The organism is Nonomuraea aridisoli (assembly GCF_003236395.1).
GTDB lineage: Bacteria > Actinomycetota > Actinomycetes > Streptosporangiales > Streptosporangiaceae > Nonomuraea > Nonomuraea aridisoli.
Genome location: NZ_POUD01000041.1, coordinates 1 through 45,087, shown reverse-complemented (window position 1 = coordinate 45,087; position 45,087 = coordinate 1). Strand labels below are relative to the sequence as shown.

Annotated in this window: 39 protein-coding genes and 2 pseudogenes; 25 read left to right on the top strand and 16 right to left on the bottom strand. The window is 68.8% G+C overall.

The window, feature by feature from the left end:
- Nucleotides 1–648: 648 nt before the first annotated feature.
- On the top strand, nucleotides 649–1,437 hold the full coding sequence (locus C1J01_RS12900) for a DUF6461 domain-containing protein (RefSeq protein ID WP_111179180.1): 789 nt from the start codon (nucleotides 649–651) through the stop codon (nucleotides 1,435–1,437).
- Nucleotides 1,438–2,767: 1,330 nt separating this feature from the next.
- A complete protein-coding gene (locus C1J01_RS12895) occupies nucleotides 2,768–3,289 on the top strand; it encodes an SMI1/KNR4 family protein (protein WP_220039884.1) in 522 nt (173 codons plus the stop codon).
- A gap of 131 nt (nucleotides 3,290–3,420) precedes the next feature.
- Here C1J01_RS12895 and C1J01_RS49095 read toward each other — a convergent pair whose 3' ends face one another.
- Both C1J01_RS49095 and C1J01_RS53730 read right to left on the bottom strand, forming a co-directional pair.
- Nucleotides 3,421–4,518, bottom strand: coding sequence for a hypothetical protein (locus C1J01_RS49095; protein WP_146615578.1), 1,098 nt, complete (start codon nucleotides 4,516–4,518; stop codon nucleotides 3,421–3,423).
- The gene (locus C1J01_RS53730; protein ID WP_369122757.1) at nucleotides 4,515–4,997 is read right to left on the bottom strand and encodes a LamG-like jellyroll fold domain-containing protein; all 483 of its coding nucleotides are present in this window, start codon (nucleotides 4,995–4,997) and stop codon (nucleotides 4,515–4,517) included. The genes C1J01_RS49095 and C1J01_RS53730 overlap by 4 nt, the downstream gene beginning before the upstream one ends.
- A 147-nt stretch (nucleotides 4,998–5,144) precedes the next feature.
- Between C1J01_RS53730 and C1J01_RS12885 the strand changes: the two genes are divergently transcribed.
- Nucleotides 5,145–6,581, top strand: a complete 1,437-nt coding sequence (locus C1J01_RS12885) for a hypothetical protein (RefSeq protein WP_111179178.1) — start codon at nucleotides 5,145–5,147, stop codon at nucleotides 6,579–6,581.
- A 242-nt stretch (nucleotides 6,582–6,823) separates the two neighbouring features.
- Nucleotides 6,824–7,630 (top strand): annotated as a pseudogene (locus C1J01_RS12880) (IS5 family transposase).
- Here the strand turns inward: C1J01_RS12880 and C1J01_RS49795 are convergent.
- A complete protein-coding gene (locus tag C1J01_RS49795) occupies nucleotides 7,614–7,760 on the bottom strand; it encodes a hypothetical protein (RefSeq protein WP_181448726.1) in 147 nt (48 codons plus the stop codon). The pseudogene C1J01_RS12880 and the gene C1J01_RS49795 sit on opposite strands and share 17 nt — an antisense overlap.
- 541 nt (nucleotides 7,761–8,301) lie before the next feature.
- On the opposite strand from C1J01_RS49795, the gene C1J01_RS53035 reads away from it, so the two are divergent.
- Nucleotides 8,302–8,427 (top strand): hypothetical protein, encoded by a 126-nt coding sequence (locus C1J01_RS53035; protein WP_268958662.1) that lies wholly within the window; start codon nucleotides 8,302–8,304, stop codon nucleotides 8,425–8,427.
- Nucleotides 8,428–9,014: 587 nt separating this feature from the next.
- Here C1J01_RS53035 and C1J01_RS12870 read toward each other — a convergent pair.
- From C1J01_RS12870 to C1J01_RS12860, 3 genes are all read right to left on the bottom strand, one after another.
- Nucleotides 9,015–9,335: a site-specific integrase gene (locus C1J01_RS12870; protein WP_220039883.1), complete on the bottom strand. Its 321-nt coding sequence runs from the start codon at nucleotides 9,333–9,335 to the stop codon at nucleotides 9,015–9,017.
- A 528-nt stretch (nucleotides 9,336–9,863) separates the two neighbouring features.
- Nucleotides 9,864–10,511 (bottom strand): response regulator transcription factor, encoded by a 648-nt coding sequence (locus C1J01_RS12865; protein WP_111179176.1) that lies wholly within the window; start codon nucleotides 10,509–10,511, stop codon nucleotides 9,864–9,866.
- On the bottom strand, nucleotides 10,496–11,755 hold the full coding sequence (locus C1J01_RS12860; protein ID WP_111179175.1) for a sensor histidine kinase: 1,260 nt from the start codon (nucleotides 11,753–11,755) through the stop codon (nucleotides 10,496–10,498). Before C1J01_RS12860 ends, C1J01_RS12865 begins: the two co-directional genes overlap by 16 nt.
- A 152-nt stretch (nucleotides 11,756–11,907) precedes the next feature.
- Between C1J01_RS12860 and C1J01_RS12855 the strand changes: the two genes are divergently transcribed.
- Nucleotides 11,908–12,315 carry a hypothetical protein gene (locus C1J01_RS12855; RefSeq protein WP_111179174.1) on the top strand — a complete coding sequence of 136 codons (408 nt, stop codon included), beginning with the start codon at nucleotides 11,908–11,910 and terminating at the stop codon, nucleotides 12,313–12,315.
- Nucleotides 12,316–12,863: 548 nt separating this feature from the next.
- Here C1J01_RS12855 and C1J01_RS12850 read toward each other — a convergent pair.
- Nucleotides 12,864–15,956, bottom strand: a complete 3,093-nt coding sequence (locus tag C1J01_RS12850; protein ID WP_111179173.1) for an AfsR/SARP family transcriptional regulator — start codon at nucleotides 15,954–15,956, stop codon at nucleotides 12,864–12,866.
- A 62-nt stretch (nucleotides 15,957–16,018) separates the two neighbouring features.
- Here C1J01_RS12850 and C1J01_RS53030 point away from each other — a divergent pair, with 62 nt between their 5' ends.
- The 4 genes from C1J01_RS53030 to C1J01_RS53725 all read left to right on the top strand — a co-directional run bounded on the left by C1J01_RS53030 (nucleotide 16,019) and on the right by C1J01_RS53725 (nucleotide 18,732).
- Nucleotides 16,019–16,144 carry a hypothetical protein gene (locus tag C1J01_RS53030; RefSeq protein WP_268958661.1) on the top strand — a complete coding sequence of 42 codons (126 nt, stop codon included), beginning with the start codon at nucleotides 16,019–16,021 and terminating at the stop codon, nucleotides 16,142–16,144.
- A gap of 29 nt (nucleotides 16,145–16,173) precedes the next feature.
- Nucleotides 16,174–16,593 carry a hypothetical protein gene (locus C1J01_RS49090; protein ID WP_146615577.1) on the top strand — a complete coding sequence of 140 codons (420 nt, stop codon included), beginning with the start codon at nucleotides 16,174–16,176 and terminating at the stop codon, nucleotides 16,591–16,593.
- Nucleotides 16,594–17,552: 959 nt separating this feature from the next.
- Nucleotides 17,553–17,960, top strand: coding sequence for a hypothetical protein (locus C1J01_RS49085; RefSeq protein WP_146615576.1), 408 nt, complete (start codon nucleotides 17,553–17,555; stop codon nucleotides 17,958–17,960).
- 115 nt (nucleotides 17,961–18,075) lie between these two features.
- Nucleotides 18,076–18,732 (top strand): tyrosine-type recombinase/integrase, encoded by a 657-nt coding sequence (locus C1J01_RS53725; RefSeq protein ID WP_220039886.1) that lies wholly within the window; start codon nucleotides 18,076–18,078, stop codon nucleotides 18,730–18,732.
- Between the two features lie 213 nt (nucleotides 18,733–18,945).
- Here C1J01_RS53725 and C1J01_RS12835 read toward each other — a convergent pair whose 3' ends face one another.
- The 3 genes from C1J01_RS12835 to C1J01_RS12830 all read right to left on the bottom strand — a co-directional run bounded on the left by C1J01_RS12835 (nucleotide 18,946) and on the right by C1J01_RS12830 (nucleotide 20,833).
- Entirely contained in the window at nucleotides 18,946–19,977 is a 1,032-nt protein-coding gene (locus C1J01_RS12835; protein ID WP_235854405.1) for a recombinase family protein, read from the bottom strand.
- Between the two features lie 62 nt (nucleotides 19,978–20,039).
- Nucleotides 20,040–20,237 carry a hypothetical protein gene (locus C1J01_RS49080; protein WP_146615575.1) on the bottom strand — a complete coding sequence of 66 codons (198 nt, stop codon included), beginning with the start codon at nucleotides 20,235–20,237 and terminating at the stop codon, nucleotides 20,040–20,042.
- Entirely contained in the window at nucleotides 20,234–20,833 is a 600-nt protein-coding gene (locus C1J01_RS12830; protein ID WP_111179171.1) for a TetR/AcrR family transcriptional regulator, read from the bottom strand. Before C1J01_RS12830 ends, C1J01_RS49080 begins: the two co-directional genes overlap by 4 nt.
- A gap of 97 nt (nucleotides 20,834–20,930) precedes the next feature.
- Here C1J01_RS12830 and C1J01_RS12825 point away from each other — a divergent pair, with 97 nt between their 5' ends.
- The gene (locus tag C1J01_RS12825; protein WP_111179170.1) at nucleotides 20,931–22,421 is read left to right on the top strand and encodes a carboxylesterase/lipase family protein; all 1,491 of its coding nucleotides are present in this window, start codon (nucleotides 20,931–20,933) and stop codon (nucleotides 22,419–22,421) included.
- A 130-nt stretch (nucleotides 22,422–22,551) separates the two neighbouring features.
- Here the strand turns inward: C1J01_RS12825 and C1J01_RS12820 are convergent, their stop codons facing one another.
- Entirely contained in the window at nucleotides 22,552–22,755 is a 204-nt protein-coding gene (locus C1J01_RS12820) for a type 2 periplasmic-binding domain-containing protein (protein ID WP_181448725.1), read from the bottom strand.
- Between the two features lie 948 nt (nucleotides 22,756–23,703).
- Here C1J01_RS12820 and C1J01_RS12805 point away from each other — a divergent pair.
- Entirely contained in the window at nucleotides 23,704–27,009 is a 3,306-nt protein-coding gene (locus C1J01_RS12805) for an AfsR/SARP family transcriptional regulator (protein WP_111179168.1), read from the top strand.
- 100 nt (nucleotides 27,010–27,109) lie between these two features.
- Here the strand turns inward: C1J01_RS12805 and C1J01_RS12800 are convergent, their stop codons facing one another.
- Nucleotides 27,110–27,880, bottom strand: a complete 771-nt coding sequence (locus C1J01_RS12800; protein ID WP_111179167.1) for an AfsR/SARP family transcriptional regulator — start codon at nucleotides 27,878–27,880, stop codon at nucleotides 27,110–27,112.
- 502 nt (nucleotides 27,881–28,382) lie between these two features.
- On the opposite strand from C1J01_RS12800, the gene C1J01_RS12795 reads away from it, so the two are divergent.
- Nucleotides 28,383–31,469, top strand: coding sequence for a lantibiotic dehydratase (locus C1J01_RS12795; protein WP_111179166.1), 3,087 nt, complete (start codon nucleotides 28,383–28,385; stop codon nucleotides 31,467–31,469).
- Nucleotides 31,466–32,800 carry a lanthionine synthetase C family protein gene (locus tag C1J01_RS12790; RefSeq protein WP_111179165.1) on the top strand — a complete coding sequence of 445 codons (1,335 nt, stop codon included), beginning with the start codon at nucleotides 31,466–31,468 and terminating at the stop codon, nucleotides 32,798–32,800. Before C1J01_RS12795 ends, C1J01_RS12790 begins: the two co-directional genes overlap by 4 nt.
- On the opposite strand, the gene C1J01_RS12785 is transcribed toward C1J01_RS12790, so the two are convergent.
- The gene (locus C1J01_RS12785) at nucleotides 32,793–33,689 is read right to left on the bottom strand and encodes an LLM class flavin-dependent oxidoreductase (RefSeq protein ID WP_111179164.1); all 897 of its coding nucleotides are present in this window, start codon (nucleotides 33,687–33,689) and stop codon (nucleotides 32,793–32,795) included. The genes C1J01_RS12790 and C1J01_RS12785 overlap by 8 nt on opposite strands.
- Before the next feature lie 70 nt (nucleotides 33,690–33,759).
- Here C1J01_RS12785 and C1J01_RS12780 point away from each other — a divergent pair, with 70 nt between their 5' ends.
- Nucleotides 33,760–34,956, top strand: coding sequence for a lanthionine synthetase C family protein (locus tag C1J01_RS12780; RefSeq protein WP_181448724.1), 1,197 nt, complete (start codon nucleotides 33,760–33,762; stop codon nucleotides 34,954–34,956).
- A gap of 12 nt (nucleotides 34,957–34,968) precedes the next feature.
- Here the strand turns inward: C1J01_RS12780 and C1J01_RS12775 are convergent, their stop codons facing one another.
- Nucleotides 34,969–35,148 (bottom strand): hypothetical protein, encoded by a 180-nt coding sequence (locus C1J01_RS12775; protein ID WP_111179162.1) that lies wholly within the window; start codon nucleotides 35,146–35,148, stop codon nucleotides 34,969–34,971.
- A gap of 162 nt (nucleotides 35,149–35,310) precedes the next feature.
- Here C1J01_RS12775 and C1J01_RS49790 point away from each other — a divergent pair, with 162 nt between their 5' ends.
- The 4 genes from C1J01_RS49790 (at nucleotide 35,311) to C1J01_RS49075 (ending at nucleotide 38,100) form a co-directional block, all read left to right on the top strand.
- Nucleotides 35,311–35,454: a hypothetical protein gene (locus tag C1J01_RS49790; RefSeq protein WP_181448723.1), complete on the top strand. Its 144-nt coding sequence runs from the start codon at nucleotides 35,311–35,313 to the stop codon at nucleotides 35,452–35,454.
- 118 nt (nucleotides 35,455–35,572) lie between these two features.
- Nucleotides 35,573–35,716: a hypothetical protein gene (locus C1J01_RS49785; RefSeq protein ID WP_181448722.1), complete on the top strand. Its 144-nt coding sequence runs from the start codon at nucleotides 35,573–35,575 to the stop codon at nucleotides 35,714–35,716.
- A 158-nt stretch (nucleotides 35,717–35,874) separates the two neighbouring features.
- Nucleotides 35,875–37,566: an ABC transporter ATP-binding protein gene (locus tag C1J01_RS12770; RefSeq protein WP_235854407.1), complete on the top strand. Its 1,692-nt coding sequence runs from the start codon at nucleotides 35,875–35,877 to the stop codon at nucleotides 37,564–37,566.
- Between the two features lie 297 nt (nucleotides 37,567–37,863).
- Nucleotides 37,864–38,100, top strand: coding sequence for a hypothetical protein (locus C1J01_RS49075; protein ID WP_146615573.1), 237 nt, complete (start codon nucleotides 37,864–37,866; stop codon nucleotides 38,098–38,100).
- A gap of 57 nt (nucleotides 38,101–38,157) precedes the next feature.
- Here the strand turns inward: C1J01_RS49075 and C1J01_RS49780 are convergent, their stop codons facing one another.
- Entirely contained in the window at nucleotides 38,158–38,352 is a 195-nt protein-coding gene (locus C1J01_RS49780; RefSeq protein WP_181448727.1) for a hypothetical protein, read from the bottom strand.
- Here C1J01_RS49780 and C1J01_RS12765 point away from each other — a divergent pair.
- Nucleotides 38,348–38,944, top strand: a pseudogene (locus C1J01_RS12765) (IS5 family transposase); the annotation flags it as partial. The gene C1J01_RS49780 and the pseudogene C1J01_RS12765 sit on opposite strands and share 5 nt — an antisense overlap.
- 207 nt (nucleotides 38,945–39,151) lie before the next feature.
- Here C1J01_RS12765 and C1J01_RS12760 read toward each other — a convergent pair.
- Nucleotides 39,152–40,669, bottom strand: a complete 1,518-nt coding sequence (locus C1J01_RS12760) for an alpha/beta hydrolase (RefSeq protein ID WP_111179161.1) — start codon at nucleotides 40,667–40,669, stop codon at nucleotides 39,152–39,154.
- Between the two features lie 136 nt (nucleotides 40,670–40,805).
- On the opposite strand from C1J01_RS12760, the gene C1J01_RS12755 reads away from it, so the two are divergent.
- From C1J01_RS12755 to C1J01_RS12735, 5 genes are all read left to right on the top strand, one after another.
- A complete protein-coding gene (locus C1J01_RS12755; protein ID WP_111179160.1) occupies nucleotides 40,806–41,936 on the top strand; it encodes a sensor histidine kinase in 1,131 nt (376 codons plus the stop codon).
- 16 nt (nucleotides 41,937–41,952) lie between these two features.
- A complete protein-coding gene (locus C1J01_RS12750; RefSeq protein ID WP_111179159.1) occupies nucleotides 41,953–42,639 on the top strand; it encodes a response regulator transcription factor in 687 nt (228 codons plus the stop codon).
- Between the two features lie 495 nt (nucleotides 42,640–43,134).
- Nucleotides 43,135–44,226, top strand: a complete 1,092-nt coding sequence (locus C1J01_RS12745) for a hypothetical protein (protein ID WP_220039881.1) — start codon at nucleotides 43,135–43,137, stop codon at nucleotides 44,224–44,226.
- 147 nt (nucleotides 44,227–44,373) lie between these two features.
- The gene (locus tag C1J01_RS12740) at nucleotides 44,374–44,619 is read left to right on the top strand and encodes a hypothetical protein (protein WP_111179158.1); all 246 of its coding nucleotides are present in this window, start codon (nucleotides 44,374–44,376) and stop codon (nucleotides 44,617–44,619) included.
- A gap of 164 nt (nucleotides 44,620–44,783) precedes the next feature.
- Complete coding sequence (locus tag C1J01_RS12735; protein WP_111179157.1) at nucleotides 44,784–44,975, top strand: S8/S53 family peptidase; 192 nt, start codon at nucleotides 44,784–44,786, stop codon at nucleotides 44,973–44,975.
- Nucleotides 44,976–45,087: the final 112 nt, after the last annotated feature.

Below are 45,087 nucleotides of genomic sequence, written 5' to 3'. Positions count from 1 at the left end.
TCGACGGCAACCCCCACGACGGCAACGGCGCCGACGTGGCCGGACAAGGCACCGTCGACACCGGCGGCTGGACCCAGACCCTGCTGTCCACCCAACCCGCCACCGTCACCGTCGGCTGAAACACCCGCACTGGTAGCCGTGCTTCCCGCCCGGAAAGCCGGGCAGCACGGCTACCGTCGTTTCCGTAGCTGACCGACGTCTTCCACATCGAGACCGCCGAAGGGCGGGCGTGAGCGACCGCGCTCCTCACCCGCCTGTCCGAGGCTCTTGATCAGGCGGGCGCATCAGGCGGGCGCGTGGAGACCGGCGACGTGGCGGCGCTACCTGGAGACCCGGGCCGGCCGGATGCGGCCATGGCGCCGGTGACGTCGAGCCGGCTCTCTTAGCGGAGATCCGACGGACCGTCGCCCGCGGCTACGGCAGGATTGGGGAGGACTGGAACGAGTGGCGGCGCGATCCCCTCTACCTCTGGATCGAGAACGAGCGCAAGAACGCCACGATGCTCCTCCGGCAAGCGAAGACCGCGACCAAGAAGGACGCCTGGTTCCCCGGTCTGGGAGAGGACTACCCCCCCGGGCCGACCTGCCATGAGACGTTCACGAGCTGGAGCAGCAGACGAACGTCGAACGCGTCGGTAAGTTTCTGATCATGTCCGATGCCGACTTCACCCCCCTCCGCGTCACCTACCGGGCGCCCAAGCTCGGCCGCACTCAAATCCAGGACTGGGCGAGAGCGAACGGCTACCTGGTCAGTGAGCGTGGACCGGAAGCTCCAGAAATCACCGAGGCCTTCTTCGCTGCCCATCCCGAGATCCTTGAGCAGGCGAGAACGTTCGAGATGGTCCGCGCCACCGCGAGAACCCCCGGCGCGTCGCCGGAGGATTATGAGTGGCAGGACAGCGAACTCGGGGACATCTACACGATCGTCTTCGTCCGCGGACTCGACGAGCACGAGGTGCTGCGCCGGCTCGGCGCCGCGGACGAGGACATCCGCATGATCGAAGATGGGGACCGCACCTATCCGGAAGGATCTTGGATCATCACCGTGGTGCGTATCGGGGAGTGGACCATCGCGATTGAGGACTGCGGCTGGCGCGGCCTGCAACTGGAGGTCTTGGGCGCCCTGTCGCGCGACGGCGGGGAGGCCCTGGCGGTGCACCGGCATGACTACGCCCAGCACCAGGTCACCTATGCCGTCGACGGCCAGCTCATTACCGACATCAACCCAAGGTTTCCCATAGACAGGCAGGGCACGGATCCCGACCGGCTCAATCGTCACCTCCGTGAGCTGGGCATCGATCCGGCCGCCGACGACAGCATCGACAATCCCATCCCGGCGGCCCTGGCACTCGCCAGCCGGATCACCGGCGTCATGCTCACCCCACAACACCTTCGCCGTCCGATCCTCGGCGCTGCCATTCCCGGCGCCTACTTCTGACCCGACAGGGACGTCGAGGCGTGCGGGTCTCTGACGGAGTTGCGCGCGGCGGGCCGGGCGTTCAATACCAAGAAGCCCGCCAGGCAGTCTCGCGGGGGATGGATATCTGGTTCCTCAGCCCCATTCCATGATCACACGCCAACTGATTTGAGACATTCAGCCAGACGCGCCATGATCGTTGAGACATTCACATTCATGTTGTCTCAAATCAGTTGGCGCGCCGCAGGTCAGCGACCAGGTCTCACGCCAACTCATTTGAGACAGGACAGTCAGTAGGAATCTGCATCGGGGGTCAGTTCGCAGGTAGACCGCTAAGCTGGCCATGTGACGCGCAGCCGGGATGTCAGCGGAAACGCTGAGCTACGCAGATCTTTGACAGCCGCAACGGTGCAATTCTGCCTTTGAGCTGGGGCGGCGATGGTAGACACCCGAGCCTGCCAGGCGCGGACTTTATGACAGCGGCCGCGTTGCCCTCTGGTCCCGAACGAGTTCATGGATGTTTCGCCCCCTGACCAGTGCCCACCGGTAAGGCTTTCCTCGCCGGAAGCAGCTATGCCCGGGCCGGTTTCGTCAGTCGCCTCCAGGACGCGGCCACCATGAGGTTGTTCGTGTGGAGGGCAATTCGAACTTCCCTGATCGTCCAGGCGATCACACCTCGAGGAGTGGGCACGGTCGGGCCGCACGGTCACAGATCTGCGCCGCTCGTTGCCAACGCACTGCGTTTTGTCTGCCGTTGTTCTGCGTCACTAACACCGCCCAGCCTTCAGCTCCTCCGCCAGTCGCGGCTGCTAGCGTGGACGGCATAAGCCCCGGGATCGTCTCTGACTTCACGCGTCCCGGGGCACCGCTGTTCTGGGGCCCCTCGCTGCTGGCTCGCGGTGGTCCCGCTACCGTGCCCTCGCGGCCGAGCGTGTGGAGCCTGCCGAGCGACCAGCAGGAGCCCGTCCAGCGTGTCACCGCGCTTATGTACGCCTGGCGGCGCAACCCGTGGCCCGGTGCGGAGGACTCCCGAGGAGTTCGTGGCCGTGCCCGGGTTGCCGACCCTGGAGGGACAGTAGGTCCTGATCGCACAGATGCAGCGTCATGGACAACATGACCGGGTCGGTGACGGTGGCGCCGCCGATGGCCTTGCCGTTCTTGACTCAGCGGCGTGGTGCCTGCCGGCGCAAAACGGGACACCCTGGACCCAGCAAAGCCGGCGGAGGATGCGGCCGAGCGTCTGGTCTTTCTCACGCTGGAGGGTGGTGGCCCAACAACATCACCGTGATCGTCATCGACGTGAGGTAACCGCTGGTTCACACCTCGAACTGTCACGGCCATAGCACTGCAGGTGCAGCAGTCACTCAAGCGGGATATCTTCTTCACCATGAGTGCCCAATACGCATGGTCTGGACATTTCCCTGCAAGGCATCCGGCGACCGACAGTTCTCGATACTCAGCGATCAGTCCACTCGGCGAGCTGTATCCTCCGGCTACCGAGGCAGAGGTGACCCAGCTTGAAGAGCGGGTGGGCCTGGAGTTGCCGCCGAGTTACAGGCAGTTCCTTCTGTTCGCTAACGGGTGGGGTAGCGACGATGAATGCTGCTTGCTGCGCACTGAAGAGGTCGGCTGGCTTCGTGAGGTCGATCCTTTGGAGGCCGAGATCTGGTCAGGACCTAAGGCGGACTCGTGGAGTGTGCCCGACGAGCTCTACCTTGTGTATGGGCCCGAGCAGGAATCCGGCCACTTTAGAAGGGAGTATGTGCCGGACACCCTTCTGATCGGATACTGGGATGACGGGGTCGCCCTCCTCAATCCCCACGTCAGAACCTCCGAAGTGAGTGGGAAGCCTGGTATCTCGCACCATGGCTAGCCGGCGCTATTCGGTTTAAGTCCTTCTGGGACCTCGCAGCATATGAGTTGAAGACCGACTGATACCCGACGCCTGTCAAGTCCACTGGCGTGGACAGAGTAACAGTAAAGTCCTGTGAATATCATCGCAGTTCAGGTCCTGCCAGCGGACCTTAGGGGCGATGTATTTTTCCCAATCGTAGTACTTGCAATAGTTGGACGCCTTGTCATCCGGCCTACTTTCCCTGTTCCGGGCTCGGTGAATGAACGTCTCGAGAACACAAGCCGGTTGGCTTTGTTGTCGTCGGCGCTGGTAGTTCTGTGCAACGGTTTGCCTGCATCGCTACCGGCAGGAGCCGCCCAGTTGCCTGGGATGCTTTTGGGCAGCTTAGTGCCGAGGACATCTTTGATCGGCGGGTTCGGAACCTCGAGCTGCCCTTCGCGTTTAGGGGGATTAGTCCTCTTGTTTGTTGCGGGGTTGAGGGAGTCCTTGATGTGCTGGGCCACCTCTGGATGTCTCGCGCCGCTCTCCGTGGACATGAAGAACACGGGTTTCGACCTGGTATTGATACAGCCGCCGGCTCGGTCCTCAACCTGCGAGTTAGTGGCGCCGAATGCGAGCTTGTCGCAGCGGAAGTGGGGCATCCACCGCTTCCAGCCCACGGGCACACCGTCACCCTCGCGTGCGACGCCGACCCACTCGCTCCTGACGTCAATGACGTTCTGGCTGAAGAGGGGCAGGCGCAACCACTGCAGGCCAGAGTCGGTATAAAACACGACTTCCGGGTGGAGCGCGCAGGTGCGTACGCTCGAACTAGCGATATTCGCTTGAAGCTTGAAGATATCGTACGAGCTGGATTGCCAGGTGGAGATATCCTTCTTTTTCTCTCCGTCGCTAGTTGTGCAGCCCTTCGGGATGTATAGCCTCGTTGTAATGGGCATACCGCTCAATTGGCTGCCAGGCTTTACCGCCCACCCATTTTCATCGATAAGTGCGAAATCATCGAGCTGGATGAACATCTTCATGTCCGTCGGCTTGATGCCGGATTCTCCACCCACCACACCGGTCCCGGTCGCATCTCCGAGATAGCTGTGGATGACTACTGTGGCCCGGAAGCGGAGGGCGAGGTCTTCATCGAACGCCTCACCCATCTGCTTGCAGCCCCATTTGAGGACAGGATTCTTGAACGCGCTTTTACAACCAGCTTTGAACCATGTGCCGGTTGACTCATCCTCTACGTAGTCGTTCACTTGCATGTAGGAGGACCAGCAGGAGTTGTACGGCAGCTCGCGGATACGCGCATCATACTCGCCATACCCGGTTTCGCTTCCGCTGACCTGGCATGTTTGCAGGTTGATGCGGTCGTAACTGAAGGCACCAGTTGCAGCCGCACCCTGGGTAGGCTCCCTGCCATCGCCGCCCCGATCCATAGCGGGGCCTGAACGTTCCAGGAGGGGAAGGACAACTGCGCTGTCCCGGCCTGTACCCCGTTCAGGTACAAGGTGGCCGTCCGGGTGGCCGCGTCGTACACGCCGGCCAGGTGGAACCATGCGTCGACCGGCGGCTCGACTCCGGACAGGACACCCTCGACCGTCGCATTGGTGGCGTCGGCGCCGGTGAAGGTGAACACCAGACCATGCTCGGCGGTGTTGCCGAGCTTGAACGGCGTCTGGTGGGCGCCCTTCTGTTCGAGAACGGTGTAGTCGCCGTCCTTGTCGCTCCAGCGCAGCCAAGGAGCTGTACGCGAAGGTTCCGGACGCGGGCGCTGGCGACAGACCTGCAGTGCGCCCCCCAGCCGGCCGCAGGTCGTAAGGAATGCGCGACACCAACCGTGACCTGAACAACCTCTGATGTCACCCTCCGTAGCGTGTCAGGCATGGACGAAGTCACGGCCGGGCGCGCGCGGGCGTGGATCGGCGCGCACCGCGCGCACCTGGCGCTGGCGCTCGTGGCGGGCGGCTACACGGCGCTTCAGCTGGCGCTGACTGTCAGGATCGGGCTCGGCTGGGACGAGAGTGTGTACCTCAGCCAGGTGGCCCGCGGCGTTCCCGCCGCCGAGTACACCGCGCCCCGCGCCCGCGGAGTCCAGCTGCTCGCGGCCCCCATCGCTGTGCTCACCCCGTCGGTGACCGCCATCCGCGTCTATCTCAGCCTGCTGTCGGGCCTGGCGCTGTTCCTGGCCTACCTGCCGTGGCTCCGGCTGCGGACCGGGGTGGTGGCGCCGCTCGCCGCCGCCCTGTTCGCCGGCCTGTGGTTGTCGCTGCTCTACGCCAACGCGGCCATGCCCAACATGTGGGTCGCCTACAGCGGCGTCGCCGGCGTCGGCCTGGCCTGCCTGGCCGAGACCCGGCCCCAGCCACGCGCGGCGACGGCCGGGGTGGTGGCGGCTTTCGCGCTGGCGTCGCTGCTGCGCCCGATGGACGCGACCTGGCTGGCGCTGCCCCTGCTCGCGTACGGGATCGCGCGCCGGCGCCCGCGCCCGCTGCTGGCCACGGCGGCCGGACTCGCGATCGGCTGGGGGGAGTGGCTGGCCGAGGCGCTGTGGACGTTCGGCGGGCCGCTGGCGCGCCTGCACGCGGCGGGCGCCGAGAACGCCACCGGCCTGCACTTCAGCCTGCCCGACCACCTACGCGCCCTGAACGGCCCCCTGCTGTGCCGCTTCGGCACCGACTGCGGAGGAGTGCCGCTCACGCAGGCCGCCTGGTTCGCGGCCGTGCCGGTGCTCGCGGCGCTCGGCGTGGCCGCGGCCCGGCGGCGCGCCGTCGTGGCGGCCCTGGCCTGCGGCCTGTCGCTCGCCGTCTCCTACCTGTTCACCGTCGGCTACGCCGCCCCGCGTTTCCTGCTGCCCGCCTACGCCCTGCTCGCACTGCCCGTCGCGGCGGGTGTCACCCGGCTGTGCCGGCGGCGGGCCGGCGCGGTGCTCGCTTTCATCGGCCTGCTCGGCTACTTCGCCGTGCAGGTCAGGACCTTGGTAGTGGAGGGCGGCGACGTCTACGCCGCCCGCGCTGCCGCGCCCGCCGTCGCCGCCCGGCTCAAACGGGCGGGCATGCGCCCGCCGTGCTTCCTGTACGGCCGCGACGCCCTGCAGATCGGCTACCTCACCGGCTGCGCCGCCCACGGCGTCTACCGCCACTACGGCGGAACCGTGTCCGTGCCGTCCTCCATCACGGCCGCTCTCGGCCGGCGTGAATGGGTCGGCGTGCTCACCACGACACAGCGGCCCCCCGCCCCCTTCCTCACCACCTGGACCCCGCTCGACCTGGGTCTGGTCAAGGGCAAGAGGTGGCGCGTGTACGTGCCCCCGCCAACTTGAGCGCCGCCAGCCAGCGAGCCGATGTGGGACGATTGCTCTCCCCTGACACGGAAGGCGGTCGCAGGAGGGATGGCCGTGGTCCCGAAGGCCTTTCGTAAACCGGGGGCCGGCATTTGCGGTTGTCAGACGCCGGGCGTCCTCGGGTAGAACGGGATGCCATGCATAAGAGCGCCTAACGGAATGATCTTTGTTGTGCTTTGATCTCTCGCTGTAGCCGAGCGGGAGGGGCACGGGTGGCCAAGCTGAAGCCGTGGGAGGTCAGTGACGAACTGCGGGCGGTGATCGAGCCGCTTGTGCCGCAGCGTCAGCGCCGGTTCCGGCATCCGGGACGCAAACGGCTGGATGACCGGCTGGCGTTGCAGGGCATCTTGTTCGTGCTGCACACCGGGATCGCCTGGGAGCACCTGCCGCAGGAACTCGGCTACGGCTCGGGCATGACGTGCTGGCGGCGGCTGGCCGAGTGGAACGCCTCCGGCGTGTGGCAGCGGCTGCATGAGGTGCTGCTCGATCGGCTGAGGGCAGCCGACGCCCTCGACTTCTCCCGAGCTGCAGTGGACTCCTCGCAGATCAGAGCGCTAAAAGGGGGCCGCAGACCGGCCCGTCCCCGGTCGATCGAGGGCGGGCCGGCAGCAAGCATCACCTGATCACCGAGGCCACCGGCATTCCGCTCGCGGTGATCCTGACCGGTGCCAACCGCAACGACGTCACGCAGCTGCGCCCGCTGCTGAAGGCCATCCCGAAGGTGCGCGGCAAGCGCGGCCGACCCCGCCAGCGTCCCGACGCGGTGCTCGCCGACCGCGGCTACGACCACGACAAGTACCGCCGCCTGGTCCGAGAGTTGCGGATCCGCCCGCTGATCGCCCGCCGCGGCACCGAGCACGGGCTCCGGCCTGGGCAAACAACGCCGGGTCGTCGAGCAGACCTTCGCCCTGCTGCACGCCTTCCGGCGCTTACACATCCGCTGGGAAGTCCGCGCCGACATCCACGAGGCCTTCCTCAAGCTGGCGTGCGCACTCATCTGCTGGCGGCGTCTCACTTCATTGCGTTAGCTCCGGCGGTGGCCTCCTCCCACAGGTAGGCCGTCCGCCAGCAGCAGTAGAGCATGGAGAGCTCCTCGATGACGTCCCAGTGGCGCATCCAGCATGGCAGGATGGCGCGCTGGGCGGTGGCCAGGCGCACAGCACCTGCATCAGCCGGTCGCCGAGCTCGGCAAGCCGATCGGCCTTATCGACGTGGGACATGCGCAGCCAGGACCACGGTCGTGGTGGCGGCTCGGACTTCGCGGCCTTGCTCGGGGGCGGGGCGGCGGCCAGGCCGGCCACGACGCCAGGGAGTTGCTCGAGTTCGGCGGCGAGGTCGGCGATGATCTCGGCGCTCGCATCACCGCCCTGGCCGCTGCCGATGGACGAAACGGCACCAACAACTCGACAGGCATTTAATTCGGTTGTGCCATATCCGGGAATCGGCAAGGCTCCCGTCAGACCCGCACCGCACAGCGGGATCCGCGGACCACCCCGGGCGCGCCTCCCCCGGCTTCACCCCCAAGAAGGCGACCCTGCACATCAACACCATCCTGGTCGCCGAGGACGGCGTTGAAGGCAAGCTGGAGGGGGTACTACGCCGCTAAGCAATCAACGCCACCGAGCTTGCCCTGGCTAACATCGCCAGCGGAGAGCTCATCGGCTCCTCGGGCATCGCTGACCCGACGATCGACACCCTCGTGACGAAGTCCGGAAGGACGACGCAGACCACGTTCGGCGTCGTCGACAGGGTCGGCCTGACCGAGTCCCCCATCGTGCCCGATCCCACCAGGCCGGCGCCGGGCCGGGACTCGGGCTCCGTCTGATTCCGGGTCGATGACTCGATCTCACTGGGCCTGGACTACGCGGGCGAGAGGGATCCGGAACCGGCGGCCGAACGGGTCTGGGCAATGAAGATGGTGCGTGTCCCGGCGTTCCTGCCGAACAAAGACTGCACGCACGGCCCCTACCTCGGCACCCACGGCATCTTCTCCGATGTCACTGGCGACGGACGCGCGGACGCAGCACCGGGCCGGCGTGAGGAGGCCGGCGCAGACGGGACCCACGCGCGAACCCGCCCGTGACGCACCATCCCCGACGACCTCTTCCAGCACCCCTACTCTCCCGGACCGGTACCGGGTGATGCGTTGCGGCGTAGGGCTGACCAGCGGCCTCGTTACCCAGCATGAACCAGTGATCGACCTGTCCACCAGCGTGGACCCTACTGACACCTCGTGCAGATTCACTGACACCGACTGCAGAGTGTCCTGGTCCAGCCGCTGACATCTCGTTGCAGATTCCCAGTTGCCCCCGGAGCGTTACCTGCTGCGCGAGCGTTTCCACGCGGACGACCAGCGCTGAGACTGGGCGACGCCGTGTGGCCTTCTGGCCTCGGTAGTCGCCTTTTGACCGGTCAGAGCCCCACGTTACGCATGGCGTTGTCGCGCCAGCGGTCCACGGCCCGGATGTAGCGCAAGACCACGGGTGAGGCCGGGGCCCAGCGGCCGTGCTTGGCGATGACGGCGACCGGGACGCCGGCGGCGTAGGCGACGGTGGCGCCGCCCGCGCGCAGGCTGTGCGCGGTGATGGTCTCCGCACTGGGCACGCCGGCGCGGACGGCCAGGTCGCGGACGATGACGTTGACCGCGTCGGCGCCCAGGGAGGAACCGACGGTGCCGTGCCGGTTGATTCGGCGCAGCAGCCTGTCAGAAGTGTGTCCGGCCTGGTCGAGCAATGAAGCCAGTCGCGCCAGGCGGCGACCGGATCGGTGAGCGGATGGGTGCCGCGCGGGATGGCGATGATCTCGCCGGTGGAGTCCTTGTCGGTCTTGGAGGTGCGGATGGTCACCTCCAGCCCGTCGGCGACCTCGCGCACGTCCCAAACCTGGTGAACGAGTCAGGCACCACCTGATCAACCCCTGACACCCTCGACCTGGAAGAACCATGATCGTGGCCGCCGCTCCGCTTTCGCGGGCCGCTGCCGCGCCGGATTGTTGATCACCATGCTTTCGATCCGGTCCGTCAGCTCCGCCAGTATGGCCTGCCAGTATCGAAGAGATCCCTTTCCGGACAACCGTGGCCGGCGGGCCTGCCCTTGAGGTCAGCGCCAGCGTAACGATTTCGCCGCCGCCTGGCCGGGCGGCGGGTGGCCAAGAACCAGTCCAGCGCGACGGCCTGGATGCCGACGACAGCGAGGGCGGGGCCGTGGCTGGGGCCGTGATCGGCGGGTATGAGTGGGGCCGGTGAACGTGCCAGGCGCCCGGTCAAGCGTTGTTCAGATAGGCCAGGACGGCGCGCACGCGGCGGTTACTGTCTTCGTCGTCGACGATGCCCAACTTGCCGAACATGGAGGTCGTGTACTTACTGATGGCGCTGTCGCTGAGGAAAAGGCGGCGGCCGATGGCCTGGTTGGACAGTCCTTCGGCCATGAGAGCCAGCACGGCGTGCTCGCGTTCGGTGAGCCGCTCGAGTCCGCGGCTTGGGGAGCTGCTGGACAGCAGCTTGGCGATGACGGCCGGGTCCATGGCGGTCCCGCCGTCCGCGACGCGCTCCAGGGCGCCGATGAACTGGTCGGCGTCGAACACGCTGTCCTTCAGCAGGTAGCCGACACCGCCGGAGCCGTCGGCCAGCAGCTCCCGGGCGTACAGCTGCTCCACGTGCTGGGAGAGGATGAGGACCGGCAGCCCGGGCATCTCGGCACGGGCGGCGAGGGCCGCGCGCAGGCCCTCGTCGGACTGGTTCGGCGGCATGCGGACGTCGATGACGGACACATCCGGGCGCCATCTCCGTAGCGCCTCCAGCGTCTCGGGGCCCGTGGCCGCCGTGGCCACCACCTGGTGCCCGTACGCTTCGATCAGGCGGACCATCCCCTCGCGCAGGAGGTAAAGGTCTTCGGCTACAACGAGTCGCATGGCAGTGCCATTCTCACACGGGTCGGACCGCCCGGCGGGCTGCTGATCTCCAGGGTGCCGTCGAAGACCGCAAGGCGGCGGCGCAGACCGGCGAGTCCGCCGTCGGCGCGCACATTGGCACCGCCCCGCCCATCGTCCTCGACCTCGACGATGAGGCCGGCGTCGTCCCGGGCGAGGGAGATACGCGCCCGGGACGCCTGGGCGTGTTTGACCGCGTTGGTCAGCAGCTCGGCGACGCCGAAATAGACGGCGGCCTCGATCGGCGGGTCCAGGCGCAGGCCGACGTCGGCGCTGACGGCCACGTCGAGGGGGACGTCCAAAGCCAGGGCGCGGACGGCGTCGACGAGCCCCCGCTCGTTCAGCACCGGCGGGCTGATCCCCCTGACCAGTTCGCGAAGCTCGGTCAGCGAGGCGGCGGCACCGCCCCGCGCTTCCCGCATCAGCGCCTTCGCCTGGTCGGGGTCGGTCTCCATCAGTTTCTCCGCGGTCGCCAACGCGAGTCCGAGCGCGACCAGGCGGGCCTGCGCCCCGTCGTGCAGGTCCCGTTCGATCCGGCGGATCTCGGCGGCCTGCGCGACCGTCGCGTCCGCGCGCTGGGCGGTCAGTTCCTCCACCCGCTCGGTCATCGCCATCGCGCGCGACGGGCGCAGGAAGCGGACAGCCACTGGCACGAGCAGCCGCCAGGCGTACGGGGCTGTGGCGATGGCCACGACCAAGCCGAGTACCCCGAAGAGGCGCGCGGCGAGTACCCCCTGGCCAAGCCCGAGGACCGCCGCGACCACTCCAGCCGGCGGAACGGACGCCACCACGCCCGCGGCGAACGGCGCGATCCCGGTGAACCGCACGTCACGCCAGACGGCGGGATCCTTCCACCGGACCCGCCATTTTTGATCCAGGACGGCGTCGCGGCGGCTGCGCTCGTAGGAGAAGCCGTTCCACCAGTACCCGGTGGACATCCGCACCACCGGCCCGGCCTCCCGGTAGCCGGCGGGGATGAAGGTGCCCGTCCACCTCGCCACCAGGACGCGGACCAGCCGGCAGACCGGTCGGGACAGACCGAGGGTGCCCACGCACACCAGCACGAACGGCCCCAGCCACGACCATGGATTCCCCGCACCCCACCAGATGGCCCACGCCACGGCCACGGCCCACACGGCCGGGACCAGCATGGTGACGACCGCCACCACGCACGACCGCACGAACCCCACGCCGACGCGCCCCGCCCAGATACCCAACTGCCGCATGCCTCTTCCTTCGCCTGTCGGTTCGGTGCTTCCACTGTGCACCGCGCGGAGCACGCCACTGCCCTGGCCGGCCAAGGAGTGGGGCTGGCCCCACCCTCCCGTGTGCCTGGACCGATACCGCCTCGGCCAAGCGCTTCGTAGCGTCGCTGAGCATGGAATCCAACAACCCCCGCATCCAAGGGGCCTTCGACACGGCGAAGAACAGCATCAAGGTTTACGGCGCACTCAGCGCCATCGCCCTCCTGGCGGTCATCGTGGTGTCGAGCAGCGGTCATATGGTGAACACGTTCATGTGGGTCCGGGCAGCCCTGCTGCCTGCGGTCGCCGTGCTGATCTACCGGATGACCGTCTCCGCTTCCCGGGGATCTCGCCGGGCCTTCGAGCGCGTGAACGCCCTCACCGTCATCATGCCGATCGCGATCACCGGCGTCGACCTGATCCCGGGGATTTGCCCGCTTTGGTACGCCGTGATGCAGGTCGTCTGCATGCTGCCCGTCATCCGGGTCGCGTTCATCACCCGCGGCTCCGCACTGCGCGCCGCCTTCCCCAAAATGCGCTGATCGGGCGTCGAGCGCGTTTCTCCACCTTCAGTGACGCCTCTCCACCCTCGGTGGGCGCCACCCCGTCCCACGTGGACGGCGCCTGCCGCTCCAGGGCAAGGTGCGGTGCCCTTCTCGCAGATGGCCCATGGGTCATGGGACGAGCAGGCACAGAGCCAGGGCGTTGGGACGATGGGCTTTTCGACAGGCGCGGTAGAGACGGCGGACGTTCGGGTTGCATCCCGATCGGGGTGAAGACTTTCCAAGTCTCCACCCCGATCCGCTAATGGTCGACAAGGTTTGTCGGTGGCCGGAGCCAGGCCGGCAGCGCTGGCGAGCACGCCCGGGACTCAACCAGAGTGAGTCATTCTCACAGATGACGCCGGGACAAAGCGATCCACTGACGACAAACCGCTCGGGGCTCCCTCTTGCACCATAAGCGCAGGTCAGCGATGGGTTCGTTGGATGTTCCGCGATTGCTACCGGGACCTCTACCACCCCGGCACCCCTCGCCGACCTGAGGCCCTGGGCCTATCGAGAATTCCCGGCCGGATATGACCACGGCCCCGTTACGGCCGGCTGGTGCTCACGTGATCTAGGGCGGCGAGATGTCCTCGTACATGGTCGGCGTCGGGCACGTCGAGATCGGCGTAGCGCGTGATTGCCTGCTCGTAGTGATGGCGGGCGCGAGTGGGGTCGCCCAGGGCTTGATGGGCCTGGCCAAGGCCGGCGTGGGCGCGGGCCTGCTCATCCACGGCGCCGTTGTCGTCGGCGATGGTGAGGGCGGCGCTGTGGTGGGTGACGGCGTCGGCGTGGTGCCCGGCGGCGTACGCGGCTTCGCCGAGGCCGTTGAGCGCTATGCCCTGTCCTTCGTGGTCGCCGTCCTCAAGGAACAAGGTGTGAGCCTGCTGGAGGAACCCGAGGGCATCGTCGTGTTTTCCCAGGCCCAGGTAGTTGACGCCGAGGTTGGCCAGCGCTATGCCCTCACCGGTCCGGTCGCCGGTATCCCGGTACAGGTCCACGGCTTGCCGGTGGTGGTCAACCGCTCGGTCGTAGCTGCGCTGCCGATGCTCGACGCACCCGAGTATGTCGAGTGCGTCGGCTTCGCTGAGACGGTCGCCGGTCTGCCGGCCCAGAAGAAGGGCTTGCCGGAGGTGGTGGGTGGCCTCGCCGTAGTGTCCTTGGCGCATCTCGACCGCGCCGAGTTTGACCAGCGCGCGGGACTCGCCGAGATGATCGCCGGTACGCCGGTAAAGCTCGAGGGCTTGACGGCAGTATTCGGTGGCTCGGCTGTAGCGGCCCCGGCTGTCCTCCGCACCACCGAGGTTGTTCAGGGCGCGCGCTTCACCGATGGGGTCGCCGACCTGGCGGAAGAGATCCAAAGCCGGTTCGAGGTGATCGGTGGCCTGTTCGTAGCGCCCGGACTTCAGGTAGGTACTTCCGAGGCCGTGGAGTGCGTGTGCCTGTCCGGCCTTGTCTCCGGCCTGCCGGGTGGCATCCAGGGCGTGCCGGTGGATGGTCAGTGCGTCGATGTTGTGGCCGGCTTCGAAGTAACGGAACAGGGTGGTGGACAGCCGGCTGGTGTGGCTGGGCCAGCCATGGGCGGCGGTGTGGGCGGCCACCGCGATCAGGGTTGGCTGTTCGGCCTCCAGCCAGCCGCGGGCGGCGCCCGGGTCGGCCAGGTCCGGGACGGGGGTCGCGGGCGCGGGGATCCGGGGCCTGCGGTGGATTTCGGCCGGGTACAGCGTGTCCATGGCGGCCGCGGAGGTGGCCAGATAGTAGTCGAACAGCCGCTCCAGCGCGGCCCCGCGCTGTCCGTCCCCGTCACAGGCCGCGCTCAGGTCGGCGGCGTAGGTGCGTAGCAGGTCGTGCATGCCGTACCGGCCGGCGCCGGCATGGTGCACGAGGTTGGCACGGGCGAGCGTGTCCAGGGCGCGGCGCGCCTCCGGCAACGAGCTGCCGGCCAGCGCGGCGGCGTTGTAGGTGTCGAAGCCGGATCCGGGATGCAGGCCGAGCAGCCGGAACACGCGAGCGGTCTCGGCGGAGAGGTGCCGCACGGACCAGGAGAAGACCGTGGCCACGGCCGCGCGAGGATCACCACCGGCGTCCAGCAGGTCCAGCCGCCACTGGAGGTCGGCCAGTTCGGCGACGAGCTCGGCCAAGCGGGTCAGGGGACGGGAGACGGCCAGTTCGGCGGCGACCCTCAGAGCCAGCGGCAGACGGACGCACTGCTGGGCGAGAGTCGCGACGGCGTCGGGATCGGTGTCGGCCCGCGGGCCGATCAGGGTGCGCAGCAGGGCAACCGCCTCGTCCTGCGTAAGCAGGTCGAGTTCGACACGGCGGGCGCCGTGTGTCGCGATCAGCCCGGCGAGGCTGTCGCGACTGGTCACCACGACCGCGCACGTCCCGGTGCCGGGCAGCAGCGGGCGGACTTGCTCGACCGAGGAGGCGTTGTCCAGCAGGATGAACATACGCCGATCGGCGATCTTGCTGCGGTAGAGGGTCGATCGCTCGTCCACCTCCAGGGGAATCTCCGCTTCGGGCACGCCCAGGACGCTAAGGAACCGGGTCAGCGCGTCGCCTGCGGTCATCGGCTGATCGGGGTCGTAGCCGCGCAGGTTGACATACAACTGCCCATCAGGGAACCGGGGACGCACCCGGTGCCCGAATCGAATCGCCAGGGCGGTTTTGCCCACACCGGCGGTACCCGACACGGCCGAGATCACCACCGCCGGCGATCCGGCGGCGAGCGTCCCGGTAACCGTCAGCGATGTGCTCTCCTCATCGAGAAGATCATCGAGCTGGGCTAGTTCAGCTTCGCGGCCGATGAAGCCCGGCACGTCGGCAGGCAACTGCGCTGGCACGCCGGGCGTGGAGTGTGGAGAAGGGTGCGATGATGTCGCTGGTGGCGGAAGGTCAACCTCGTCACGGAGAATCGCCTGGTGCAGCTCGCGTAAGGCAGGACCGGGGTCTAGACCGAGCTGGTCGGCCATCCGGTCACGCGTCCGGGCGTATGCCTCCAGCGCGTCACCGGCGCGTCCGTCCCGGTGCAGGGCGAGCATGTAGCCGCCGACTAGGCGTTCCCTGAGCGGGTGTTCGCCGGTCAGTCGTGCAAGCTCGGGGATGAGTTCGTGATGGCGGCCCAGTTCCAGGCCGACCGCCACGGATTCCTCGACGGCGTATAAGCGCAGCTCGTCCAGATCGGCGCAGATCCGCTGCCGCAGTTGCTCGCCGGCGGCATTGTGCAGCGCCGGACCGGCCCACAGGGCGAGCGCCTCTCGTAGCATCTGATCCCGCTCACTCAACTCGGGGGTGGCGGCCGCGATCTCGAGCAGGCGACGGAACTGGTGCACATCGACCATGTCCGGAGACACCATCAGCCGGTAGCCGCCCCGGTCGGATACCAACGTCACTGCGGGCTCCGCCTCGCCGGCCTCGGCCAGCAGCGCGCGTATCCGCGAGGCCATGCTGCGCAGAAACTGACGCGCCCGCTCGGGCGGGTCGTCCTGCCACAGCAGGCTGCACAGCCGCTCGACCGACACCACCCGGCCCGCCTCCAGCAGCAGGATTCCCAGCAGACAACGCTCCTGCCGGCGCACCAGGCTCAGCACCCGGCCATCATCAGCGTGCACCTCGACTGGACCGAGCACCCGGAACCGCATAGCCATACTCCTAACGGCCGCTGCCAATGCTTTGCCAACCCTAACGGCAACTCGAAGGTTGCATGCTTAGTGCACGGACCGGAAACGCCACCGACGCCGGGCTCATCCATCTCAGCTTGGACGGCATCATCATCGCCACCGACCGCTGCGCCGAAAAGACCACCGACGTCCGAGGTCACCTGCCGTGACTCTTCTGGCTACCAAAAGTAGGGATCATATGAGACTGACGCGGATCAAGTCGGCAGCTGCCATCGGCAGCCTGGCAACGGCGCTCTTTCTAGCACCGTCGACGCCAGCACAGGCAGCCGCCAGTTGCACCAACGGCACCCAGACAGACATTGGGTACACCATCCTTTCCGGCGGATACATCAAAGGTTCGGCCAGCTACACAAGCTGCCCGGATCGGCCGATATCCCGGGCCGAGATTTGGATACGCAGAAACGGTGGCCGGCTGTTTGCCACAGAGGTTGAGATCAAGGGCATTGCTACACCATCGAGCCGGTCCTTTTCACCCAAGGATCGTATTTGCCAAAACCCGAGGATCACGAGCAAATACGACACTTTCGTGGTCTTCTACCATTCAGACGGCGGAAAGACGGAGTTGCGCTCGAACTCGATCACCGTTCCGTGCGAGTAGCTTCCCCGAAACCTGAGTCACGTCCATACCTCCGAATAGCGGAGGAACATAATTCTATGAGGTGCAACGGGGCCCCTTTGAGGGTAACCAGCCGTACCGTTCCCACCATGGAAATCGCCTGGAGTGCCCCAGCAGCAGACTAGTGCCTGCCTGATCCGGACGGCTGGGTGTGCTGAGAGTCTTACACCCGAATCACTGCGCATCGGAACGGCACAAGGGTGCCGAAAAGTATCGGAACAACGCGACGGCTGAAGAGTGCCGGGAAATCCACATTGCAACAGCCGCGTTACACGAAGTTTCGCAATCAGGGAAGGATTATCTGTGCGGAAGACCGTTGCTCACCTAGGCGTACTTGCCCTTTCGCTTGGGATTGCGATCGTAGGGCAGGTCCAGCCAGCTAGTGCGGCCATCAACTGCAGTAGCGGTACCAAGATGGACATCGGGTACACAATCAAGGATGGCGCATACATCAAGGGGTCGGCGAGCTATACCAGCTGCCCGAACCGCGCGATCCAGTCAGCCGAAATTGTACTCCAGACAAAGATTGCGCTTGGCGGCTGGAGTGACGTGAGTCAAACTCGTGTCACGATATCAGGGATCGTCACGCCTTCTCAGAAGTCGTACTCCTTCAAGGATCTTCCTTGCAGGGCGGACACCATGATGGATTGGCGGGATTGGCGTGCGAAGGCCGTCTGGAAGCACACCTCGGGCACTACTACTAAGTACTCGAATGTATTGCGGACAGTAGCGGACTGCCGGCCATAAGAGCCGAAGGATCTCGGGCCAAGCTGAATCTCGTAGAAGCCCTGACGTTGCAGGACGTCCGCGCGGTTGACCGCCGAGGCGGTCACGTCGATGAGGAGGTCAGGTTGGTCCCAGCGACGAGCACTCACGGCGCCAGCGCGGCAAGGTGCCGAGACGCAACCCCCAACACCCCTTCAGTTATAGGAGAGTAGCAAGTGAAACATCTCAAGAAGGTTACCGCAGTTATTGGTGCGGCGGGAATTGTAGCCAGCGGCGTCTTAGGCGCCGCCCCAGCACAAGCCGCAGGTTCCGTCATCGACATTGGCTACACCATCGTCGATGGGCGGTACATCAAGGGGTCAGGCAGCATGACGAACAACGGCGACTATACCAACGTTTGTGTGGTAATCATGGGAAAAAAGAACTCGAGCGGCTACTCGGACTACACGATGGCTTGTCGCACCAACCAGGGCTCCGCGACGTGGAGCGCTCCGGATGTGTTCGCCGGGAACCTGGAGGCACGTTCCTGCTATGAGTTCTACACTCGAATTAGTGCTTACAAGAATGGCACTCGCGTGGCCAACAAGAACTCGAATCACGTCAAGGTAGGCACCTGCGGGTAGATTCAGTGGTTGTAGGCGGCTGGAGGGCCTCCCTGTAGTCCCGGGGAAATCTTGGTCGGATTTCGCTGACCTGCGCTGATGCGGGCAGCGGCCAGCCGCCACCTGGAACCGCCACCTGTCCGCGCTGGTCTCCTTCACCACCTGGGCCCAGCGCCAGGACCTGCTGGCCACCAACCCCGCCCGGCGGCTGGAGCGCCGCAAGGCCACGCGCCGCGGCGACCGCGCCATCCCCGCCGCCCGCCTGGACAGCCTGTTCACCGACCCCAAGCACGCCCTGCGCGAACGCCTGCTGTGGCGGCTGCTGTACGACACCGGCCGCCAGAGCAGAGGAACTCCTCACCCTCAACGTCGAGGACCTCGACCTGGAGTTCCGCCGCGCCCGCGTCGTCTCCAAGGGCGGCGCCATCGAATACGTGCACTGGGCCACCCCAACAGCTCGGCTACTGCCTCGCCTGCTGACCGGCCGCACCCGCGGGCCGGTGTTCTCTGTCCCGACACCGGACGAGGCCGCCTGTCCTACCCGCGCGCCGAATATCTGTTCAAGATCGCCTCAGCCGAGTTCGACCCGCATCGGCAGGGCTGGACCCCGCACCAGCTTCGCCACAGCGCGCTCCAGCATCTGGCCGAAGCCGGACGCACCGCGCCCGAACTGCAGGCCCAGTTCCGCCACCAGCACCTGGCCAGCCTCGGCCGCTACGTCCACCTGGGCGAGGAGACCTCCGCCCGCATCACCGCCGAAGCCGACCCCGTCCAGCGCCGCCGCCCCCGCTGACCATCCCGCTGGCGGCGTCGCGATCCCGCTCGCTCCACAGCGGCCGCCGGCCCTGGCCATACCTGAACTCCGGCCTCTCATCGCTCATGGCCCACACCGTAAGCGAACAGCGACCTCCCGTCCCGAGGAACGACATCAGTGCAGGTCAGCGAAATCCGACCAAAATTTCCCCGGGACTACAGGGAGGCCGGTAAGGCAAGCGGGCGAGGCCGGTCAGCCCGCAGCAGGCGCCGCTGCAGCGCCGGCGTCGTGGTCGCGCAGCATGCGTAGGACGGTGGCCGGGAACGGGGGCCGGCCCTTCTTCTTGCCCTTGGTGATGACGAGCCTCGCCGCGATGTCGCGCAGGCTGAGGTTCTGCTCGCGCAGGTGCAGGGCCATGGACAACATGGCCTCGTCGGTCACAGCGGCGCCGCCGATGGTCTTGCCGCGAGCGCGCGCCGATTCGTGGCCTTCCAGGGTGCGGTCGCGAATGTACTCGCGCTCCATCCCGGACAGCGCGGCGAGCACGGTGAACACCACCCCGGACGGGTCGTGCGAGCCCTGCAGCTCGCCGGTGAGGAATTCCAGGCCGATGCTGGCGGCGCGCAGCTGCTCGGCCAGGGCGGCCAGGTCGAGGCCGCGGCCGAGCCGTTTGTGCTCGTGCACCACGAGGGTGACCGCGACCCCGGCCGAGCGGAGCTCGCGGGCCAGGGCGACGGCCTTGTCGAGTTCGGGGCGGGTGGTGGCGCGGGTGGAGATCTTCTCGGAGAAGACGCGGGTGACGCCGGCGGCCTGAGCGACCCAGGCTTGCCCGTCGACGAGCCAGACCACCCGCTCACGGTCGACGGCCAGATGCTGCGGCGCCTGCCCGAGAGCAGCGACGGTTCGTGAACCCTTGGAAGCGGCGTCGTAGACCTCGAACGTTCCTCGCTCGCCCCAGACCAGCACCGCTGTGACGCTGATCGCCGCCAGCGGCCTGGAGCGCGCCGGCATGGTGAACACCGCCTGCGGCCACACCCGTTCGACCGCGTTTCCCTCCGGCTGCGCCGGCCTTGGCTCAGCCGTGTCCACAATGACTTGCGGTGCAGGCCAGGCGACCATCGCGCCCCATCCGAGAGCCACCGCGCAGACCGCCGTGAGCGCTCCCTGCGCCTTCCGGCGCCTCCGGCGCCGCCGCTTGGCCATCACGCCGGGCAGTACATCCTGGTTCTCGGCTCGATCGGCGATGGTACGCAACGCCTGGGCCAGCTGTTCCTCGGTTGTCATCAGCTGAGCGTCGGTTCAGGGAACCGATCAGGAGGTCGCGCGAACACGGAGTTGGGTGAGGGTCAGTCGGTGGTTGACCGCCACGGTGCATGGGGCTCGGTACGGCGGGCGTCGGCGCGGACGCTCAGGGCGTAGAGGGGACGGTCGTTGCCGGGCGCGGTGCCGAGGTAGAGGTGGCCGGTCAGATGGCACCAGGCCGGGGAGCGGCCGGACCAGAGCTGATCTTGTCCCCACCTGCCCCCGTGTCCGGGACAGGTCACGTACTCCTGAACAGCCGGTCCAGCTGCACGTCGATCGCGGCGAGCACGTCCTGGGGCTCGATCACGTCGAGTTCGATCAGGGTGGTGAAGCCGGTGAGGGCGAGGAGCAGGTTGGTCTCGGTCGCCGGGTCACGGCCGGAGTCGATGTGCCCGTCGGCGATCGCCTGGCGGACCAGCTGCTCGACGAGGGCCCGCCCTTGGACGAGGCCGCGGCGCGCCTGCTCGTGCACGGCCTCGTCGTGCAGCGCCTCCAGGACGTAGGCGGCGCTCATCCGGCTGGTCGCGCGGGCGTCGGCATGCAGGGGGAGCATTTCCGCGAGCGTCAGTCGCAGCACGTCACGGGGGTGCGGACGGTCACCGAGCTTCTCGAGGCCCTGGCTGACGCGCAGCGAGGTCTGCTCGGACGCGAAGTCCATGGCGAAGGAGAGCATGGCGGCCCGGGAGGCGAAATAGTGCTGCAACTGCCCGAGTGACATGCCCGCCTCCTGCGCCACCACGCGCATCGTCAGCTGTGTGACACCGCGCTGCTCCACCACCCGCCACAGCGCGCGGGCGATCGCTTCGCGGCGTCCGCGGTGATCCACCTGTTTCGGCATCGCCGGCCCCTCCCTCGTACCCCGGGACTGTTCCAATACAGTTGACATAATACATCTGACCCATAATCCTGGGGTCCACTCGAGGGAAGGAATCGTCATGTCCGAACAGCCAAAGGTACGGACCACGGAAGGCGTGGTGCAGGGGCGCCGGCGGCAGGGGCACGCGGTGTTCCGCGGCATCCCCTACGCCCAGCCCCCGGTGGGAGCGCTCCGCTTCGCCGCGCCCGCGCCGCCGCACCGCTGGGAGGGGACGAGGCAGGCGGTCGAGTTCGGCCCCGTGGTGCCGCTGTCCCTGCCGATCGACGTGCCCCCGCTGGGCACCGACTGGCTGACGCTCAACGTCGGCACTCCGGATCCCGGCGCGGCGGGACTGCCGGTGCTGGTGTGGATCCCCGTGGGCGGCTACCTCTCGGCGGCATCGAGCGACCCGATGTTCGACCCGGCAGCGCTGGCCGAGGCGGGACTTGTCGTGGTGACCATCAACTGCCGCGTGGGCGCGGAGGGTTTCGCGTTCCTCGACGACGCGCCGCCCAACCGCGGATTCCTCGACCAGATCGCGGCGCTGGAGTGGGTGCAGCGCAACATCGCCGCCTTCGGAGGCGACCCCGGCCAGGTCACCGTGGCCGGGGTGTCTGCCGGGGCAGGCTCGGTCGCCGCCCTGCTGACGATGAAGCCGGCGCGCGGCCTGTTCCGGCGGGCCATCGCCCATTCGGTGCCGGGGCTGCACAGCACCCCCGCGCTGGCACGGCAGGTCACCGCCGCGTTCGCGGACCGGCTCGGCGCGGCGGCCCCCACCGCCGAGGCCCTGCGCGACATCGACCCATGGCACCTGGCCGCCGAGCTCACCTCCTTCAACGCCGGCCTCCACGCGCACCGGGAGAGCTGGGGACGCCTCACGGATACCGGCACCGCGCTGTGCCCCGTCGTCGACGGCGAGGTCCTCCCGGAAACGCCCTGGCCCGCGCTGACCGGCGCGCGCGCGAGCGGGACCGAACTGCTCGTCGGCCACACCCGGGACGAATTCCGGTACTTCAGCGTCATGAGCGGACGGTACGGCACCTTCACCGAGGAGGACGCCCACGCAGCCCTGGAACTGCACGCCCCGCAGCCGGACGGCGCGCGGGCCTACCGTGCCGCGTTCCCGCAGGCAGGCCCGGAGGAGCTGGTGGAGACGGTGTACTCCGACGCCCTCTTCCGCATGCCGTCACAGAAGCTGGCCGAGGCGAACGCCGCAGCCGGCGGCACCTCGTACCTGTTCGAACTGTGCTGGGTTGCCCCGGCCCTCGGCGGCATCCTGGGCGCCTGCCACAGCCTCGACGTGCCCCTGGCGTTCGGCACGCTGGACAGCCCCGTCGGCACCCAGCTCATCGGCGAGGAGCCCTCTCCCGAGGCCGTCGCGCTCTCCCGCGAACTCCAGGAGGCATGGGTCCGCTTCGTCACCACCGGCGACGCGGGCTGGTCCGCCCACCGGCCCGGCGGGCACCTCACCCGCGTCCTGGACACCGAGTCGAAGACTCTGCCCTACCCCGAACAGGCATCCCGCCAGATCTGGGAAGGCCACTCCCCCGCCCCCTTCGATCTCTCGTAATTGTCCGGGTCGGCTCCTACGACTGCGACGCCCCCACTCACCTGCCCGTCGGGGACAGCGCGAATTGGCGTACAGCCAGCAACACCCGGCCCGCTTGCCATCAGATCCCACCCGAGGGTGACGGACGACATCAAGAGCCGGGAGAGGCCGACGGGAGAGGGCACAGGTCACGGACGATCCCGGCCAGGGCCCGGATGGGCTCGCCCTCCGCCTCCCTCCGCCACACCAGCGCGTACGGCAGCGGCTCCAGATCGGTGACCGGCAAGTAGGCGATGTCCGGCCGTGCCCAGTAGCGGGTGACGTGGGCGGGGAAGAGCGCCACGGGCCCGTCCATGCTGGCGAGGGCATGGCCTCTTCCGCGTCTCGCACCACGGGGCCGCGCTCGATCTGACGGCCCCGTCGGGTGAAGCGCGGGGCGTCGCCTCGGTGACGCCGGTCTCTCACCCCCCCAGGACAGCGGAGTGCCGACATCGGGCGCGGCGGAGATGTCCCGGCCGCCGGCCAGTTCGACGGGGGCGGAGGGGGCGGTGAGGTCGCGGAAGATGGCCGGTGCCGGGCCGCCACGAGCGTCAGCAGTACGGAGAGCACCTCGGTGCCGAGCGGCACCCCGAGGGGAGAACGTCTGGTGCCAGGACAGGCCCGTGGTGTCGAGACTGCTGGTGAACGTCCGCGCGAACCCGGCCAGCGCTCGCCGGCCTGGGCCTCGGTCAGCACCCTGTTCATGATCGGGGCCAGACCAAGTACGAGAGAAAGGGGCAGCGTCCCCTCCCACTCGGAGAAGTTCCTGATCAGTGGGTACGGCGGCGGGGTGCCAGGACCTCAGTGACCTTGGCGATGGCCTCAGCGCCGGGTTTGACGTAGCGCATGGCGGTGCGGGGGTTCTTGTGGCGGAACCGGGCGGCGTTCGGACAGGAACAGCGGGCCGTGCGTGCGCGTGTTGCCGTCGGGGAGCCGGAGGAGGCGGGGTAGCAAATGGGCGGTGCCGCTGTCCCAGTACACCCACTCGGTGGCGCCGCCCTTGGAGCGGACGGGGGCGCGGCGGTGCGGGGTTGGCCGTGCGCGGGGTGGCCAGGAAGGCGTCGGCGGCCACGGCGAGGCGGGCTACGTCCGCTGGCGCAACGCCCGCGCCCAACCCAAGACCAGCTTCGCTGCGAGCTCACCCATCCGAAGCCGGACCAGTTATCCGGCCAAGGTTGCGTGACGGGCCACTAGCTGAACCATTCGGTAACGAGACACAATGCTTGACCAGAGCTAGCCAGCCAGCAGGACGACAGGAGAAGGCGTGCCGCCCTCGGAGCAGCTCCAGATCGCGACAGGCCCGAGAACCCGTTTCGGGATCCTGGGGCCGGTAGAGGTCTTCAGGAGGAGACACCGGATACCCATTCCCTCGCCCAAGCAGCGCGTCGCCCTGGTCACCCTCCTGCTGCACGCCAACCGCTCCGTCTCCGTCGAGCGGCTCATCGAGCACATGTGGCACCACGACCAGCCCAACGACGCGCGAGCGGCGTTGCACACGCACATCGCCCGCCTGCGCCAGATCCTCGACGACGGCGGCGGCAGCGAGCCGCTGATTCACACCCAGGAGTCCGGGTACCTCATCGAGGTCAAGTCCGACGATCTCGACGTCGCCCTGTTCCGTGACCTCGTCAGCCGTGCCGAGCAATCGGTCGACATTGAGACCGAAGCCTCCCTGCTCCAGGACGCACTGGCATTATGGCGCGGGCCCGCGCTGGCCGACGTGCCGTCGGAGTCGCTCCAGCGCGACCACGCCGACCGCCTGGCGGAGGAACGGCTGCGGGCCCTGGAACGCTGGCTGGAACTCGGCCTGCTGGCGGGCCGGCATGAGCAGGTCGTGGTCGAACTGCAGGGTCTGACCGCCGCACACCCGCTGCGCGAACGACTGTGGGCACAGCTCATGCTGGCTCTTTATCGGTGCGGCCGCCAGGCCGAGGCACTTCAGGCCTACCACACGGTCGCCTCGCTCCTGTGTGAGGAACTGGGCATTGCCCCGGGCGATGAACTGCGCCACCTGCACCAGTCCATTCTGGCCGGGGAAGCCGACCTCATGCTCGTGCCGTCGAAGCCCGCCGTTCCGGCCATCACGACGTCCGCCGCCGAGCGGCCGGAGCCGGCCGACGTACGCCCGTGCCAGCTCCCCTCGGACACCGCCGCGTTCACCGGCCGCGCCGGCGAATTAAGGGCGCTGAACCACCTGCTGGAGGTGGTTGACGACGAGCCGTCCGCGCCGGTCAGGATCGGTGTCATCACGGGCACGGCGGGAGTGGGCAAGACCGCCCTCGCCGTCCACTGGGGTCACCTGACGCAGAGGCACTTCCCCGATGGTCAGCTGTACGTGAACCTGCGGGGATTCGGCCCTGACAAGCCGATGGAGCCGACCGCTGCCCTGGAGTTGTTACTGCTGGGGCTCAACATCGAGCCCCAGCGCATCCCGGCGGATTTGGACGCCCGGTCGGCACTGTTACGCAGCGTGCTGGCCAACCACCGGGTCCTGATGGTGCTGGACAACGTCCGTGACGTGGCGCAGGTACGGCCGTTGCTGCCCGGCTCGAACTGCCTCGTGCTGGCGACCAGCCGCGACCAGTTACGTGGTCTGTCGGTGCACGGTCACGCGACGCACGTGACCCTCGGGGTGTTCTCACCGCAGGAGTCGGCGGCGCTGCTCGCCTCGGTGCTCGGATCCGACCGGACGGCGGCGGAGCCGGAGGCAACGGCCGAGCTAGGACAGTTGTGCGCGCACCTGCCGCTGGCGTTGCGGATCGCGGTGGCCAACCTGACGCTCGACCAATATCAGAGCGTGGCCGACTACGTAGCGGAGCTGCGTCAAGGCAACCAGCTTGCCGCACTGAGCATCGACGGCGACGAGCAGAACGCGGTGCGCGGCACGCTGGACCTGTCGTACGCGGCGCTGCCGCCGCAGGCGCAGGCCAGCTTCCGGTTGCTCGGGCTGGTGCCCGGAGGAGATTTCACCGTCGAGGCCGCCGCCGCGCTGAGCGGCTTCACCGTAGAGGAGGCCCGCCGGCAGCTCAACCGGCTTGCCACCGCGCACCTGATCCACAGGTACGCGCCCGGCCGCTTCCGCTTTCACGACCTGCTGCGCCTGTATGCCATGGAACGGCTGCACGCCGAAGAGGGCACTCACGATCGTGAGGAGGCCAGACAGAGGCTGTTCGACTGGTATCTGGCGAACACCCGCGCCGCCGTCGAGAGCAGCCATCCGCACTGGGCCAGGCTGCCATCGGCGAGGCCGGCCGGCGTGCCGATAACCGCCTTCGCCGACATGGCGTCGTCGACGGCGTGGCTGGCGGCTGAGCACCGCAACCTCGTCGCCGCCGTGCACCATGCGGGCGCGTCCGGCCCGCGCTCATCGGCGTGGCTGCTCACTGACGCGCTGCGAAGCCACTTCTGGTCCAGCGGGCGCTCGGACGACTGGCTGTCCTGCGCACAGACGGCCGTGGCCGCGGCCCGGGAGGAGGGCGACCCGCTGGGAACGGCTGCAGCTCTACTGGCGCTGGCGCACGCCCACGCCTACCGCGACCAGCCTGAGGCGAACTCCCTGTACGCTCAGGCGCTCGCGGCCGCCGACGAGAGTGGCTGGAGCGAGGGCCAGTCGTCCATCCGCAACAACCTCGCCGGCGTTTACGCGCTTCGTGGGCAGTTGGAGGAGGCGGCCCGCTACTACACCGAAGGCATCCAGCTCGACGAGCAGGACGGCCGGACGGCCTGGCTCGGGGTCAAGCACGTCAACCTCGGCACGCTCTACGCCCAGATGGGCCGCCTGAAACCCGCGTTTCACCATCTCACCCAGGGCCTTTCGCTGCATCCCGACCGAGATGGCATCATCGCCACCAACCTCGGCGAGATCTGCCGCCTGCTGGGCAGGTTCGACGCCGCGCTGGAGCACCTGCATCGGGGGTTGTCGCTGCTCAAGGAGGTCCGCAGCCGCACCATCGAGCCGCACTGCCTGGCCTCCCTCGCGGACACCCATACCGACCTGGGCCAATACGACCAGGCGCGGACATACGCGCAGCGAGCGCTCGAGAGCGCTCGCAACGTCGACGAGCGCCTTCCCGAAGCGCTGGCTCTGAACGCCCTGGGCCGAGTGGACGAGCGTGTCGGCCGGAATGCCCAGGCGATGGAGCACCACCGCCGGGCGGGGGAGATCGCCGGTGACGACCACCCTTCGGCGAGGATCGCCGCACTCGTAGGGCTGGCGAACGCCGCCCGCGGGCTGGGCGATCGCGAGGCGGCGTCATTCGCCGGGCAGGCCCTCCGACTTGCCCGTGAGGGATCCTTCCACCTTTTGGAAGGGCTTGCCCTGACCTCGCTCGCCGATATCGCGCTGGCGACCGGAGACCACACCGAGGCGGTACGGCACGCCCGGCTCGCGCTGGACATCCATCGCGACACCGGGCACCGCCTGGGAGAGGCCCAAACGCTGCGCACTCTCGGCGAGGCCTCCGAGGGCACTGCCGCCCCGTACCGCAGGCAGTCGTTGGAGCTGTTCGACGAAATCGGCAGCGCCCAGACCGTGGAGGGGCATAGAACCCATCCTGAGTCCACCGGTTGATGCCCGCGCCCGAAGACAAGGCCATGAGAGCTTGGTGAAAGGCTCCCCCGCACCCATTTACATCCGGCATACCGGCGAAGACTCCAGCCTCACGACGGCATCAGCGTCGGCGGCTGTCATCGTCGCTGTCGGGGCGCAGGATGGACTGGTAGACGGCCTTGACGTCCGGGTCCGGCTCTATGCCGAGCTCCCGGTCCAGCATGCGGCGCAACTCGTGATAGGCGCTCAGTGCCTCGGCCTGCCGGCCGCATCGGTACAGCGCGGTCATCAGCTGCTTCCAGAAGTGCTCGTTGAACGGATGTTCGTGCGTCAGCTCACGCAGCCGGCTGACGACCTGTGCGTACCGCCCCAGTGCGAGGTCAAGGTCGATCTGCCGGTTCAGAGCCTGCAGCTTCATCTCGTCGAACCGCGTCGCGATCCCCAGCCGGAGGGCCGGCGAGGGCACATCGGCCAACGTCGGCCCACGCCACAGTTCGACGGCCCTGCTGAGGCAATCGTGCTCGGTGGTGACGTCCAGGTGGGCTCGGGCGCTGTCCGCCTTCTCCAGCAGCGCGGAAAGGTCGTGCAGGTCGAGCTCACCCGGCTCCACCCTCAGGACGTAGTTGGATCCTCTGGTACGGATGAACTGGTGGTCGCCGGTGATCCGGCGCAGCCGCAGGATGACCGAGTGCAGCAGCGTGCGCGCGGAGGCCGGGGGTTTCTCCCACATGTACTCGATCAGCCTGTCCCTGGTCACCGGCTCGTTCTCGTTGAGCAGCAACGCCGCGAGCACCACCTTCATCTTCCCGGCGGTCACGGCGACCGTTCGGGTGCCGATGTCCAGACGCAGGGTACCGAGCAAGCTGAATCGGCGGGCAGGGATGGCGTTCATGTGTGACTCCGGGTCCTTGACCAGCTTTTGGGATGGATAGTCCACCCCTCAAGGAAAACCGGAGGCGGTTTCGGCCGCCTGTCGTCGCGTTGTCGTCCCGCTGTCCCGGCGGCCAGCGACCGTCTAGCCCGCGCTGACCGCTGGGAGCGCCCGTTACGTTCCGCCGGAGGGCGGAATCAGCAGACCCTGGTCTGGGTCTCAACCGGGCAGCAGGTGTCCTTGCAGGTGTTCCAGCAAGTGTTCGATCCCACAATGGACACGCATTCATTGCAGGTGATCGCGGTCGGGCGGGTCATCTGGTGAGAATCCTCCACCCATCCTCGAGCAGGCACCGCGCGCAACTGCAAATCGAATGACCCATTGTTCCAATCGCTGTTCCGAGCCATTATTCCTCCTTTCTCTGAATCGGAGCCTGGCACTCCTCCGCGGCCATTGTCAATAACACCGTCATAATTCATCGGAATAACAGAGAAATGTTAGTGGGCGCTCCTAGCATCGGCTCATGCCCATGAATTTCAGTGGCGCCTCGTTCGGGCTGTTGCGGGTTCCCACCCGGAAACCCGGGGATGCCGCCATCACCCTGACCGGTCCCAATTTTGACGACCCCGCCGAGTCCGGCCGGATCCGGGCGTATATCCGGCAGATCGTCGCCGACCCCTTCGTACGCGAAGCCATTGAGGTGTCGAGCGGTTCACTGGCACGTGACCTCGCCAAGATCGAGGACGGCGGGTCGGTCCCCTTCTCCAGGCTGCGCCGTGTCGCCTACGCCGTCACCAAATATCTGCTGCGTATGTCGTCCCGGCCGACTCCGTTCGGGCTCACGGCCGGCGTGGCCGTCGCGCGGTTCGGCGGGCCGTCAGGAGGGGAGCCGGAGTTCCGGACCGGGCTGCCGGCCGTGAAAGCCGTACGGCCGGCCATGGACTGGCTCCTGGCCGCCGTCCACGAATGGGAACGCCTGCCCGACGTCCGGCAGCGGCTCCTGCTGGTCCGCAACGACCTGGCGACGTCGCGCGGGGACCGGCTCATCCTGCCGTACGTACGGGCCGCGCACGGCAAGGTGACCAGCTTCGAGGTGTCGGTCCGCGACACCGAGGCGGTACGCGTGTGCATGGACGCGGCCCACCGGCCCGTGTCCCATGCGGTTCTGGTGGCGAAGCTGCGCGAGTCGTTCCCCGGCGTGGCCGAGGACACCGCGTCGGGCCTGATCGACTCGCTCCTGGAGCAGGAGTTCCTGGTCAGCGAGTTGCCGCCGCCGCCGGACAGCGCCGACCCACTGGGGCACGTCATCGACCGCCTGGAGGCGGACCACTCGCGCACGAGGGCATTGCGCGACATACGGACGGCGATCGGCGCGTACGCGGCGAGCCCGCCGGGGGAGGGCGCCGCCGGCCTGCGGTCGCTCGTCTCGTCGATGTCCCGCCTGCACTCGTGCGAGCGGCCGCTGCAGGTCGACCTGCGCACCGGAGTCGAGGCGAGCCTGCCCGACGTGGTGCTGCGCGAACTCGAGACCGCGGTGGACCTCCTGTGGCGGATGACCTCCGACGAGGTTCCAGATCACTACCTGGAGTACCACCAGGCGTTCGTGGAACGTTATGGCCTCGGCTGCGCCGTTCCGCTCGGTGAGCTGCTGGACCCGGCCCGCGGTCTGGACGCTCCCGCCACATACGTGTTGCCCGCCAGTTCGCGGCAGCTCACGCACCGGTCGCCGCCGGCCGACACCCCGCGGCGACGGCGGCTGGCCGAAGCCGCCATGGAGGCGATCGGCTCCGGACACGAGGAGGTCGTCCTCGACGATGAGTCGATCGCCGCGCTGGTGCGGCACGACGGCACCTCCAGGCCGGCCCCGGACCTGGACGTGTGCGTCACCCTGCTGGCGGACTCCATGGCGGAGGTGGCGCGAGGCGAGTTCCGACTGGTATTGGCGGCGGGCCTGGGCTCGATCGGCCCGGGCTCGTTCTTCGGCCGCTTCACCGCCATGTTCGACGGTATGGCGGATCGGCTCAGGCAGATCGTTTCGACGCCGGACGCCATGGAGCGGGGAGCGGTGCCCGCGCAGCTGTTCTACCAGCCGAACGAGTCACGCTCTGGCAACGTCATCCAGGTCCCAACGATCTTGCCCCACCGGGTGGCCGTCGGCATGTACGCCGACCGCGGACGGGACGGCGTGCTGGGTCTCGACGACCTGGTCGTCACGGCCGACACCCATCGCCTGTACGTCCATTCGAATTCGTTGGGACGTGAGATCATCCCGATGCCCTTCAACATGCTCAATCCGTACCGGCAGCCGAACGTGGCACGGCTGCTCGGCGAGATCGCCTTCCACCGGGCCGGCGGTGTCTCGGCCTGGTCGTGGGACGGCCTCGCCGACCTGCCGTACCTGCCCCGAGTGCGGTATGGGCGCACGGTGCTGTTCTCGGCCCGCTGGTTGCCCGGCCCCGAACTGCGCGACTCGAGCCTGTCCTGGAACGGATGGCGGGAGGCGCTGCGCGCGTGGCGGGAACGGTGGTCCGTGCCCGACCACCTGGAGGTCGTCTCGCACGACCTGCGGCTCCCGCTCGACCTGACCGCCGCGCCGCACCAGCGGCTGCTCAGGCGCGAGCTTGAAAGGGACCGCTCGGCCGTGCTGGCCGAACCGCCGGGTGGCGGCTCCCCCGGGACGGGGTGGTGCGGGGGTTTCGGCAACGAGATCGTCGTGCCGTTGACCGGGCGGTCCGTCACGCCCCCGGCCACGCCGCCTCCGGGCACACTCGACTGGCCGCGGCGCCGCCACCATCCCGGCGGGGAATGGCTCTACGCCAAGCTCTACCTCATCGAGGAGCACCAGGACGAGCTGCTCATCGACCGGCTGCCCGCGCTGCTGGAGCGGATCCGCCCCGCCATCGACCACTGGCACTTCCTGCGGTACCGCGATCCCGAACCACACCTGCGGCTGCGCCTCGCCGGGACCCCCGACACGCTGTCCGGCCACGTTCTGCCCACGCTTCACGACTGGGTGGCGGCCGGCTGCGCGGCGGGATCCCTGCGGGGGATGGCTCTGGACACCTACCAGCCCGAGTACGTCCGCTACGGCGGCGAGAAGGCGATGCCGGCGGCCGAACGGCTCTTCCACGCCGACAGCGAGTCCGTGGTGCGGCAACTGCGCCTGCTCCGCGACGGCATGCTCACCCTGGATCCACAGTTCGTGGCGGCGATGAACTTCATGGAGATCGCCCGAGGCCTCGGCGGCGACGGCTGGGCCGCCCGCTACCTGGACCGTGTTCCCAAGGGGGGCCATCACGCGGCGTTCCAGCAGCACCGGAGGGCCGCCGTGCGGCTCATCGACCCGGCGGGCGGCTGGAAGGCCCTGGCCGCGGAGCCCGGCGGCGCGCAGTTGGTCGAAAGCTGGCGCCGGCGCACCGAGGCGCTCGCCGACTACGCCGCGGAGCTGGAGTCAACGGACCCGCGGGCGCGTCTCGACATCGTCAGGAGCGTGCAACACATGCACGCCAACCGGCTGCTGGGCATCGACCGGGAAGCAGAGGCGCATGCGCTAGCCATGCTCAGAGGCGTGCTCGATGCCGACGCCCAGCGCAGGAGGTTCGCCGGATGAGTGACGTGCACCCGCTCGCCGCGGAGGCCACCGGCACGACGAGCGACCGGCGCCGGACCGCCGCGGACATCGCCGGTCTGCTGGCCGGGCGTCTGGCGGATCCGGACGCCATCGAGCACTTGTTCGAGCAATCGGTGCTCATGGAAGCGGGCCGCCCCGGGCTCTCCCTCAGCGTCGGCTTCCCCGCCGCCGCCCTGTTCCACGCGGAGCTGGCGGCGACCCGGCCGGCGGCCCGCCGCACGGCGCATGCCATGCTGGCGCGGGCCATCTCGCAGGAGCCTCCCTCCGGCGGCGGCGCCCTGTACGACGGCCTGACCGCTCTAGCCTTCGCCGCCCGCAACACGGCCGCCACCGCGGACGACTACCGCTTCCTGCTCTCGCAACTGGATCCCTACGTGGCCGACCTCGCCCACCTCCGGGTCGAGCGCTGGAGCCAGCGGGGCCCGGCAACCCTCACCATGTCGAGCTACGACGTCATCCAGGGGCTGACCGGGCTCGGCCGCTACCTCCTCATGGCCGCACCCGGCGGCGACGCCCTGCGCGAGGTGTTGTCCTTCCTGGTCTCCATCACGGACGAACCCGCCGAGGCCGCCGGGCACGAGGTGCCGGGCTGGTGGGTCACGGGGCCGCCGTGGATCCTAGCCCAGCACGACCCCCGCTACGCACATGGCCACGCCAACCTCGGGCTCGCGCACGGCATCTCCGGCCCGCTCGCGCTGCTCGCCATCGCCTGGCGGGAAGGGCAGCGGGTGCCCGGCCAGCGGCAGGCGATCGACAGCATCACGGACTTTCTGCTGCGCTGGCGGCGCCCGGACGAGTTCGGCCCGCGCTGGCCCGGCGTGCTCACCCTCGACCAGCTGCTCGGCCGCGAGGAGCCCGGGGTCGTGTGCAACGCCACCTGGTGTTACGGCGTCCCGGGCATCGCCCGCGCGATCCAGCTCGCAGGGCTCGCCCTCGACCGAGCGGACTGGTTGCGCGTCGCCGACGAGGCCATGCGCTCCTTGGTCGACCGGCCGGTCGACCAGCTGTACCTGACGGCGGCCGGCCTTTGCCACGGCTGGGCCGGACTCCTGCAGATCGCCCTGCGGATCGCCGCCGACAGCACCGACGAGGCCGCGTCACTGGTGGCCGGCCTCGCCGCCGAGCGCACGATCGAGCACTTCGACCCCGCGCTGCCGTACGGGTTCCGTTACCCGATCTCGGCGGACGAGCCACCCACCGACGGGGCCGGGCTGCTCGACGGCGCCGGCGGCACCGCACTGGCCCTGCACGCCTACGCCAGAGGCAGCGCTCCTGCGAGCCAGTGGGACGCCGCCTTGCTGATCAGCTGAAGGGCGCGAGCAAAGTGTACGAGCGCCTGCGGGCCGCTGCGTCGAACACGTTGGTGACGATCATGATCTCGTCGGCGCCGAGTTCGTCGGACAGGACCGCCAGGGCCGCGCGCACGGTGGGCCCGTCGCCCACGACCATGCCGTCCGGCAAGTCGTCGGGCAGGCCGGCGGCCCGCGCCAACTGGTGCGCCTGCGCCTCGGTGTCCGCGGCGATGGCGGCCACGCTCACCAGACCGTACGGCTGGCTCAGGCGCGCCGAGGGCCGGAACGATCCGCGGTACGCCGCCAGCGCGCCTTCGGCGCCGGCCGCGTTCAGATGGTGGGCAAAGGCGTACGGCAGCCCCAGCTCCCCGGCTAGGCGCGCGCTGGACTCGCCGGCGCCGAGCATCCACAGCGGAGGTCCCGGCACGGCGGCGGGGCTCACCCGGATGCCGGCGTGACGATGGCCGGGCGGGAAGGAGCCGTGCAGGAATGCGGCCAGGTCGGCGAGCTTGCCGGCGAACCCCGCCGGGGCGCCCTGGCGCAGCGTCTCCGCGATCTCGGCGGTGGCCCCGGCGGCGCTGCCGACGCCGAGGTCGATTCGTCCCGGATGCAGTCCTTCGAGGGTTGCGAACTGCTCCGCGACGACCATCGGGGCGTGGTTGGACAACATTACCCCGCCGGCGCCCACTCGGATCGTCGAGGTCACGGCGGCGAGGTGGGCGATCAACACGGCGGGCGCGGAGGCGCCGACATTGGGTACGCCGTGATGCTCCCCCACCCAGTAGCGACGAAAGCCCCGCGACTCGGCCAGGCGTACCAGGTCTGTACTGGCGCGCAGTGCCGCTGCCGCGCCGGTGGACGGGACCAGAGGAACAAGATCCAGGATCGACAAAGGGCTTTGCACCATAGGCGGAATCGTAGGAACGGCCGCTAATAATCCGATGTCAGCCGGCTATCTCAGCTCATCTGGAGGAACAATGCAGGACACGGCCAGCCGGGTCGCCCGGCTCGTGGTTGACCCCGTACGGAGGGAGGAGTCCCTGGTCCGCCTGGTGCGGACCACGCTCAAGCCGGAGATCGCCGGCTGGAGCCCTGGCGGGCTGTCCCGGGGCGGCGCGGGCCTGGCACTGCTGTGCTCCACGCTGGACGAGGCCCGCCCCGGAGAAGGCTGGGACGTGCGGGCGCACGAGTTCCTCGCAGCCGGCCTCGACGCGGCCGGACTGCCCGACGGCCCGCTGTCGTTGTTCTCCGGCCGGGTCGGGTACGCCGCCGCGGTGTGGGCCTGCAGCCGGGGCGGCACCCGCTACCGGGAACTTACCGAGGCGCTCGACGCGACCATGTTGCCACTCATGCGGAGCCTGCCGGGCCGGCTCCCGTCCGGGCCGAGCTACTACGACGTGGTCTCCGGGATCTCCGGCTGGGTGGGATACCTCGTCGTCCGGGAGCGTACCCCCGCTGTGGACGCGGTCTGCTCCGCCGTCGCCGGCGAGCTCATCCGGCTGCTGAGCCCGCGCGGGATCGGGGACCTCGGCTACCTCCTGGAGCCGGGCCGGCCCGTGGTGGACCTCGGCCTGGCACACGGCGTGGCGGGGGTGCTCGCCGCGCTTTCCCGGCTGCACCGCCGGTCGCCGGATCCCGACTCCGCCGCGGCCGTACGGTGGGGTGTCGACTTCCTCATGCGGCACGTCCGTGACGGCATGTGGCCGGCTCGCGTCGATCTCAAATACCGCCCCGACGACGGGAGACGCTCGGGCGGCGGCTCGTGGTGCCACGGGGACGCCGGCATCGCCCGTGCCCTCTACCAGGCCGGCGAGGCGCTGGACGCCCCGGACATCTGCGACTTCGCACTGGAGGCGGTGCGCCTGCGGTGCGCCAGTCCGGTGCCGGTGCCCTCACCGAATCTGTGCCATGGCCTGGCCGGGAGATGGCTGCTCACGGCGGCCTTCGCTGAGGACACGGGCGACGCGGTGCTCCGCTCGGCCGCCTCCAGCTACGCCGACGAGCTGCTCGGCCGCTTCCGGCCGCAGTCGCTGCTCGGCTATGCCGACGTCGAGGCCGACGGGCGCCATGTGGACAATCCCGGCCTGCTGAAGGGAGCTGCAGGGGTCGCGCTGGCGCTGCTGGCGGCCGACGGCAAGGAGGTGCCGGGCTGGGCTCGGCTGCTGCTCGTGTGAGGACGTGCGCCCTCAGCAGACGGCCGAACCCTGATAGCAGCAGGTGTCGAAACAGGTTGGCCAGACGGTCTGCTGGCAGCCGGCACCGCCATCCGCCAGGCACAAGGTCAGGTGCACGGTGTCCGCCATCGTGGCGTCGCTGGCGGCGGGCGCCGGCACAGTGCGCAACTGGAGATCGAAGACGTTTTCCATGGCTCGCTCCTGCACAGGTGTCACGGAAGCGATCACGTTATCCGGCGTCCCTTTCATCACGCTTTCGGAAGATATCCGCCGACGCCACCGCCGCGACAGGAAGCCGACAGGACCATCAGCGATGCTGGCCAGATTCGCAACCGAGAAAGAAGGAGAGCTGTGATGCGCAAGATCTCCAGTGTTGCCGCGCTGATCGGAGCAGTGCTGATCGCGGCGGTGACCGTGGTAGGGGCGGCATCCGTGGCGCAGGCCGCCGGTGACGGTGGTGAGACGCCGTACGTCACCCAGACCCACAAGTCGGAATGACCGGGATCGCGACAGGCCGGTCACCCGTCTCCCAGATCGACTGAGTACGCCGGCGGGGCCACGCCCCGCCGGCGGTTGACCGGCCCGCAGCAGGCAATACGAAAGGGATATTCGGCACATGATGTTCATCTCGATGGCCATGGTCCTGGTCAGCACGTTGTGCCTGCTGGACCTGCTGGTGATGTCCGGCATCGTCGGGGGCGCCACGCTGTTCGCCATCGGCGACGACTGCTCTCGGCTCCCGACGCCGATCAGTGCATGAGCACGGACACGGAGCGCGTCGGCCGGGCCTCGATGGTGTCAGGCCTGGCGCAGGCGGTCTCACTGGCACGCCGCTCGGCCGCCGCCCACCTGCTGGGCCATCTCGGGCTGACGGCCGTCTCCATCGCCGCACCGATCGTGACGGTGTGGTTGACCAAGATGACCGTGGACGAGCTGGCGGCGCCCGGCTCCTGGGACACCGTGTGGCTGCTGGCGGTTGGCCTGGCCGGGGCCGGCCTGCTGAGCGCGGCCGGCCCCCAAGCCAGCCGCTATTTCGTGGCAGAGTCGAACCGCAGGATGGCTCTGACGGCCAAGGACGAGCTGTTCGCCGCCCTGGAACGCCAGACCGGGCTGGCAGGGTTCGAGGATCCGCACTTCCTGGATCGCTTACGGCTTGCCCAGCAGAGCGCCGCCGCACCGGGCAGCATCCTGGAGTCCGCCCTGGGCGTAGGACGCAACGTCCTGACAGGGCTGGGATTGCTCGGCTCACTGACCGTGGTCAGCCCCCTCATCACCGTCGTCGTCCTCGCCTCGGGCCTGCCGATGTTGCTCGTGGAGCTGCGCCTGTCACGGCGGCGGGCGCGGATGATGCAGGCCATCAGCCCCACCCAGCGGCGGGAGTTTTTCTACCAGGACCTGCTGGGCGGCGGGAGCGCGGCCAAGGAAGTACGGCTGCTCGGCCTCGGCGCGTTCCTGCGGGGGCGGATACGCGCCGAGTTGCAGGCCGCTAACTCAGCCCAGCGGGCCATGGACCGGCGCGAGTTCGTCATGCATAGCGCCCTGGTGCTGATGTCGGCCATCGTTTCTGGGTTCGGCCTGATCTGGATGATCGCCATGGTGGCCGGCGGACAGGGCACGATCGGAGACGTGGCCATGCTCATCGGCACCCTGGGTGGCGTGCACACGGCGCTGGGGGGTGCGGTATCCGCCACCGCCGGCGTCCATCTCCAGCTTCTGACGTTCGGGCACTACATGGCGGTCCTCCGCGCCGAACCGGACCTGCCCCAGGCGGCCACGCCGCGACGCCTGCCGGCCTTGCGCCGCGGTATCGAACTGCGCGACGTGTGGTTCCGCTACAGCGACGACCACCCGTGGATCCTGCGGGGCGTGAACCTGTTCATCCCGCACGGTCAATCCGTCGCCCTGGTGGGGCTCAACGGATCCGGCAAGAGCACCCTGCTCAAGCTGCTGTGCCGGTTCTACGACCCCGTACGCGGCTCGATCCTGTGGGACGGGGTCGATCTGCGCGACGTGACCGTGGAGGAGCTTCGCGCACGGATCGGCGCGGTGTTCCAGGACTTCATGAACTATGACTTCACCGCCGCCGACAACATCGCAGTCGGGGACCTGTCCGCATCCTGTGACCTGCCCCGGATCAAGGCCGCGGCTCACCGAGCCGGCGTGCACGAGACGCTGCAGGATCTGCCTCATGGCTACGACACTCTGCTGACCAGGATGTTCTTCACGCTGGCCGACCGCGACGACGACAGCACCGGCGTGGTGCTGTCTGGCGGGCAGTGGCAGCGGATCGCCATCGCGCGGGCGTTCCTGCGGGCCGAGCGCGACCTGATGATCCTGGACGAACCCAGCGCCGGGCTCGACGCCGAAGCCGAACACGACATGCACACCCGGCTGCGGGAGATCCGTTCCGGCCGGACGAGCCTGCTGATCTCCCACCGGCTCGGCGCCGTACGGGAAGCCGACCTCATCGTCGTCCTCGCGGACGGCTCGATCATTGAATCCGGGCGGCACGCGGACCTCATGGCGGTCAGCGGCGCTTACAGCCGCCTGTTCACCCTCCAAGCCTCCGGCTATCTCGCCGAGACCGCACCGGCACCTCAACTGCCATAGGCCAGGAGGGCAAGTTCCGGTACTGCGGAAATCCCCGGAATAAGCACCCTGTCCCGCTCGAAAACATGGTTTCGCGCTGTGAGCTGGAAATTTCGCTGCTCGTGCGGGGCTTTGTTCGGCCTGCTGACACTGGTCCGCGCTGACGACAGCGTAGCGACAGATACGTGAAATACGGCTTTGTTGTCATCGACATACGCACGACCTGCCACGACGGAAAATCCGTCCTTACCAAGGAAGAGAGGCTCACAGATGAGGCTCGTCAAAAGGCTAGCGGTTGGGGCCTTCATCGCTGCCGCCATGAGCGTATCAGCGGCGCCGGCGATGGCGGCCGCGAACGTCCCGCTCTCCGGAGCAGGAGGATCAGCAAGTCAAGCCGGTCAATCGACGAGCACGTCGTACGGCCGGACAGGGCCGTTCGCGACCTTGTCGGAGTGCAACCTCGCGAAGCGCGAATGGGACATCGACTATTGGGTCAGCGCGTGCTACTGGAACGACGCGAGCGGGTGGTGGTTCGAGTGGTACTCCGAGAGCTGATCAGCATAATCCCGCTACAGGTCCGCGGAGCCCAGGACGGCCACCGGAGCATCGGAGTCAGCCGTCCGGGTGGGTCGCCTGGGTGATGCCGATCTCGTCGAACAGTTCGGCGGCCCGCCCCCGGAATCCCGTCCCGTGCCCGGCCTCGCCGAGCGCGCGCAGGGTGCGGGCCTCGCCCAGGCGGTGACCGGTGTCGCGGTGGACGCGCAGGGCGAGCTCCGCATGCCGTACCGCTCCGGCGCGATTGGCCAAGCTGTACCGGGGCCTGCTGGACGAGCTCGGCGCCCGGGTCGAGCTGGACTGGTCGCGGTGCGCGATCGACTCCGTCAGCGTGCGCGGCCAAAGGGGGGACCTGACAGGTCCGAATCCTGTCGACCGCGGCAAGAACGGGTCGAAGATCCACCTCATCACCGAACGGACCGGTCTGCCCCTCGCTGTCGCGATCAGCGCCGCCAACACCCACGACAGCCTGGCGCTGGAGCCTCTGGTACGCAGCATCCCGCCCATCCGCTCCCGCCGCGGACCCCGACGCCGCCGGCCGGCGAAGCTGCATGGCGACAAGGGCTACGACTACCCGCACCTGCGAGCCTTCCTGCGCAGCCGCGGCATCATCCCGCGCATCGCTCGGCCAGGCATCGAGTCCAGCCGCCGGCTGGGACGCCATCGCTGGGTGGTTGAACGGACCGTGTCCTGGCTTGCCGGCTGCCGCCATTTACACCGCCGCTATGAACGCCGAGCCGACCACTTCGCGTCATTCGTCGCCATCGCCGCAGCCCTCATCTGCTACCGCCGAGCCGGGCGCCGCCAACCAGCAATTCCTGCTCTCACCCAGCGGACCGCGTAGCGTCCGGCCCCCGCGACGGTCAGCCCGTCACCACGCTCGACGGAGAGACGGCCCCCCGCCACGGTCACGGTCACCCCGTCGCGCTCGAACGCGGCCTGGACGCCGCACTCCCCCGCGCCGGCCGCGTCCAGGTGAACGCCTGTGAGACAGGGGTGCCTGCTCGATGCGCGAGGCCGCGATGAGGGATCGCGGCCTCGGGGCGGCGGGTCAGGGATGGCAGATCGGGTCGGCGGTAGGGAGGGTGCCGGTGGCCAGGTAGGCGTTGACCTCGGCGTCCACGCAGGCGTTGCCGTACTCGCCGTAGACCCCGTGGGCGGTGGCGCCGCGCAGGGTGAGCAGGCGGGAGCCGGTCAGCGCCCGGTGCATGGCCTTGCTGCCCTCGTTGGTGGTGGCGGTGTCGCCGGTGGCGGACACGATCAGCGCGGGTGTGGGGTTGCCGACGCGCGTGGGGCGTTCACGCGGGGGGTTCGGCCAGAAGGCGCAGGGCCAGATGTTGTGCTTGAGGGGGCCGAAGAGGGGGTGGCGGGCACGGCTGCGCTGGACGTCGTTCCAGTAGGTGTCGGGGTCGCGTGGCGCGGCACGGTCGCCGCAGGTGATCGCGGCGGCCGGGCCGGCAAGCGGGGAGCCGGCGCTGGTCAGGACGAACGTGAGGAGTCCGTTGAGTCCCGGGCCGGGGTCGGCCGGGCGGCCTTGCGCGGCCTCGTTCAGTGTCCGGACGGTGGAGGTGAACTCCGCGCGGGCCGCGGGGCGGTCGTCGCCGGAGCCGGCGGAGAGGATGTAGGGGACCGCCTGGCCGTCCACCTCGTACCGTCCGACGCGCAGCGGGCGGTCCTGCGCGGCGGCGACGATTGCGTTCACGGTGGCCAGCACGCGGGCGCGGGTGGCGCCGAGGCCGTAGGTGCCGTGACGCTTGGCGGCCCAGGCCGCCCAGCCGCGCAGCGCGCGTTCCGCCTCGTCTTCGCTGCCCCGTGTCGCCCTGGGGCCCCACTTGTTCGGGTCGCCCGCGCTGTCCAGGACCACGCGGTCGGTGCGGCCGGGAAACATCTGGGTGTAGACCGCGCCCAGGTAACTGCCGTAGGAGTAGCCGAGGAAAGAGATCCGGCGCTCCCCAAGAGCGCGGCGCACGAGGTCGATGTCGCGGGCCGTGTCGCGCGTGTTGACGTACGGGAGCACGTCGGCGTGGCGGCGGGCGCAGCGCTCGGCCAGGTCGCGCTGCACCGCCACCTGGTGATCGAACCGGGCGCGGGTCGGACCGGCCGAGCGGAGCCACAGGCCGATGGGCCAGCCGCAATCGAGCGGCGTGCTGCGGCCGACGAAGCGCGGGTCCAGGCCGACGAGGTCGTAACGGGCGGCGACGTCCTTCATGGCCGCCCGCGTCTGCAGGGGCATGCCCAGCGTGCTCTCGCCGGGGCCGCCGCTGTTGAGGACCATCGTGCCGATGCGATGGGCGCGGTCGGTGGCGGGGAGGCGGGACAGCGCGAGTTTTATGGTGCGGCCGCCGGGCCTGGAGTGGTCGAGCGGGACGGTGAGCTTCGCGCACCGTGCGCCTGCCTGGTCGAGCTCTCTGCCGAGGGCGTCGTCGGGGCCCTGGGCGCAGGGCTTCCAGTCGAGCGGTGGGGGCGGGCCGCCGTCGGCTCTGGCCGGCGGCGCGACGGCGGTGGACAGGGCGATCACGGTGAGGGCCGGGACCAGGCGTTGGCAGGTCCGGGCAAATGCCGGTCTCATGGTCGAGGACGCTATGCGGGCCGGACGTCCGGCACGATACAGCCGGCCGCAGGTGCGTTGGTACAGCCCGCTGTAGTGCTCGGCGGGGACGGGTGGCGGATAATGATCCGCATACCGGCATCGCGAGGAGGTGCGCATGCGTGACCGCGCATTCTCCGGCTCGATCTACCTGCTGGGCACGTTGGCCAGCGCCGTGGTCACGGCGCTGGCGTTGCCGGTGCTGCTCGCGCCGCCGGCGGGGCGGGGCTGGGCGGACTGGCACCGTCGGCGGGCCGGCGGGCTGCTCGGTGTGCCGGCCGGCGGGCGGCTGGGCGGGCGGCGGTGTCTCGCCTGGGCGCTCGCGCATGTCGCGGTCGGGTTCCCGCTGGGGCTGGCCGCCCTGATGTGCCTGGGCAACATCCTGGTCGCCGCGGTGGCGTTGACGTTGTGGTGGGCGTTTCCCGTCGACGCGCGTCCCACCCTGTTCTCGTTCTTCGATGTCCACGTGGGGGATTGGGCGACCGCGCTGGTCGGGGGGTCAGTTCAGATCGCCGTCCTCGGTGCGGCGGCCTGGTGGGTGCTCCCGGCGCTGGCGCGACTCCACGCGCGGCTGTGCCTGGCGGTGCTCGCGCCGTCGGCTCGCGAGCGGCTCACCGAGCGGGTCGACATGCTGACCAGGAGCCGGGTGGGGGTGGTCGACGCCCATGGCGCGCAGCTTCGCCGGATAGAACGCGATCTGCACGACGGGACGCAGGCGCGCCTGGTGGCCATCGCCATGCAGGTGGGCCTGGCCCGGGAGTCGCTCGCCGACGATCCGGACGCGGTGGCGACGCTGCTCCGGCAGGCGCATGAGACGGCGGAGGAGGCGATGGTCGAGCTTCGCACGGTGCTCCAGACGATCTACCCGCCGATCCTCGCCGACCGTGGGCTCGACGGTGCGCTGGCGGCGCTGGCCGCCCGGTCGAGTGTGCCGGTTCACATCGAGCTCGCGGATCTGGGTACGCTCCCGGCGGCCGTGGAGGCGGTGGCCTACTACGTGATCGCCGAGGCGCTGACGAACGTGTCCAAGCACGCCGCCGCCACGCGGGTGGCCCTGCGGGTCGAGCGCGCCGATGGCGTGCTGTCCATCGAGGTCACCGACGACGGAAGGGGCGGCGCCGACGAGGCGCGCGGTACCGGGATCGCCGGGATGCGCCGACGGGTCGCCGCCCTGGACGGCGCCGTCCGCCTCGACAGCCCGCCGGGCGGCCCCACCACGCTCGCCGTCGGGATGCCGTGCGCAAAGTGATCGTTCAGGAGGTTCCGTGCGGGTCGTGATCGCCGAGGACAACGTCCTGCTGTCCAGCGGCCTGGAGCTGCTGCTGGCGGCGAAGGGCTGTGAAGTCGTGGCGGTCGCCCGCGACGGCGAGGCGTTCCTCGACGCCGTCGCCGAGCACCGCCCCGACGTCGCCATCGTCGACGTGCGGCTGCCGCCGTCGTTCCGCGACGAGGGAATCCACGCCGCGCTGCGGGCCCGCCGCGAGCACGGCGCGTTGCCGATCCTGGTGCTTTCGCAGTACGTCGAACGCGACTACGCCGGCGAGCTCCTCTCCGACGGCCGCGGCGGCATCGGCTACCTCCTCAAGGACCGCATCGGCCGGGTGGCCGAGTTCTTCGACGCCCTGCGCCGCGTCGCGGCCGGCGGCACCGCCATGGACCCCGAAGTGATCGCCCAACTCTTCGCGCGCCGCGCCGGCGACCCCCTGGACACCCTCACCGCCCGGGAGCGGGAATCGCTCGCGCTCATGGCGCAGGGCCACGACAACGCCACCATCGCCGAGCGGATGCGCATCTCCGACAATGCCGTTCACAAGCACATCGGCAACATCTTCGCCAAGCTCGGCCTGGCGCCGGACGACTCCGGCCACCGCCGCGTGCGGGCAGTGCTCGCCTACCTGGACGGCACGCCCCGGGCGGCCGGGCCGGGCCCCAGGCCCGGGGATCCGCACTGATGATCTCCGCGATCATGGATGACGGCCCGCGGTCGTTCGTGTGAAGAGGATTGCCGAGGAGATTGCGGAATCCCTCGCCCGATGTCGCCGGCGACTCTCCGGCGCAGGACCCTACATGACAAACCGCGAGCGACCAGGCCGCGCAGGAACGCGCAGCGAGCAATGCTTAGAACCTGTGGATCTCCAGGGAAGGGTGTACCTTCCCGGTGATCATGTAGGTCTCATGCACGGCATCGGACGTTTGGTGCGCGACGAGGGCGCCCCGCCTGAGAAAGCTGCATCCGAACAGAACAAATCGGCCTGAGAGGTGCCTGAGCGGTAGGGAGAAGGGCGCCGCGTAGGGCTGGTGCCTTCCGCGTTTAGGCGGCTTGATCTTTTGATTAACATGCTGACGAGCTGCAAGAGGCGTCCGTGAGATCGCGGCCTTCCGCGTTCCCGCGCCACGTAGGCTGCGCCCGTCGAAGGAGAGTTCTGGGGAAGGAAGAGCTGCAGACCATGGCAACGGGGATACGGAGGCGGTGGTGGCTGCCCAGCAGGCGGGTGCTCGGGATCGTGGCGGTGGTGCTCGCCGTCGTCGCAGGCGTCGGGTGGTCAGCCAAGCCGGTGTGGCAGCCCTGGTGGTACGCCGCGACGCTGTGCGGGGGCAACCTGTCGGGCGACGACCTTGCCGAATTACTGCCGGACGAATGGCTGGAGGCCGCCGAGGACACCTTTGGCTCCGGGCACGGTCTGCTCAGATGTGGGGTGAACGAGAACGATGGCCGGCACTTCGTCCTCAAGGTCGAGGCACAGATCGACACGGGCGAGCCGGGAGGGCCGCTGGCCATGGAGTTCAGAAACCTGAGAGACCCCCACTACGCATATCCCAGGTCCATCCCCGGTTTCTACGGCAGGTTCGGCCCTGTGATCATTCAGGAGTGCCCGAAGCTCGGCCACGACTCAGAGGGACGCAAGCGGCGCCTCGTCACCAACGTGTACACCCTCGCGGTCGAGGACGACCCCTCGCCTCGGTCTCTGCGCGCGGCCGTGCGTATCGCCAACGGCGCCAACGCCGAGATCGGCTGCGGGGCCGATCCGCTGCCGCTGCCGGATCGCGTCGAACCCGCCCAGAAGCTGTCCCTGAGCCAGGCGGAGGGCACAATGTGCGGCTGGCTGGCCCAGGACACGCTGCCCACAAGCCCGTCCGGCAAGGAGTGGCAGGTGGTCGCGCCCACGGACGAGCGGGCCCCGATCACCAGCTGCTCGCTGATCGACTCCGGGACGGGCGAGTCCGCCGTGGACATCACGGGGTGGTACGGCGATTGGACGGACGAGCCCTTCGAGAGGCTGCTTACGCGGGAGGTGCGGATCCCGAAGGGGCACAGCTCCCGCGACGCGCTGCTCAGCGAGCGCTTCGGTCGCGCCAAGGCCCTATGTGCCGGGGAGTCCGCCAACTTCCTCGCCAACAGCTACGGGGACTCCCGATCGGTGCTGCCGATGAGCGAGGTGCGGCACCTCCTCAACGAGTTCGCGGCGGACCAGGCCGAGCGCCGCGGCTGCACCGGCCTGGAGCTCCCCGGCCGCACCGTCCACCCGGAAGCGGACTGACGACCCCGCGCCTCCAGGGAAGCGGATCAGGTCGCGAAATTTCAGGTGCGGTGCCCCAGCCGACCGAGAGGCCCGTCCGCAGGGATCGGCCTTTCCGGCGTCACCAGCTCCATGCCGGGGTAACAGGCTACGGCGACCGCGCCCGCGGTGAAACCGCTGGACCGAGACCATTACCATCTGATCCAGCTCCAAGTCCGCCTGCTTGGTGACCACCTGCTCGACCCAGGTGATGTCCGGCCTCTGGATATGGTCACGGCACTCGACCCCGATCCGCACCTGCCTCCCATCACGAGCATGGCTGGTGATGAGGACATCGACTTCACGCAAGCCCGCCCCTGTACGGTCAGGCAGCATCGCCGACTCGGTGACCACGGCATCGGCATCGACATGTGACCGGATGAAGTAGACGACCGCCTGGAAGTCATTGGAGCGTGCGGGCATGCGGACACGGTAGCGGTGGGGGCCGACGGTTTCTGTTCGCCCCCGGTGTGCGCGGCCGCGGGGGTGAGGATGGCCCCCGCGACCAGTGGTGGTGGCAGGGCGGGGCGAGGTGCTCGGTGACGGCCTCACCACCCTCGGCGAGGCCGTCCGGCGCCATCCCCGGCGGCGGCATCGAAGCCCAGAAGGGCATCTGCGTGACCGTGGCACTGGTCACCGGCGTGGCCGCCCTGCTGGTGAGCCTGCAACGCCATCGCCGTCGGCCCCTCGATCCGCTCGCGGTGCGCGACGCGCTGCTAGGAGTGTCCTGAAGATCTTGCTGGGTGAGTCGGCATGAGTCGGCTCACCCTTTTGCTATGCAGTGATCGGGATGACAGTCCAGATGCCGTTGGTGTGGGCGAGTCCGAGGTTGATCAGACGGCG

Bases quoted from the DNA above. Each gene is read 5' to 3' on its own strand.
- C1J01_RS12900 (WP_111179180.1), top strand. From the start codon at position 649: ATGTCCGATGCCGACTTCACCCCCCTCCGCGTCACCTACCGGGCGCCC.
- C1J01_RS12835 (WP_235854405.1), bottom strand. From the start codon at position 19,977: ATGACAACCGAGGAACAGCTGGCCCAGGCGTTGCGTACCATCGCCGAT.
- C1J01_RS12860 (WP_111179175.1), bottom strand. From the start codon at position 11,755: ATGCGGCAGTTGGGTATCTGGGCGGGGCGCGTCGGCGTGGGGTTCGTG.
- C1J01_RS49785 (WP_181448722.1), top strand. From the start codon at position 35,573: ATGATGTTCATCTCGATGGCCATGGTCCTGGTCAGCACGTTGTGCCTG.
- C1J01_RS49790 (WP_181448723.1), top strand. From the start codon at position 35,311: ATGCGCAAGATCTCCAGTGTTGCCGCGCTGATCGGAGCAGTGCTGATC.
- C1J01_RS53030 (WP_268958661.1), top strand. From the start codon at position 16,019: ATGCTTAGTGCACGGACCGGAAACGCCACCGACGCCGGGCTCATCCAT.
- C1J01_RS12830 (WP_111179171.1), bottom strand. From the start codon at position 20,833: ATGCCGAAACAGGTGGATCACCGCGGACGCCGCGAAGCGATCGCCCGC.
- C1J01_RS12850 (WP_111179173.1), bottom strand. From the start codon at position 15,956: ATGCGGTTCCGGGTGCTCGGTCCAGTCGAGGTGCACGCTGATGATGGC.
- C1J01_RS49090 (WP_146615577.1), top strand. From the start codon at position 16,174: ATGAGACTGACGCGGATCAAGTCGGCAGCTGCCATCGGCAGCCTGGCA.
- C1J01_RS12825 (WP_111179170.1), top strand. From the start codon at position 20,931: ATGTCCGAACAGCCAAAGGTACGGACCACGGAAGGCGTGGTGCAGGGG.
- C1J01_RS49075 (WP_146615573.1), top strand. From the start codon at position 37,864: ATGAGCGTATCAGCGGCGCCGGCGATGGCGGCCGCGAACGTCCCGCTC.
- C1J01_RS12785 (WP_111179164.1), bottom strand. From the start codon at position 33,689: ATGGTGCAAAGCCCTTTGTCGATCCTGGATCTTGTTCCTCTGGTCCCG.
- C1J01_RS12865 (WP_111179176.1), bottom strand. From the start codon at position 10,511: ATGCGACTCGTTGTAGCCGAAGACCTTTACCTCCTGCGCGAGGGGATG.
- C1J01_RS12855 (WP_111179174.1), top strand. From the start codon at position 11,908: ATGGAATCCAACAACCCCCGCATCCAAGGGGCCTTCGACACGGCGAAG.
- C1J01_RS12745 (WP_220039881.1), top strand. From the start codon at position 43,135: ATGGCAACGGGGATACGGAGGCGGTGGTGGCTGCCCAGCAGGCGGGTG.
- C1J01_RS12780 (WP_181448724.1), top strand. From the start codon at position 33,760: ATGCAGGACACGGCCAGCCGGGTCGCCCGGCTCGTGGTTGACCCCGTA.
- C1J01_RS12755 (WP_111179160.1), top strand. From the start codon at position 40,806: ATGCGTGACCGCGCATTCTCCGGCTCGATCTACCTGCTGGGCACGTTG.
- C1J01_RS12760 (WP_111179161.1), bottom strand. From the start codon at position 40,669: ATGAGACCGGCATTTGCCCGGACCTGCCAACGCCTGGTCCCGGCCCTC.
- C1J01_RS12820 (WP_181448725.1), bottom strand. From the start codon at position 22,755: ATGGACGGGCCCGTGGCGCTCTTCCCCGCCCACGTCACCCGCTACTGG.
- C1J01_RS12775 (WP_111179162.1), bottom strand. From the start codon at position 35,148: ATGGAAAACGTCTTCGATCTCCAGTTGCGCACTGTGCCGGCGCCCGCC.
- C1J01_RS12770 (WP_235854407.1), top strand. From the start codon at position 35,875: ATGACCGTGGACGAGCTGGCGGCGCCCGGCTCCTGGGACACCGTGTGG.
- C1J01_RS12885 (WP_111179178.1), top strand. From the start codon at position 5,145: ATGGACGAAGTCACGGCCGGGCGCGCGCGGGCGTGGATCGGCGCGCAC.
- C1J01_RS12795 (WP_111179166.1), top strand. From the start codon at position 28,383: ATGCCCATGAATTTCAGTGGCGCCTCGTTCGGGCTGTTGCGGGTTCCC.
- C1J01_RS12790 (WP_111179165.1), top strand. From the start codon at position 31,466: ATGAGTGACGTGCACCCGCTCGCCGCGGAGGCCACCGGCACGACGAGC.
- C1J01_RS12800 (WP_111179167.1), bottom strand. From the start codon at position 27,880: ATGAACGCCATCCCTGCCCGCCGATTCAGCTTGCTCGGTACCCTGCGT.